The organism is Pseudomonas sp. 1 (assembly GCF_056626735.1).
Genome location: NZ_JBWXMQ010000026.1, coordinates 1 through 57,671 on the forward strand (window position 1 = coordinate 1; position 57,671 = coordinate 57,671).

48 protein-coding genes and 1 riboswitch (1 of these 49 running past the window's edge) are annotated in these 57,671 nt (G+C 61.2%); of the genes, 35 read left to right on the plus strand and 13 right to left on the minus strand.

Features of this window, described 5'->3' with window-relative positions; translation table 11 throughout:
• Positions 1–89: 89 nt before the first annotated feature.
• Both aceF and aceE read right to left on the minus strand, forming a co-directional pair.
• The gene (aceF, locus tag AC1MDC_RS26950) at positions 90–2,054 is read right to left on the minus strand and encodes a dihydrolipoyllysine-residue acetyltransferase (protein ID WP_085701069.1); all 1,965 of its coding nucleotides are present in this window, start codon (positions 2,052–2,054) and stop codon (positions 90–92) included.
• Positions 2,055–2,065: 11 nt separating this feature from the next.
• A complete protein-coding gene (gene aceE / locus AC1MDC_RS26955) occupies positions 2,066–4,711 on the minus strand; it encodes a pyruvate dehydrogenase (acetyl-transferring), homodimeric type (RefSeq protein ID WP_085701068.1) in 2,646 nt (881 codons plus the stop codon).
• A 384-nt stretch (positions 4,712–5,095) separates the two neighbouring features.
• On the opposite strand from aceE, the gene glnE reads away from it, so the two are divergent.
• The 13 genes from glnE to AC1MDC_RS27020 all read left to right on the plus strand — a co-directional run bounded on the left by glnE (position 5,096) and on the right by AC1MDC_RS27020 (position 20,735).
• Positions 5,096–8,035: a bifunctional [glutamate--ammonia ligase]-adenylyl-L-tyrosine phosphorylase/[glutamate--ammonia-ligase] adenylyltransferase gene (gene glnE / locus AC1MDC_RS26960; RefSeq protein ID WP_480394067.1), complete on the plus strand. Its 2,940-nt coding sequence runs from the start codon at positions 5,096–5,098 to the stop codon at positions 8,033–8,035.
• A gap of 51 nt (positions 8,036–8,086) precedes the next feature.
• Positions 8,087–9,121 carry a lipopolysaccharide heptosyltransferase II gene (gene waaF / locus AC1MDC_RS26965; protein WP_480394068.1) on the plus strand — a complete coding sequence of 345 codons (1,035 nt, stop codon included), beginning with the start codon at positions 8,087–8,089 and terminating at the stop codon, positions 9,119–9,121.
• 1 nt (position 9,122) lies between these two features.
• Positions 9,123–10,184, plus strand: coding sequence for a lipopolysaccharide heptosyltransferase I (gene waaC / locus AC1MDC_RS26970; protein ID WP_085701066.1), 1,062 nt, complete (start codon positions 9,123–9,125; stop codon positions 10,182–10,184).
• Positions 10,184–11,305, plus strand: coding sequence for a glycosyltransferase family 4 protein (locus tag AC1MDC_RS26975; RefSeq protein ID WP_480394069.1), 1,122 nt, complete (start codon positions 10,184–10,186; stop codon positions 11,303–11,305). Before waaC ends, AC1MDC_RS26975 begins: the two co-directional genes overlap by 1 nt.
• Positions 11,306–12,112 carry a lipopolysaccharide core heptose(I) kinase RfaP gene (gene rfaP / locus AC1MDC_RS26980; RefSeq protein ID WP_227234225.1) on the plus strand — a complete coding sequence of 269 codons (807 nt, stop codon included), beginning with the start codon at positions 11,306–11,308 and terminating at the stop codon, positions 12,110–12,112. It begins immediately after the preceding gene.
• On the plus strand, positions 12,112–12,846 hold the full coding sequence (locus AC1MDC_RS26985; RefSeq protein WP_227234227.1) for a lipopolysaccharide kinase InaA family protein: 735 nt from the start codon (positions 12,112–12,114) through the stop codon (positions 12,844–12,846). The genes rfaP and AC1MDC_RS26985 overlap by 1 nt, the downstream gene beginning before the upstream one ends.
• Complete coding sequence (locus AC1MDC_RS26990; RefSeq protein ID WP_480394070.1) at positions 12,843–13,595, plus strand: lipopolysaccharide kinase InaA family protein; 753 nt, start codon at positions 12,843–12,845, stop codon at positions 13,593–13,595. Before AC1MDC_RS26985 ends, AC1MDC_RS26990 begins: the two co-directional genes overlap by 4 nt.
• On the plus strand, positions 13,595–15,046 hold the full coding sequence (locus AC1MDC_RS26995; RefSeq protein ID WP_480394071.1) for a lipopolysaccharide kinase InaA family protein: 1,452 nt from the start codon (positions 13,595–13,597) through the stop codon (positions 15,044–15,046). Before AC1MDC_RS26990 ends, AC1MDC_RS26995 begins: the two co-directional genes overlap by 1 nt.
• A 159-nt stretch (positions 15,047–15,205) precedes the next feature.
• Complete coding sequence (locus AC1MDC_RS27000; RefSeq protein ID WP_085701060.1) at positions 15,206–15,541, plus strand: YceK/YidQ family lipoprotein; 336 nt, start codon at positions 15,206–15,208, stop codon at positions 15,539–15,541.
• Positions 15,542–15,546: 5 nt separating this feature from the next.
• Entirely contained in the window at positions 15,547–16,338 is a 792-nt protein-coding gene (locus AC1MDC_RS27005; protein WP_227234230.1) for a DUF3800 domain-containing protein, read from the plus strand.
• A gap of 225 nt (positions 16,339–16,563) precedes the next feature.
• Positions 16,564–18,318 carry a carbamoyltransferase family protein gene (locus tag AC1MDC_RS27010; protein WP_085701059.1) on the plus strand — a complete coding sequence of 585 codons (1,755 nt, stop codon included), beginning with the start codon at positions 16,564–16,566 and terminating at the stop codon, positions 18,316–18,318.
• On the plus strand, positions 18,311–19,219 hold the full coding sequence (locus AC1MDC_RS27015; RefSeq protein ID WP_480394072.1) for a glycosyltransferase family 2 protein: 909 nt from the start codon (positions 18,311–18,313) through the stop codon (positions 19,217–19,219). Before AC1MDC_RS27010 ends, AC1MDC_RS27015 begins: the two co-directional genes overlap by 8 nt.
• Positions 19,220–19,274: 55 nt before the next feature.
• Positions 19,275–20,735, plus strand: coding sequence for a hypothetical protein (locus AC1MDC_RS27020; protein WP_480394073.1), 1,461 nt, complete (start codon positions 19,275–19,277; stop codon positions 20,733–20,735).
• Positions 20,736–20,738: 3 nt separating this feature from the next.
• On the opposite strand, the gene AC1MDC_RS27025 is transcribed toward AC1MDC_RS27020, so the two are convergent.
• Complete coding sequence (locus tag AC1MDC_RS27025) at positions 20,739–21,392, minus strand: lipopolysaccharide kinase InaA family protein (protein WP_085701056.1); 654 nt, start codon at positions 21,390–21,392, stop codon at positions 20,739–20,741.
• 126 nt (positions 21,393–21,518) lie between these two features.
• Here AC1MDC_RS27025 and msbA point away from each other — a divergent pair, with 126 nt between their 5' ends.
• The 7 genes from msbA to AC1MDC_RS27060 all read left to right on the plus strand — a co-directional run bounded on the left by msbA (position 21,519) and on the right by AC1MDC_RS27060 (position 29,726).
• A complete protein-coding gene (gene msbA, locus AC1MDC_RS27030) occupies positions 21,519–23,339 on the plus strand; it encodes a lipid A export permease/ATP-binding protein MsbA (RefSeq protein WP_085701055.1) in 1,821 nt (606 codons plus the stop codon).
• Complete coding sequence (locus AC1MDC_RS27035) at positions 23,333–24,229, plus strand: GNAT family N-acetyltransferase (RefSeq protein WP_085701054.1); 897 nt, start codon at positions 23,333–23,335, stop codon at positions 24,227–24,229. Before msbA ends, AC1MDC_RS27035 begins: the two co-directional genes overlap by 7 nt.
• Positions 24,230–24,233: 4 nt before the next feature.
• Positions 24,234–25,634 (plus strand): PIG-L deacetylase family protein, encoded by a 1,401-nt coding sequence (locus tag AC1MDC_RS27040; protein WP_480394074.1) that lies wholly within the window; start codon positions 24,234–24,236, stop codon positions 25,632–25,634.
• A gap of 64 nt (positions 25,635–25,698) precedes the next feature.
• On the plus strand, positions 25,699–27,120 hold the full coding sequence (hldE, locus tag AC1MDC_RS27045) for a bifunctional D-glycero-beta-D-manno-heptose-7-phosphate kinase/D-glycero-beta-D-manno-heptose 1-phosphate adenylyltransferase HldE (protein ID WP_085701052.1): 1,422 nt from the start codon (positions 25,699–25,701) through the stop codon (positions 27,118–27,120).
• 130 nt (positions 27,121–27,250) lie between these two features.
• Positions 27,251–28,225, plus strand: coding sequence for a glycosyltransferase family protein (locus tag AC1MDC_RS27050; RefSeq protein WP_085705254.1), 975 nt, complete (start codon positions 27,251–27,253; stop codon positions 28,223–28,225).
• Positions 28,226–28,912, plus strand: coding sequence for a hypothetical protein (locus AC1MDC_RS27055; protein WP_227234233.1), 687 nt, complete (start codon positions 28,226–28,228; stop codon positions 28,910–28,912).
• Positions 28,913–28,925: 13 nt separating this feature from the next.
• Positions 28,926–29,726, plus strand: a complete 801-nt coding sequence (locus AC1MDC_RS27060; RefSeq protein WP_085705250.1) for a hypothetical protein — start codon at positions 28,926–28,928, stop codon at positions 29,724–29,726.
• A 4-nt stretch (positions 29,727–29,730) separates the two neighbouring features.
• On the opposite strand, the gene AC1MDC_RS27065 is transcribed toward AC1MDC_RS27060, so the two are convergent.
• The 4 genes from AC1MDC_RS27065 to AC1MDC_RS27080 form a co-directional block, all read right to left on the minus strand.
• Complete coding sequence (locus AC1MDC_RS27065) at positions 29,731–30,696, minus strand: metal ABC transporter ATPase (RefSeq protein ID WP_480394075.1); 966 nt, start codon at positions 30,694–30,696, stop codon at positions 29,731–29,733.
• A gap of 31 nt (positions 30,697–30,727) precedes the next feature.
• Positions 30,728–31,540, minus strand: a complete 813-nt coding sequence (locus tag AC1MDC_RS27070; protein WP_480394076.1) for an aldo/keto reductase — start codon at positions 31,538–31,540, stop codon at positions 30,728–30,730.
• Positions 31,537–32,712 carry an NAD(P)/FAD-dependent oxidoreductase gene (locus tag AC1MDC_RS27075; RefSeq protein ID WP_234206318.1) on the minus strand — a complete coding sequence of 392 codons (1,176 nt, stop codon included), beginning with the start codon at positions 32,710–32,712 and terminating at the stop codon, positions 31,537–31,539. The genes AC1MDC_RS27070 and AC1MDC_RS27075 overlap by 4 nt, the downstream gene beginning before the upstream one ends.
• 115 nt (positions 32,713–32,827) lie before the next feature.
• Positions 32,828–33,160, minus strand: a complete 333-nt coding sequence (locus AC1MDC_RS27080) for a DMT family transporter (RefSeq protein WP_085701045.1) — start codon at positions 33,158–33,160, stop codon at positions 32,828–32,830.
• Positions 33,161–33,262: 102 nt separating this feature from the next.
• Between AC1MDC_RS27080 and AC1MDC_RS27085 the strand changes: the two genes are divergently transcribed.
• Complete coding sequence (locus AC1MDC_RS27085; protein WP_085701044.1) at positions 33,263–34,165, plus strand: LysR family transcriptional regulator; 903 nt, start codon at positions 33,263–33,265, stop codon at positions 34,163–34,165.
• Between the two features lie 11 nt (positions 34,166–34,176).
• Complete coding sequence (gene waaA / locus AC1MDC_RS27090) at positions 34,177–35,457, plus strand: lipid IV(A) 3-deoxy-D-manno-octulosonic acid transferase (protein ID WP_480394077.1); 1,281 nt, start codon at positions 34,177–34,179, stop codon at positions 35,455–35,457.
• A 30-nt stretch (positions 35,458–35,487) separates the two neighbouring features.
• On the opposite strand, the gene AC1MDC_RS27095 is transcribed toward waaA, so the two are convergent.
• Positions 35,488–36,921 carry a TolC family outer membrane protein gene (locus AC1MDC_RS27095; RefSeq protein WP_085701042.1) on the minus strand — a complete coding sequence of 478 codons (1,434 nt, stop codon included), beginning with the start codon at positions 36,919–36,921 and terminating at the stop codon, positions 35,488–35,490.
• Between the two features lie 196 nt (positions 36,922–37,117).
• Positions 37,118–37,223, plus strand: a riboswitch (TPP riboswitch).
• 146 nt (positions 37,224–37,369) lie between these two features.
• On the opposite strand from AC1MDC_RS27095, the gene thiC reads away from it, so the two are divergent.
• Together thiC and cytX are read left to right on the plus strand one after the other, a co-directional pair.
• Entirely contained in the window at positions 37,370–39,259 is a 1,890-nt protein-coding gene (thiC, locus tag AC1MDC_RS27100) for a phosphomethylpyrimidine synthase ThiC (protein ID WP_227234242.1), read from the plus strand.
• A 140-nt stretch (positions 39,260–39,399) separates the two neighbouring features.
• Complete coding sequence (cytX, locus tag AC1MDC_RS27105; protein ID WP_085701040.1) at positions 39,400–40,692, plus strand: putative hydroxymethylpyrimidine transporter CytX; 1,293 nt, start codon at positions 39,400–39,402, stop codon at positions 40,690–40,692.
• On the opposite strand, the gene AC1MDC_RS27110 is transcribed toward cytX, so the two are convergent.
• Positions 40,661–41,407 carry an RsiV family protein gene (locus tag AC1MDC_RS27110; RefSeq protein ID WP_085701039.1) on the minus strand — a complete coding sequence of 249 codons (747 nt, stop codon included), beginning with the start codon at positions 41,405–41,407 and terminating at the stop codon, positions 40,661–40,663. The genes cytX and AC1MDC_RS27110 overlap by 32 nt on opposite strands.
• A gap of 228 nt (positions 41,408–41,635) precedes the next feature.
• Between AC1MDC_RS27110 and AC1MDC_RS27115 the strand changes: the two genes are divergently transcribed.
• From AC1MDC_RS27115 to AC1MDC_RS27155, 9 genes are all read left to right on the plus strand, one after another.
• Positions 41,636–42,253 (plus strand): NUDIX domain-containing protein, encoded by a 618-nt coding sequence (locus tag AC1MDC_RS27115; protein WP_085701038.1) that lies wholly within the window; start codon positions 41,636–41,638, stop codon positions 42,251–42,253.
• A complete protein-coding gene (locus tag AC1MDC_RS27120; RefSeq protein ID WP_227234244.1) occupies positions 42,244–42,696 on the plus strand; it encodes a DUF1249 domain-containing protein in 453 nt (150 codons plus the stop codon). Before AC1MDC_RS27115 ends, AC1MDC_RS27120 begins: the two co-directional genes overlap by 10 nt.
• A gap of 105 nt (positions 42,697–42,801) precedes the next feature.
• The gene (gene cpdA, locus AC1MDC_RS27125; RefSeq protein WP_085705240.1) at positions 42,802–43,617 is read left to right on the plus strand and encodes a 3',5'-cyclic-AMP phosphodiesterase; all 816 of its coding nucleotides are present in this window, start codon (positions 42,802–42,804) and stop codon (positions 43,615–43,617) included.
• A 96-nt stretch (positions 43,618–43,713) separates the two neighbouring features.
• Positions 43,714–44,322, plus strand: coding sequence for a YqiA/YcfP family alpha/beta fold hydrolase (locus AC1MDC_RS27130; RefSeq protein WP_085705238.1), 609 nt, complete (start codon positions 43,714–43,716; stop codon positions 44,320–44,322).
• A 42-nt stretch (positions 44,323–44,364) separates the two neighbouring features.
• Positions 44,365–46,272: a DNA topoisomerase IV subunit B gene (gene parE, locus AC1MDC_RS27135; protein ID WP_085701034.1), complete on the plus strand. Its 1,908-nt coding sequence runs from the start codon at positions 44,365–44,367 to the stop codon at positions 46,270–46,272.
• Positions 46,272–47,261 carry an esterase-like activity of phytase family protein gene (locus AC1MDC_RS27140; RefSeq protein ID WP_085685234.1) on the plus strand — a complete coding sequence of 330 codons (990 nt, stop codon included), beginning with the start codon at positions 46,272–46,274 and terminating at the stop codon, positions 47,259–47,261. Before parE ends, AC1MDC_RS27140 begins: the two co-directional genes overlap by 1 nt.
• Positions 47,258–47,782: a retropepsin-like aspartic protease family protein gene (locus tag AC1MDC_RS27145; RefSeq protein ID WP_085701033.1), complete on the plus strand. Its 525-nt coding sequence runs from the start codon at positions 47,258–47,260 to the stop codon at positions 47,780–47,782. The genes AC1MDC_RS27140 and AC1MDC_RS27145 overlap by 4 nt, the downstream gene beginning before the upstream one ends.
• 7 nt (positions 47,783–47,789) lie before the next feature.
• Complete coding sequence (gene parC, locus AC1MDC_RS27150) at positions 47,790–50,054, plus strand: DNA topoisomerase IV subunit A (protein WP_085701032.1); 2,265 nt, start codon at positions 47,790–47,792, stop codon at positions 50,052–50,054.
• A gap of 231 nt (positions 50,055–50,285) precedes the next feature.
• Positions 50,286–50,996 (plus strand): PqiC family protein, encoded by a 711-nt coding sequence (locus AC1MDC_RS27155; RefSeq protein ID WP_085701031.1) that lies wholly within the window; start codon positions 50,286–50,288, stop codon positions 50,994–50,996.
• Positions 50,997–51,222: 226 nt separating this feature from the next.
• Here the strand turns inward: AC1MDC_RS27155 and AC1MDC_RS27160 are convergent, their stop codons facing one another.
• On the minus strand, positions 51,223–52,728 hold the full coding sequence (locus tag AC1MDC_RS27160; RefSeq protein ID WP_480394078.1) for an AhpA/YtjB family protein: 1,506 nt from the start codon (positions 52,726–52,728) through the stop codon (positions 51,223–51,225).
• A 134-nt stretch (positions 52,729–52,862) separates the two neighbouring features.
• On the opposite strand from AC1MDC_RS27160, the gene serB reads away from it, so the two are divergent.
• Complete coding sequence (serB, locus tag AC1MDC_RS27165; RefSeq protein WP_085701029.1) at positions 52,863–54,077, plus strand: phosphoserine phosphatase SerB; 1,215 nt, start codon at positions 52,863–52,865, stop codon at positions 54,075–54,077.
• 39 nt (positions 54,078–54,116) lie between these two features.
• Here serB and AC1MDC_RS27170 read toward each other — a convergent pair whose 3' ends face one another.
• A complete protein-coding gene (locus tag AC1MDC_RS27170; RefSeq protein ID WP_480394079.1) occupies positions 54,117–55,871 on the minus strand; it encodes a molecular chaperone in 1,755 nt (584 codons plus the stop codon).
• Positions 55,872–55,943: 72 nt separating this feature from the next.
• On the opposite strand from AC1MDC_RS27170, the gene AC1MDC_RS27175 reads away from it, so the two are divergent.
• Positions 55,944–56,150 (plus strand): hypothetical protein, encoded by a 207-nt coding sequence (locus AC1MDC_RS27175; RefSeq protein WP_256574821.1) that lies wholly within the window; start codon positions 55,944–55,946, stop codon positions 56,148–56,150.
• A 60-nt stretch (positions 56,151–56,210) separates the two neighbouring features.
• Here the strand turns inward: AC1MDC_RS27175 and asd are convergent, their stop codons facing one another.
• The gene (gene asd, locus AC1MDC_RS27180; RefSeq protein ID WP_085701027.1) at positions 56,211–57,071 is read right to left on the minus strand and encodes an archaetidylserine decarboxylase; all 861 of its coding nucleotides are present in this window, start codon (positions 57,069–57,071) and stop codon (positions 56,211–56,213) included.
• An 18-nt stretch (positions 57,072–57,089) separates the two neighbouring features.
• Positions 57,090–57,671: the 3' portion of a rhodanese-like domain-containing protein gene (locus AC1MDC_RS27185; RefSeq protein ID WP_064379082.1), read on the minus strand. It continues 234 nt past the right edge of the window; the window shows 582 of its 816 coding nt (coding positions 235–816); the start codon falls outside the window, past its right edge; the stop codon is at positions 57,090–57,092.

Below are 57,671 nucleotides of genomic sequence, written 5' to 3' on the forward strand. Positions count from 1 at the left end.
CCGCCAAACTGACGGGGTTGAGGTACGAGCGTGTGGCGCTCGAAAACGTGGGACACGCTCGGCCCTCCGTTGCCGGAGGGCCGAGCGCTTTACAGCAGGATGGTGCGGATGTCCGCCAGCAGGTCGCTCAGACGCTTGGTGAAGCGTGCAGCAGCGGCGCCGTTGATCACACGGTGATCGTAGGACAGCGACAGTGGCAGCATCAGTTTCGGCTGGAAGGCTTTGCCGTCCCAGACTGGCTGGATGGTTGCCTTGGAAACACCGAGGATCGCCACTTCCGGCGCGTTAACGATCGGCGTGAAGCCGGTGCCGCCAATGTGGCCGAGGCTGGAAATGGTGAAGCAGGCGCCTTGCATCTCGTCCGACGAGAGCTTCTTGGTCCGGGCTTTCTCAGCCAGGGAAGCGGCCTCGGCGGCCAGTTGCAGCAGGCTCTTCTGGTCGACGTTCTTGATGACCGGTACCAGCAGGCCATCCGGGGTGTCGACGGCGAAGCCGATGTTCACGTATTTCTTGCGGATGATCGCCTTGCCGCTTGGGGCCAGCGAGCTGTTGAAGTCCGGCAGTTCCTTGAGCAGGTGGGCGCAGGACTTGAGCAGCAGCGGCAGGATGGTCAGCTTGACGCCGGCCTTCTCTGCGACAGCTTTCTGTGCGGTGCGGAACGCTTCCAGCTCGGTGATATCCGCCGAGTCGAATTGCGTCACGTGCGGCACGTTCAGCCAGCTGCGGTGCAGGTTGGCAGCGCCGACCTGCATCAGGCGGGTCATCGGCACTTCTTCGATTTCGCCGAAGCGGCTGAAGTCGACGGCCGGAATCGGCGGGATGCCCGCGCCACCGGTTGCGCCAGCGGCAGCGGCCGGTGCTTCCTTGGCCTTCTGCATCATGGCTTTGACGTAAGTCTGAACGTCTTCTTTCAGGATGCGACCGTGCGGACCGCTGGCGCCGACAGCGCTCAGCTCGACGCCGAATTCGCGAGCCAGTTGACGCACGGCAGGGCCGGCGTGAACTTTCGCACCCGGCTTGGCTGGAGCAGCAACCGGAGCGGCGGCAGCAGGTGCAGCGGCAGCCGGAGCAGCAGCGGCTGGCGCCGGAGCGCTCGGAGCAGCGGCGGCAGCTGGAGCCGGGGCAGCAGCCGGAGCGGCGCCTTTGACTTTCAGCTTGAGGATCAGATCGCCGGTGCCGACTTCGTCGTCCAGCTTGATGGAAACGCTTTCCACCACGCCAGCGGCAGGCGACGGGATTTCCATGCTCGCCTTGTCGGATTCAAGGGTGATCAGCGACTGATCGGCTTCAACGCTGTCGCCAGCCTTGACCAATACTTCGATGATCTTGGCCTTGCCGGCCGAACCGATGTCCGGAACGTGGATGTCCTGAACGCTGTCGGCAACCGGTGCGGCTGGCGCGGCGGCAGGCGCCGGCGCTGCGGCAGCGGCTGGAGCAGCAGCCTGGGCCGGAGCGGCGGCAGCAGGGGCCGCAGCACCCGCCACTTCCAGATCCAGAATCAGGTCGCCGGTGCCGACTTCGTCGTTCAACTTGACGCTGATGGCCTTGACCACGCCAGCGGCAGGCGACGGGATTTCCATGCTTGCCTTGTCGGATTCCAGGGTGATCAGCGACTGATCAGCCTCGACCTTGTCGCCGACCTTGACCTGGATCTCGATGATCTGGGCCTTGCCCGACGAGCCGATGTCCGGCACGTGCACTTGTTGAACCGAAGCGGCAGCAGGGGCAGCGGCTGGCGCGGCAGCAGCAGGCGCGGCAGCCGGTGCAGCTTCAGCCTTGGCGGCGGGAGCGGCAGCCGGAGCAGGGGCCGCTTGCGCGGCGCCCTCGACTTCCAGTTCCAGCAGTTCGTCGCCTTCTTTCAGGCGATCACCCAACTTCACTTTCAGGCTCTTGATGACACCGGCCTTCGGGGCCGGCACTTCCATGCTGGCCTTATCCGATTCCAGAGTCAGGATGCTCTGGTCGGCTTCGATACGGTCGCCGACCTTCACAAACAGTTCGATTACTTCACCTTCACCGCTGCCGATGTCAGGTACGCGAATGAGTTCGCTCACAGAGTTTCTCCTCAGCAGTCCAGTGGGTTGCGTTTTTCCGGGTCGATACCGAACTTGGTAATGGCCTCGGCCACGACTTTAGGTTCGATATCACCACGGTCAGCCAGTGCTTCCAGGGCTGCCAACACCACGAAATGACGGTCGACTTCGAAGAAATGACGCAGTTTCTTGCGGCTGTCGCTGCGGCCGAAACCGTCGGTGCCCAGGACTTTGAATTCCTTGGACGGTACCCACTGACGGATCTGCTCGGCGAACAGTTTCATGTAGTCGGTAGAGGCGATGACCGGACCTTTACGGCCGCTCAGGCACTCTTCGACGTAGCTGCGCTTAGGCTTCTGGCCTGGTTTCAGACGGTTGCTGCGCTCTACGGCCAGGCCGTCGCGACGCAGTTCGTTGAAGCTGGTAACGCTCCATACGTCGGCACCGATGTTGAACTCTTCACGCAGGATCTTCGCCGCTTCACGGACTTCACGCAGGATGGTGCCGGAGCCCATCAGCTGTACGTGGTGCGCCGCGTCGCGGGTGTCTTCTTCGAGCAGGTACATGCCTTTCTTGATGCCTTCTTCGGCACCGGCCGGCATGGCTGGCTGCTGGTACGACTCGTTCATCACGGTGATGTAATAGAAGATGTCCTGTTGCTCTTCAGTCATCTTCTTCATGCCGTCCTGAATGATCACCGCCAGCTCGTAGCCGTAGGTCGGATCGTAGGTGCGGCAGTTCGGGATGGTGGCAGCCAGCAGGTGGCTGTGACCGTCTTCGTGCTGCAGGCCTTCACCGTTCAGGGTGGTGCGGCCGGCGGTGCCGCCGATCAGGAAGCCACGGGTGCGGCTGTCGCCGGCAGCCCAGGCCAGGTCGCCGATACGCTGGAAGCCGAACATCGAGTAGAAGATGTAGAACGGCAGCATTGGCTGGTTGTGGCTGGAGTACGAAGTACCGGCAGCGATGAAGGAGCTCATGGCGCCCGCTTCGTTGATGCCTTCTTCAAGGATCTGACCTTTCTGGTCTTCCTTGTAGAACATCACCTGGTCTTTATCGACTGGCTCGTAGAGCTGGCCGACGGACGAGTAGATGCCCAGCTGACGGAACATGCCTTCCATGCCGAAGGTACGGGCTTCGTCCGGGATGATCGGAACGATGCGCGGGCCGATTTCCTTGTCCTTGACCAGCTGCGCGAGGATCCGCACGAAGGCCATGGTGGTGGAAATTTCGCGGTCGCCGGAACCGTCGAGGATTGCCTTGAGGGTGTCCAGGTCCGGAGTCGGCACGCTGAAGCTCTGCGCACGACGCTGCGGAACGAAACCGCCCAGTGCGGCACGACGCTCGGCCAGATAACGGGCTTCGGCGCTGCCTTCTTCCGGCTTGAAGAACGGCAGGTGTTCCAGGTCGGCATCCTTGACCGGGATGTCGAAACGGTCACGGAAGTGTTTCAGGCTTTCGACGTCGACTTTCTTGGTGTTGTGCGCGGTGTTTTTCGCTTCGCCGGCACCGGTGCCATAACCCTTGATGGTCTTGGCCAGAATGACGGTAGGCTGGTCCTTGTGGTTGACCGCCTGGTGGTACGCCGCGTAGACCTTGTACGGGTCGTGGCCGCCACGGTTGAGTTTCCAGATCTCGTCGTCGGACAGGTCGGCAACCATCGCCTTGAGTTCAGGCGTGTTGAAGAAGTGCTCGCGAACGAACGCGCCGTCTTTGGCCTTGTAGTTCTGGTACTCGCCGTCGATGACTTCGTCCATGCGACGTTGCAGGATGCCGTCGACGTCCTTGGCCAGCAGTGGGTCCCAGAAACGGCCCCAGATGACTTTGTTGACGTTCCACTGGGCACCGCGGAACACGCCTTCGAGTTCCTGGATGATCTTGCCGTTGCCGCGAACCGGGCCGTCGAGGCGCTGCAGGTTGCAGTTGATGACGAAGATCAGGTTGTCCAGCTTCTCGCGGCCGGCCAGGGAGATGGCGCCCAGGGATTCCGGCTCGTCGCACTCGCCGTCGCCCAGGAAGCACCAGACTTTCTGTTTGCCCGGCTGGATGAAACCGCGGTGTTCCAGGTACTTCATGAAGCGAGCCTGGTAGATCGCCTGGATCGGGCCCAGACCCATCGAAACGGTCGGGAACTGCCAGAAGTCAGGCATCAGCCAAGGGTGCGGGTAGGACGACAGGCCCTGACCGTCGACTTCCTGGCGGAAGTTGTTCATCTGGTCTTCGGTGATGCGGCCTTCCATGAACGCACGGGCGTAAACGCCTGGCGAGGTATGGCCCTGGAAGTAGATCAGGTCGCCGCCGTGTTCATCGGTCGGGGCCTGGAAGAAGTAGTTGAAGCCGATGTCGTACAGGGTCGCACTGGAAGCGAAGCTGGAGATGTGACCACCCAGGTCAGAATCTTTCAGGTTCGTACGCATTACCATGGCCATCGCGTTCCAGCGTACCAGCGAGCGAATGCGGCGTTCCATGAACAGGTCGCCAGGCATGCGTGCTTCGTGGGTAACGGGGATCGTGTTGCGGTAAGGCGTGGTGATGGCGTAAGGGAGCTGCGAACCGCTGCGGGTCGCCAGTTCACCCATACGGGTCATCAGATAGTGAGCACGGTCTTCGCCTTCTTTGTCGAGAACCGATTCCAGGGCGTCCAGCCATTCCTGGGTTTCGACGGGATCGAGGTCTTGCATGGCTTGCTCCAGGGCGGAAAGGCTTCCAGAATCGGTTGCCTGAGTTTGCGACTGGCCTTGTGGGCAGACGATTTAAAATTCTTGGATTGCCGACAGGTTGTTCCGGCGGCGTGTAGTTTTACTACAAATCATCCGGCATTTCAGCCTTTCGAATGTATAGACGAGTAGTAAAACTACAGATGAAAGGCTTGTGGCCTCCGACTGCGTTGTGAGAATAATCGTTAAGGTTGGTCTTTAGCCATCCGAAAAAGGTGAAAGTTTGATGTTGGCTGCCAAAGAAAAAGAAATTTCAGCTATTTCTCACTTTTGTTCGACAGTCCTTCGCGTAGCGGTTTTTCAATCATCACTACAAGCGGCCATTTACACGCCGATCAAGGATAGACCATGACCCTGCCCGCGCTTGCCGAACTGCCCGCCATTCTCCTGCCGTTGGTCAGCCGATCGGAGCAGTCGTTCCGTGCGGCTGTCGGTCAGCTGGAAGACGATCACGGCTTCTCGTCCTGGACGCCGGAACGCTGGGCGCAGTTCGCCCGCGTCAGCGCCGCCAGCGATTTTGTCATTGAACAGAGCGTTCGTGACCCTTTGATGTTGTTGTCGCTGGTGCAGTCCGGCGAGCTGGACCGGCCGTTCGCCCCCGGTGAGTTGTGCGGGCAGATTGCGGCTGCGGTCAGCAGCGCACAGACCGAAGATGAACTGGGCCGCGTCTTGCGCCGTCAGCGCACCCGGCATCAGGTGCGGATCATCTGGCGCGACCTCAATCGCCAGGCCGATCTGGTGCAGACCTGCCGCGACCTCTCGGACATGGCCGACGCCAGCATCGATCAAGCCTATCAATGGTTGTACCGCCGCCATTGCGACCAGTTCGGCACGCCGACCGGCCGGCGCAGCGGCGAACCGCAGCAGATGGTCATCCTCGGCATGGGCAAGCTTGGCGCGGTCGAGCTGAACCTGTCTTCGGACATTGACTTGATCTTCGCCTACCCCGAAGGCGGCGAAACCGTCGGCGTCAAGCGCCCGCTGGATAATCAGGAGTTTTTCATCCGTCTCGGCCAGCGCCTGATCAAGGCTCTCGACCCGATCACCGTCGACGGTTTCGTGTTCCGCGTCGACATGCGCCTGCGCCCGTACGGCTCGTCCGGCGCGCTGGTGCTGAGCTTCAATGCACTGGAGCAGTATTACCAGGACCAAGGCCGCGACTGGGAACGCTACGCGATGATCAAGTCGCGGGTGGTGGCTGGCGATCAGGTGGCGGGTGAGCAGTTGCAGGAGATGCTGCGGCCGTTCGTTTACCGTCGCTATCTGGACTTCTCGGCGATCGAAGCGCTGCGCACCATGAAGCAGTTGATCCAGCAGGAAGTGCGGCGCAAGGGCATGGCCGACAACATCAAGCTTGGCTCCGGTGGTATCCGTGAGGTCGAGTTCATTGCCCAGGCCTTTCAACTGATTCACGGCGGACGCGACCTGAGTCTGCAACAGCGCCCTCTATTAAAGGTGTTGGGCACGCTCGAAGGGCAGGGCTATCTGCCGCCGGCGGTCATCAGCGAACTGCGCGAAGGTTACGAATTCCTGCGTTACACCGAACACGCGATCCAGGCGATTGCCGACCGTCAGACCCAGATGCTGCCGGACAGCGCTCAGGATCAGGCGCGTATCGCGTTCATGCTCGGGTTCGCCGACTGGGAGGCGTTCCACGAGAAGCTGATGTTCTGGCGCGGCCGCGTGGCCTGGCACTTCGCGCAAGTGATCGCCGATCCCGATGAGGACGAAGGCGCCGAGAGCGAAGTGGTGGTCGGCGGTGAATGGCTGCCGCTGTGGGAAGAGGCTCAGGACGAAGAGGCGGCCTGTCGCCAGCTGGAAGAGGGCGGTTTCGCCGACGCAACCAAGGCCTTGAAAGCATTGGCGAGCCTGCGTGCCAGCCCGCAGTTGCGGGCGATGCAACGTCTGGGGCGCGAGCGTCTCGACGCCTTTATTCCGCGCCTGCTGGCTCAGGCGGTGGAACACGAAAGTCCCGATCTGGTGCTGGAGCGCGTTCTGCCGCTGGTCGAGGCCGTGGCCCGGCGCTCGGCTTATTTGGTCTTGCTGACGGAAAACCCCGGTGCGCTGCGTCGCTTGCTGACGCTATGTGCCGCGAGCCCGTGGATCGCCGAGCAGATCACCCGTTTCCCTCTGTTGCTCGATGAACTGCTCAACGAAGGTCGCCTGTTCAAACCGCCGCTGGCGCCGGAACTGGCCGCCGAGTTGCGTGAGCGCCTGACCCGGATCCCGGAAGACGACCTCGAACAACAGATGGAAGCCCTGCGTCATTTCAAGCTGGCGCACCGCTTGCGCGTCGCCGCCTCGGAAATCGCCGGCAGTTTGCCGTTGATGAAAGTCAGCGATTACCTGACCTGGCTGGCCGAGGCGATTCTGGAGCAAGTGCTGGCCCTGGCTTGGCGCCAGACCGTGGCCAAGTACGGCACGCCACTGCGCACCGATGGCACGCTGTGCGATCCCGGCTTCATCATTGTCGGTTATGGGAAAGTCGGCGGGATCGAGTTGGGGCATGGTTCGGATCTGGATCTGGTGTTCATCCACGATGGCGACCAGCAGGCCGAAACCGATGGGCCGAAGCCCATCGATGGCGCGCAGTTCTTCACCCGGCTCGGCCAGCGGATCATCCACCTGCTGACGGCGCAGACCAACTCCGGTCAGTTGTACGAAGTGGACATGCGTCTGCGTCCTTCCGGGGCGTCGGGGCTGCTGGTCAGTTCGCTCGGCGCGTTTGCGCGCTATCAGGAAAATGAAGCCTGGACCTGGGAGCATCAGGCCCTGGTGCGGGCGCGGGTGCTGGTGGGCAGCAAGGATGTCGGGCAGGCCTTCGAGAACGTCCGGGCCCAGGTGCTGGGCAAGGCGCGGGATCTGACGAAGCTGCAACAGGAAGTGAGCGAGATGCGTGCCAAGATGCGCGACAACCTCGGCAGCAAGAGCACCGCCGCCGGCACCGGGGCGAATGCCTTCGAGGCCACGGCGCCGTTCGACCTCAAGCAGGACGCCGGAGGTATCGTCGATATTGAATTTATGGTGCAATACGCGGCCCTGGCGTGGTCGCAGACCCACCCGCCGTTGCTGCGCTGGACGGACAATATCCGCATTCTGGAAGAGCTGGAGCACGAGGGGCTGATGCCTGCCGAAGACGCCAGCCTGTTGCGCGAGGCCTACAAGGCCTATCGTTCCGCCGCCCACCGGCAGGCCTTGCAGAAGGACGCCGGGGTGATACCGGGCGATCAGTTCGCGGACGAACGGCGGCAGGTGATGCGGATCTGGCATGAGCTGGGGCTAAGCTGATTCTCGAGACGGGGAGGCGTAAAGCCTCCCCGGTTCGTTTATGGAAACCACATGAAAATTCTGATCGTTGGGCCCAGTTGGGTCGGTGACATGGTGATGGCGCAGACACTGTTTCAGTGTCTCAAGCAGCGCCACCCGCAGTGCGAAATCGACGTGCTGGCCCCGGAGTGGAGCCGGCCGATCCTCGAACGCATGCCCGAAGTGCGCAAGGCCTTGAGCTTCCCGCTCGGCCACGGCGCGCTGGAGCTGGCGACCCGTCGGCGGATTGGCAAATCCCTGGCAGGCCAGTACGACCAGGCGATCCTGCTGCCGAACTCGCTGAAGTCGGCGCTGGTGCCGTTCTTCGCCGGCATCCCGAAACGCACCGGCTGGCGCGGCGAATTCCGCTACGGCCTGCTCAATGATGTGCGCACGCTGGATAAAGAACGTTATCCGCTGATGATCGAGCGTTTCATGGCGCTGGCCTTTGAACCGAATGCCGAACTGCCGAAACCCTATCCGCGTCCGAGTCTGCAAATCGATCCGGTGACCCGCGAGGCTGCATTGGCCAAGTTCGGTCTGACCCTCGACCGCCCGGTGCTGGTGTTGTGCCCCGGCGCCGAATTCGGTGAAGCCAAACGCTGGCCGTCCGAGCATTACGCCAAGGTCGCCGAGGCGCGGATTCGCGAAGGCTGGCAGGTCTGGCTGTTCGGCTCGAAGAACGATCACGCCGTGGGCGAAGACATCCGCGCGCGGTTGATTCCGGGCTTGCGCGAAGAGTCCGTGAACCTCAGCGGCGGCACTTCGCTGGCCGAGGCCATCGACCTGATGTCCTGCGCCGACTCGGTCGTCTCCAACGATTCCGGCCTGATGCACGTGGCCGCTGCGCTGAATCGTCCTTTGGTGGCGGTCTACGGGTCGACCTCGCCGGGTTTCACCCCGCCGTTGGCCGAGCATGTGGAAATCGTCCGTCTGGGCCTCGATTGCAGCCCTTGCTTCGACCGCACCTGCCGCTTCGGCCATTACAACTGCCTGCGCCAGCTGATGCCGGACGCGGTCAACGATGCCTTGCAGCGTTTGCAGGGCTCTGTGGTCGAGGTTCATTAACTTGCGGGTATTGCTGATCAAGACTTCATCGCTGGGCGACGTGATTCACGCGTTGCCGGCGCTGACCGATGCCGCCCGGGCCATTCCCGGGATCAAGTTCGACTGGGTGGTGGAAGAAGGTTTCGCCGAGATTCCGACCTGGCACCCGGCCGTAGGCAAAGTGATTCCGGTGGCGATCCGTCGCTGGCGCAAAAACATCTGGCAAACCATCAAGAGCGGTGAGTGGAAACGCTTCAAGCAGTCCGTTCGGGCGAACAAATATGACTTGGTGATCGACGCTCAGGGCCTGCTGAAAAGCGCCTGGCTGACCCGCTATGTCAAAGCCCCGGTGGCTGGTCTCGACAAGGGCTCGGCCCGCGAGCCGATTGCCGCGCGCTTTTATGACCGCAAACTGGCGGTGGCCCGTGGTCAGCACGCCGTCGAGCGCGTGCGTCAGTTGTTCGCTATCGCCTTGGGTTACGACTTGCCCAAAGGCCTGGGCGATTACGGTCTCAACGTCGAGCGTCTGGTCGAGTTGCCGCGCAAGAATGCTTACGTGGTGTTCCTCCACGGCACCACCTGGGACACCAAGCACTGGCCGGAAGCCTACTGGCGCGAGCTGACCGAACGGGTCGGCTACCTCGGCGTCGGCATCAGGCTGCCGTGGGGCAACCCGCTGGAAAAGGCACGGGCCGAGCGTATCGCCGCCGGTTTCAAACATGCCGAAGTGCTGCCGAAGCTGAACCTGGCCGGGGTCGGCAAGGTGCTGGCCGGGGCCCAGGCCTGCGTTGCGGTGGACACCGGTCTCGGCCATCTGGCCGCGGCACTGGATGTGCCGACGATTTCGCTGTTCGGCCCGACCAACCCGGGCCTGACCGGCGCCTACGGCAAGCTGCAGATTCACCTGGGCAGCGATTTCCCGTGCGCGCCGTGCCTGCAAAAGAAATGTACGTATCAACCGACCGCGCAGGATGCCCGTCAGTTTGACCTGAAACGCGAGTGGCCCCTGTGCTTCACGCGTCTGAATCCCGAGCGTGTGGCCAGCCGACTGAGCACGTTGTTGATGGCTGAGGAGCTGCGCTGATGCAATTGGCTTTTGTCCTGTACAAATATTTCCCGTTCGGCGGTTTGCAGCGCGATTTCATGCGCATCGCTCTCGAATGCCAGAAGCGCGGACACCAGATCCGCGTCTACACCCTGATCTGGGAAGGCGACGTGCCGCCCGGCTTCGAAGTGCTGGTGGCGCCGGTCAAGGCGTTCTTCAACCACCGCCGCAATGAAAAGCTCAGCGCCTGGATGGCAGCGGACCTGGCCAGGCGCCCGGTGGATCGCCTGATCGGCTTCAACAAGATGCCGGGGCTGGACGTCTACTACGCCGCCGACGGCTGCTTCGAAGACAAGGCGCAGAACCTGCGCAATTCCCTGTATCGCCGCTGGGGCCGCTACCGCCACTTCGCCGAGTACGAGCGCGCGGTGTTCGCCAAAGACGCGAAGACCGAAGTGTTGATGATTTCCGAAGTGCAGCAACCGCTGTTCATCAAGCATTACGACACGCCGCTGGAACGCTTCCATCTGCTGCCGCCGGGCATCGCCCAGGATCGCCGCCGTCCGGCGGATGCCGATGAGATTCGCGCCGGTTTCCGCGCCGAATTCAACCTCAAGGACGACGAGCTGCTGCTGGTGCAGATCGGCTCCGGGTTCAAGACCAAGGGCGTCGATCGCAGCCTGAAAGCGCTGGCCGCACTGCCTGCCGAGCTGAAGAAACGCACCCGGCTGTTTGTAATCGGCCAGGATGACCCCAAATTGTTCCAGATGCAGAGTGCAACACTGGGTCTGGGCGACAACGTGACGTTCCTCAAGGGGCGTAGCGATATCCCGCGTTTCCTGCTCGGCGCCGACTTGTTGATCCACCCGGCGTACAACGAAAACACCGGCACGGTATTGCTTGAAGCGCTGGTCGCCGGGTTGCCGGTGCTGGTCAGCGCGGTCTGCGGTTATGCCCATTACATCGCCGAGGCCGATGCCGGGCGAGTGCTGGACGAACCGTTCGATCAGGCACAACTGACGCAATACCTGACTGACATGTTGAACGACGACGCTGCACGGGCGGCCTGGAGCCGCAACGGTCTGGCCTTCGCCGAGACGGCCGACCTGTACAGCATGCCGCAGCACGCGGCCGATGTGATTCTGGCGGAGCACGCTTAAATGAAGTTGATGCTGGCTGAACCGTTCAAGAGCCTGTGGGCTGGCCGCGATGCGTTCGTGGAAGTCGAGGGCTTGCAGGGCGAGGTGTACCGCGAGCTGGAAGCCCGCCGGACGTTGCGCACGGAAGTCGACGGCAATGGCTTTTTCGTCAAGATCCACCGGGGCATCGGTTGGGGCGAGATCTTCAAGAACCTGCTGACCGCCAAACTGCCGGTGCTCGGCGCGGGTCAGGAATGGAAAGCCATCCAGCGTTTGCAGGAAGTCGGCGTGCCGACCATGACCGCCGTCGCGTATGGCGAAAAGGGCAGCAACCCGGCGGATCAGCACTCGTTCATCGTCACCGAAGAGCTGGCGCCGACCATCAGCCTTGAAGACTTCAGCATCGACTGGGTCAAGCAACCGCCGCAGCCGAAACTCAAGCGGGCGCTGATCGCCGAGGTTGCGCGCATGACCGGCATGATGCATCGCGCCGGCGTCAATCACCGCGACTGCTACATCTGCCACTTTCTGCTGCACACCGACAAACCGGTGACTCCCGAAGATTTCAAACTCTCGGTGATCGACCTGCACCGTGCCCAGACCCGTCCGGCGATCACCCGGCGCTGGCGCAACAAGGATCTGGCGGCGTTGTACTTTTCCGCGCTGGACATCGGCCTGACCCGACGTGACAAGCTGCGTTTCCTCAAGGGTTACTTCCAGCAACCGCTGCGCCAGATCCTGGCCGAAGAAGCGCCGTTGCTGAGCTGGCTCGAAGGCAAGGCCAACAAGCTCTATGCGCGCAAGCAACGTTACGGGGATGCGCTCTGATGGCGGGTTGGAATCTGGAGCCTGAGTACAGTGAGCTTGCGCAGCATTTCGGTAGCCTCGAAGCGGTCTTTGCCCTTCAAGGCGAGCGCCTGACCCGCGATCCATTGTCCGAGGTCATTCGCGTGCAGTTCAATGGCGTCAACTATTACGTCAAGCGCTACGTCGGCGCCGGCAAAGGCTTGCGGCGTTATCTGGGCAAACCCCGGGTGAAGATGGAATGGCAGAACCTCAAACGCTTCGCCAAGTGGGGCATTCCTACCGCCGAAGTAGTGGCGTGGGGCCTGGAGCGCAATGGCATGGCTTACGATCGCGGGGCGATGATCACCCGTGAACTGCCGCGCACCGAAGATCTGTCGGCGCTGGCCGAACGCAACGATCCCAAGCTCAAGGATCGTGCCTGGGTCGACGGCGTCAGCCGGCAATTGGCCGGTTATACCCGCGTCATGCACGACCACCGCTTCACCCATAACGATCTGAAGTGGCGCAATCTGCTGATCGACGATCAGGCGCAGCTGTATCTGATTGACTGCCCGAACGGCGATTTCTGGCGCGGCTTCTGGCTCAAGTACCGGATCACCAAGGATCTGGCCTGTCTCGACAAGGTGGCCAAGTATCACCTGTCGAACACCCAGCGCCTGCGCTTCTACCTGCAATATCGTGGACGTGATCGGCTGAATGCCGCCGACAAGCAACGGATTCGCCACGTGGTGAGATTTTTCGAGGGACGCGAATGACTGATTTTCTGGCCACTGAAGACCGTGCGCTGCTGGAGCGCCACGGTCTCGGCACGTTCGATGCGCTGTGGTCCAAGCAACTCGAGGCCGTGGATGAGCCCAACACCGACGGTGGCGGCTGGAGCAGCGTGTTCCGTCTGGAGCTGGAAGGGCATGCCTATTACCTCAAGCGCCAGTGCAATTACCTGACCCGCACGTTGCACGCGCCGTTCGGCGAGCCGACGTTCGCCCGGGAATTTCGCAACATCAGTCGTTACAACAAACTTGGTATTCCGGCGTTGCAGGCGGCGTTCTTCGGTGAGCGCAAGGTCAATGGCGAGGTCCGTGCGATCCTGCTGACCCGCGCGCTGGATGGCTGGGACGATCTCGACTCGTTGTTGAAGCGCTGGTCGGACCTCGATGCCGCGCAGCAATCGGCGATTCTCAAGTCTTGTGGCCTGTTGGCGCGTCATCTTCATGGTATGCGTCAGGTGCACGGCTGCTTCTATCCCAAGCACATATTCTTGCGCGCCGAAGGCGATGGCTATCAGGCGCAGTTGATCGACCTGGAAAAAAACCGGCCCCTGTGGTTCGGTATGCGTGACCGGGTCAAGGATCTGGAGCCGCTGCAGCGTCGTGCGCCAGAGTGGAGCGAAGCGCAATTGCGTGAGCTGCTGGCGGCGTATCTCGATCAATCGACAGACAGCTCGCTGGTCGACAGCTGGATCACGCGACTGACCGCGCGGCGCAGTCACAAGGAGACCCGTTGATGCAGCTGTCGGACTTGAAAAACGCCGGGCGCACGCCGAGCCTGCCGCTGACGGTGTCGCTGGCCGATGCGGCGGGCGCTGCCGATTTGCAATTGCTCAGTCTGCTGCGGGTGTTGCCGGGTCAGCGTTATGTGGGTGCCGGTGTGTGGCGCGGGCGTCCGGTGCTGGCCAAGTTGCTGGTCGGCAATAAGGCTGCGCGGCACTTTCAGCGTGAACTGGAAGGTGTGAAACTGCTCGCCGCTCAGGGCATGACCACGCCGTTGCTGCTGGCCGATGGGCTGAAGGATGGTGAGGGCGGCTGGCTGCTGTTCGAGTTCCTCGAAGGCGCCGAAAGCCTGGGCGATGCCTGGAACAAGGTCGAATCCTTGCCGGTGCTGGCCGACGAGCAATCGGCGGTGCTGGCCGAGGCCCTGGGCGCCATCGGTCAGTTGCACGGCAAAGGCCTGTGGCAGGAAGACCTGCACCTGGACAATCTGCTGCGCCATGGCGGCCAGCTGTATCTGATCGATGGTGCCGGCATCTGTGTGGAAACCGCCGGCCAGCCGTTGTCCCGGCAGAAAGTGCTGGAAAATCTCGGGGTGTTCTTCGCTCAGTTGCCCAAGTCGCTCGAGCCGTTCACCGAAGAATTGCTGGTGTATTACCTGCTGAGCAACAGCGAACACGCGCTGCCGCTGGAAGCCCTGCAAAAGCAGATCGACAAGGTGCGCGCCTGGCGCTTGAAGGACTACCTGATCAAGGTCGGTCGTGAATGCACGCTGTTCAGCGTCAAGCGTGGTGCATTTGGTCTGCGCTCGATTCGCCGTGAGGAAGAGCCCGCGATGCTGCCGGTGCTGGAGCAGGCCGATGCCCTGCTCGATCAGGGCCATCTGTACAAGACCGGTGGCGCGGCCAGTGTCGGCAAGGTCGAGGTTGCCGGGCGTGCGCTGGTGATCAAGCGTTACAACATCAAGAATTTTGCCCATTGGCTCAAGCGCTTCTGGCGTCCGAGCCGCGCCTGGCATTCCTGGCGCGAAGGCAATCGCCTGGCATTCCTCGGCATCGCCACGCCCAAACCGCTGGCGGTGCTGGAAACCCGGTTTTTCTGGTTGCGCAGCAAGGCGTATCTGATCACCGAATACCTGGCCGGGCCGGACATCATCGAGCGCTTTGCGCCGTACGTCGAAAGCGGCGAGGCGCCGGAAGCCGAGTTGCAGGCGCTGGATCAGTTGTTTGCGCGGTTGATTGCCGAGCGCATCAGCCATGGCGACTTCAAGGGACACAACCTGTTCTGGCAGGAAGATCGCTGGGCGCTGATCGATCTGGATTCGATGTGCCAGCACGGCTCGGCGGGCAGCTTTGCTCCGGCCTATGCCCGGGATCGCGCGCGCTTCATGCGCAACTGGCCCGAGAGCAGTGCGTTGTATCGGGTGATTGATCAGCGTTTGCCCAAGGATGCATTGGACGCTGCGTGATTGTTTTCGCCTGAGCATAAGACATTTCTGTAATAAAAATCTGGCGAGGTTCGTGGTGACAAATCCTTGTGATTTCTCCTACAGCCTTGCCAGAACCCATGAACTACCCCTCGCAAAACCCCGGTGCTAGTTTGTCCCGACGTACCCGGAGGGCAAATCTTGACCATCGAAACCTCTATCGCTATCGGGGCATTTTCCCTGGCGCTGTCCGGCTGTGGCACCGCCGTTACGGTGTTGCGGGGCGACGAAGCCGCCACGCGCTGTCTGCGCAAACAGAAAACTTACTGTCAGTTAATTCCGCGAATCTACAGTGAACTCGCCCATGATTTCTGTCTGCTGCACGCGCCGCCCGATCCTACCGGCATTCTGGTGCCGGTCTTCCTGCTTGACCTGACTCTGTCCGGCGTCTTCGACACGGCTTGCCTGCCGTATACGATCTATCGCCAGGCGGTGGACGGGAATGTCGGTGTTTATTGGCGATCAGGCCGTGGGTAATCACGTTGTCCCCAATCAGTGAATACAGCGATATCATCGTTTATGTCGATGAGAGCGGTGATCACGGAATGCAGACACTGGATCCCAACTATCCAGTCTTCGTGCTCGCGTTTTGTGCCTTTCATAAAAGGCATTACTGCGAGAAAGTCATTCCTGCTCTACAGAAATTCAAGTTTGCACATATGGGGCACGATCTGATCGGTCTGCATGAACTCGAAATTCGTAAAGAAAAAGGATCGTTTTCTGGTCTCTTCATGTCCAGAGATCACAAAAATGCTTTTCTTGAGGAGCTGACTTGCATCATTGAAGCCAGCAACTTTGTTTTGATCAGTTGCGTCGTAGACAAGGCTTCCCTCCGCGAAAAACAAGGCACGGGACACAATCCTTATCACCTTGCTCTCGGCTTTTGTCTGGAAACGCTCTACGAGTTTTTGCAAGAGAAGAATCAGCAGGGGGCGCTGACGCATGTGATTTTCGAGCGTCGAGGAAAGCGAGAGGATAACGAGCTTGAGTTGGAGTTTCGCAGGATGTGTGGTGGGGCGAATCGATGGGGTATTCAACTGCCGTTAGACATCGTTTTTGCAACCAAACAGGTGAACTCCACCGGCCTGCAGCTAGCCGATCTTGTTGCGAGGCCCATTGGCATGAGTTTTTTGAGGGCGGGTCAGGGAAACCGTGCTTTTGACGTGCTTAAGCGCAAGTTCTATTGCAGCGGGGGGCGGAGCAAAGTTGGAGAGGGTTTCGAGAATTGGGGTTTGAAGCTTTTCCCATCCCCAGAAAGCGAAAAGCCCCGATGATCTCACCGAGGCATTAGCGCCGACCGGGATCTCCCAGTCCATTTGTGCTGGAGTCTATGTCGACGCTGCTTGAGTGTCAACGCACCGGCCGGCCAGTTCCGCTAGAGGTTTGTCGGCGCTTTTAAGCTATAATCCCGCCCTTTAGCTGTCTCTCGCCCGGTGCGGGGGCACATCATTTTTCAAGGCGCATCGCGCCTGAATGCAGACTAAAGAGGCTAGACCCCTGTGGCATTGACGATTCTTGGCCTGTCCGGCGCCCTTAGCCATGATCCTTCAGCAGCCTTGTACATCGACGGCAAGCTGGTCGCGGCGGCTGAGGAAGAGCGCTTCGTACGCGATAAACATGCAAAGAACCGCATGCCCTACGAATCGGCGAAGTTCTGCCTGGAGCAGGCTGGCATCAAGCCGTCCGACGTTGACGTGGTCGCGATTCCGTTCGCCCCGATCAGCATTTTCGGCAAGGCTCGCTGGCAATACGCCAAACGTTACTGGTACGCCCCGGATCGCGCGCTCGACGCGATCCTGATGGGCAACCGTCGCTACAAGCGCTATCGCAACAAGATCGTCTGGTGCCTGGAGCAACTGGGCTTCGATCCGAAGAAAATCAAGATCGAACCGGTGGAACACCACCTGGCCCACGCTTCCAGCGCCTACCACTGCTCGGGTTTCAAAGAGAAAACCGCGATCCTCGGCATCGACGGCAAGGGCGAGTACGCCACGACCTTCTTCGGTTATGGCGAAAACGGCAAGATCCACAAGATCAAGGAATTCTTCGATCCGGACTCCCTTGGCGGCCTGTATGGCGCGATCACCGAGTTCCTCGGTTTCGACATGCTCGACGGTGAGTTCAAGGTCATGGGCATGGCGCCATACGGCGACGCCAGCAAATACGATTTCTCGCGTCTGGCCTCGTTCGAGAACGGCGAGCTGGTGATCAACACTGACTACGCCAACGTGATCGGCCTGCGTCGCTATAAAGAGAAGGGCAAGGGTTACTACTTCTCGCCGAAGCTGATCGAGTGGCTGGGTCCGAAGCGCGAGGGCGACATCGCCGACGAGCCGTACATCCACTACGCCGCCAGCATTCAGGCGCTGTTCGAAAAAATCGCGCTGCAGATGATCGACTACTACCTGGGCGACGTGCTCAAGGAAACCGGCAAGCTGGCCTACGCCGGTGGCTGTGCGTTGAACGTCAAGCTCAACCAGAAAATCATCGCCCGTGACGACGTCAAGGAGCTGTTCGTGCAGCCTGCTTCCGGCGATGCCGGCACTGCAGTCGGCGCAGCAGCCTATGTGTCGAACGCCCGTGGCGTGCCGGTCGAGAAGATGGAACACGTCTACCTCGGCCCGTCGTACAGCAACGAAGACGTGATCGCCGCGTGCGCCCGTCACGAGAACAAGCCGACCTGGCGCAAGCTCGACAACATGCCGGAGCAGATTGCCAAAATCATGGTCGATGGCAACCCGGTGGCCTGGTTCCAGGGCCGCATGGAATTCGGTCCGCGTGCACTGGGTGGTCGTTCGATCATCGGTTGCCCGAGCGTGGCTGGCGTGGCTGATCGCATCAACCACCAGATCAAGTTCCGCGAGCGCTGGAGGCCTTTCTGCCCGTCGATGCTCGACACCGTTGCGCCACAGATGATCAAGATCGATCACCCGGCGCCGTTCATGACCTTCACCTTCGAAGTGGCGGAAGAGTGGAAGACCCGCGTGCCGGAAGTCGTCCACGAAGACGGTACGTCCCGGGCCCAGGTGCTCAAGCGCGAATACAACCCGCGCTACTACGACATGATGAAGGCGCTGGAAGTGCTGACCGGCAACGGCGTGTCCCTGAACACCTCGCTCAACCGCCGTGGTGAACCGATGATCTGCTCGCCGACCGATGCCCTGAACATGTTCTTCGGCTCGGATCTGCAGTACCTGATCATGGAAGATATTCTGGTCGTTAAAGAGGGTGTGAAGGGATACGGTCTTGACTGAGACACTGATCAGCGTCGTTATTCCGGTTTACAACTACGCACGAACGCTGCCTCGTGCAGTGGAGTCGGTGTTGGCGCAGTTGGATGAGGCTGCGGCGGATCTGTTGGTCATCGACGATGGGTCGACGGATGAGACGCCTGAGGTAGTGGAGAGGCTTCTGCTCGAGCATGGCGGGCGTTTTCGTGCGTTGCGCAAAAGCAATGGCGGGTTGTCTACCGTGCGCAATCGCGGGCTTGAGGAGACGAGCGGGCAATATCTGATTTTCCTCGACTCCGACGACGAAATGGCGCCCGGCGCGCTGGCTGCGCTTTCGGAGCATATTGCCAGTAACCCTCAAACCATGATGGTCATTGGTGCCCATTGGTCGGTGTTTGCTGATGGCAGGCACAGCCTGCAGCCAGCCAAGCCTCTGCCTTTAACCCCCCGGCAGCGATTACAGGGCTACCTGCTGGACAAGACCGTGTCGATTTCCAACGGGGCCTGCGCGATGCATCGCGAAGTGTTCGTTCCTGGCACGTATCCTGAGCATTTGCGCAACGTCGAGGATCTGCCAGTGTTTGCCCAAGTGCTGGCGCGTTTCCCGTGCAGCGTTCTGGACAAGCCTCTGGCCCTTATCTACAAGCATGCTGACAGCATGCGACATAATTTGCGTCAAAGCCTTGCCGCCGGTACAGAGCAGGTTGTGAGTGAAGTGTTCTCCAGTCGACGCATGCCTGAAGAGATGCTTGACCTTCGTCAGGCGTTTCTGGCGCAGCGCTGCCTGTCGTTGTTTCGTGATTGTTACTCTCACGGCGAATACGCTCTGGCCAAAGGGTTCTATTTTCAGGCGTTGCGTGCAGACTGGCGCACGTTCTCGCGCTGGTCATACACTCGCAAGGCTTTGCGGTTGCTGTTTCGGTAAATGGTTCGCGGTGAACTGGCGCGTCCCTGGTAACGAGTGTCGATGAGGTGGCTGGGTGAAAGGTACGGGCAGTAAAGTGGGAACTCGAGTCTCCAGAATCATCGACGAATACCCAGTTTGGCTGGCATTTTGGGGCAGTGTTCTGCTCTCGTTGATCGCAGTCATGGGTACTGCAACCGTCGGGCGTGATGCGGCGCTGTACATCGATATTGCGCAGCAAGTCACCGAACATGGGCCCAATGTGGCGTGGGCAGCGTTCGATTGGCCCTGGTTTTCCTTTCTTCTGGCGGGCACCCATGCCGTCCTTCATCTGCCACTGGAGCTGAGTGCCTATCTCTGGTGCGGACTGTTTTTTGCCGGCACCAGCGCGTTGATGGTTGATTGCATCCGCCAGCGTACCCCCCACATCACTCGCTGGGCTTGTCTGGTGGTGCTGGCAATGCCTGCGGTCAATGCCTTTCGTAACGACATCATTCGTGAGTGCGGTTTCTGGTTTTTTTGCACGCTTGCGCTGTGGCTCGCGTTTCGCTGGCAGACGCGAGGCGGCTGGTTGCGTGCTGCTCTCATTCATCTGGCGATTGTCGCGGCGGCGTTGTTTCGCCTGGAGGCGTTACTGATGGTGGTGGCATTGGGATTGTGGCAACTGCCCAATCTCTGGTCTTCGACTCGGCGCCTGCAATTCTTCCAGTTTTCACTGTTGCCGATCCTGGGTCTGTTGGTGATCTCGGTGTCCGGCGTGCTTCTGTCTGCCCGCGTGATGCTCTATCTGGACATGATTGAACCTCGTGGCGTGCTGTCGTCGTTTCAGATGCTATGCGACCAGTTCGCCAATTCACTCATCAACAAGTACTCCCAGGACGAAGCCGGGCGGATCATTTTCTTCGGCATCCTGGCGACCATGACCATCACTTTCGTGAAGTTGATGGGGCCTTTTGCTGTGCCGTTCATATTGCGTCGCAACTGGGTGGTGCTGGGCATTTACTGGCGCGACTACCGTCCCTTCGCCTGGGCGGGGCTGTGTTACCTGCTTGTTCTGGTGCTGTTTTTCATCAAGCAGCAGTTCATGAATACACGCTACCTGAGCTTCCTGAATCTTCTGTTTGTGCCGGTGCTGGCGATGGGGCTGGCAGCGTTTGTCCGCGAGTTTCCGCGATGGGGCAAGGGGCTGGTGATCGTAGGGTTGCTGGTGATGCTGGCCAACGTCATTTCCACTGGGGCCGGCAAAACCCACTATGTCGAGGCGGGACGCTGGATGTCCTCCCACGTCGAGCCGGGTGCGCCGACTTACTTCGAGGATGGGCGGATCAGCTACTACGCCGGTCGCGGCTATGTAATGCCTGTTCTGACTCAGGAAGAAGCCATGTCGGCAGCTCATGCCAGTGACTTTCGTTATTTCGTCATTGAAGCAAAGGGTGACGAACCATGGCTGAACGAGTGGCTGGCGGCGCACAAGCTGCGCGTCATCGAGCATTTCGCCAATCGCAAAGGTGCCACGGTGGTGGTCATCGGCCGCTAAGGCTCAACCCAGCAGCGGGCGCAGGCGCGAGATCAGAGGTGCCTGCCGGTTGCTCGGCAGGGCCTGCCGGTAACCCTCGATAAACGTATCGCCGGCGTCTTCCCCCAGCAACCATTGCCGGTCTTCCTTGTAACGCAGCAAGTGGGCGAAGTTGCGCAGGCGTTTGCTGTCGCTGAGTGCGCGCTTCTGGCAGCGCAGGTCGGCGATATCGATCAGGCCCAATTGGTTGTCCGGGGTCAGCACGACGTTGCCGAAGTGCAGCGATCGGAAGTACACACCTTTCTCGTGCAATTGCGCGAAATACGCGCCCAGTTGAAATCTAAGTGTGTCCGTCCCTTCGCTGGAGCCTTGCAGCTGGCGCACGGTCTTGCCCGCCAGTGGACTGTAATAAACGCAGTCGCGCTCGATACTCGGGATGCGGTATACAGCGATGACTTTTGGGCAAAGAACGCCGCGCTGTTCCAGTGCTCTGGTGTTGTCGGCAAAGCGTTGTGCGTACGGATAGAACAGTGCCGAACTGAGCAGGCGTTTGCGACGGAACAGCTTGAGCATGCATCCATCGGCCAATCGAAGCACCTTGTCACCGGAGCCGTCGGCTTCCAGTACGTGTGCACCGGCGCGCAGTGCCTCGTAGGTGCTGTGATCAATCGATTGCATTATCGGGCTCCCCATCATTAGCGGCGTATCTTAACCGACTTGATCAAGGGCTGGCTTGAAGTCATGTTTATCGGGGTAAAAATGCGTGTGATATCATCCCCGCCTCACTGAATTGTGCGGATCACCATGAGCAGTCCTGAACCGAAAGCCCAGTCAACGCTGGCGATCTATTTCCGCCTTTTGGCTTACGTGCGGCCTTATGCCGGCCTCTTTCTTCTGAGCATCGTCGGGTTTCTGATCTTCGCATCGACTCAACCGATGCTCGCTTACATCCTCAAGTATTTCGTCGATGGTCTGGCCAATCCTGAAGCCAGTCTGTTTCCAGGCAACCCTTATCTGGGCAAATTGCAGTTGCTCGAAACCGTGCCGTTGATGATCGTGCTCATCGCGCTGTTACAGGGCGTGGGTTCGTACCTTGGCAACTTCTTCCTGGCCCGGGTTTCCCTGGGACTGGTGCATGACCTGCGGGTGGTGCTGTTCAACAAGCTGCTGGAGTTGCCTAACCGGTTCTTTGACAAGAACAACTCCGGTCATCTGATTTCCCGGATTACCTTCAACGTGACCATGGTCACCGGCGCGGCAACGGATGCGATCAAGGTGGTCATTCGCGAAGGCATGACCGTGATTTTCCTGTTCTTCACCCTGTTGTGGATGAACTGGAAGCTTACGCTGGTGATGGTGGCCATCCTGCCGGTGATCGGCATCATGGTGAACAGCACCAGCAAGAAATTCCGCAAGCAAAGCAAAAAGATCCAGGTGTCGATGGGCAACGTCACGCACGTTGCCTCCGAGACGATTCATGGTTATCGCGTTGTGCGCAGTTTCGGCGGCGAACTCTATGAAAAGACCCGCTTTCGCGAGGCCAGCCAGAGCAACACCGACAAGCAACTGACAATGACCAAGACCGGCGCGGTTTACACACCGATGCTGCAACTGGTGACTTACAGCGCCATGGCCGTGGTCATGTTCCTCGTGCTGTACCTTCGTGGCGATGCCTCACCGGGGGACCTGGTGGCATACATCACTATGGCTGGTTTGTTGCCAAAACCGATTCGCCAGCTCTCGGAAGTCAGCTCGACCATTCAGAAAGGCGTAGCCGGTGCCGAAAGTATTTTCGAGCAACTGGATGAACCGGCTGAAGTGGATGAGGGCACGGTCGAACAGGATCGCCTTGAGGGGCGTCTGGAAGTGCGCAACCTCAGTTTCCAATACCCGGACACCGACAAGCAGGTGCTCAACGACATCAGTTTTGTCGTTGAACCGGGGCAAATGGTCGCGCTGGTGGGGCGTTCGGGCAGCGGCAAGTCGACGCTTGCCGGTCTTATTCCACGCTTCTATCAGCATGAACAGGGCGAGATTCTGCTCGATGGCATCCGTGTGCAGGACTTTACCTTGCACAGTCTGCGTCGCCAGATTGCGCTGGTGACCCAGCAGGTCACGCTGTTCAACGATACGGTGACCAACAACATCGCTTATGGCGACCTGGCGGGTGCGCCGTTTGAGGAGGTCAAACGGGCCGCCTCCGAGGCCTATGCCGATGAATTCATCATCAAGATGCCGGAAGGTTACGAAACCCTGGTCGGTGAAAACGGCGTGTTGCTGTCTGGCGGCCAGCGCCAGCGCATTGCCATCGCCCGGGCGCTGCTCAAGGATGCGCCGCTGCTGATTCTCGACGAGGCTACGTCTGCCCTCGATACCGAGTCGGAACGGCATATTCAGGCGGCGCTGGATCACGTGGTGCAAAACCGCACGACCCTGGTGATCGCTCACCGCTTGAGCACCATCGAGAAGGCCGACCTGATTCTGGTCATGGATGAAGGCCGGATCGTCGAGCGCGGAACCCATGCGCAACTGCTGGAGCAGAACGGCTATTACTCCCGTCTGCATGCCAAGGAGTTTGAAGAAGGTGACGAGCTCCAGCCAGCCCACGCGACCAACGTATGCTGAAGGTGTTTCGCAGCATTCGTGAGCGTGGCTGGACGGAGATAGACCAGGATGCTTACGCCCGCGCCTGGCAGCGCTTCGGCGGCAGCTTTGCCACGCATCCCGAGGTGGTCGAGCGGCTGTCGATGTTCGTGGGCATCGAACTGCGTTATCTGGGCTGGGTCGTTGGCGACGAGGTAGTAGCTGCGATTCCTTGCTGGGGCCGTCATGTGGCCTTGTCCAAGGAAGTGCTCAAGCGCGAGGGCAAACGCGGATTGCTCGACATGGGTAATGCGGAAATCATTCTGCCGATCGCGCCGGATGTCGTCGTGCCGGTTCGCCAGCGCATGGCCTATGTGTCCCAGCTCAATGCCGAGCAGATCAGTACCTTGAAAGTGCAGCCGGAGGGCTTGGCCCTGGCCCGGTTGCCGGAAGAGTATTCGAAGAAATTTCGCTACAACCAGCGTCGCGAACAGCGCCTGCTGGAAGAGGCGGGTGGTTCGCTGGTGCCGATGTCGGACTTTACTGCGGCGCAGCAGGCGCAGACTTACAGTGATCTGTTCGAACGCCGCTGGGGCTTCGAAGTACCTGGCAGGGCCGGGCTCGTTGAGGTATTCACTCTGTTGCGTGAGTTCATGACCGGTTCCGTGGTCATGCTCGAATCGGCACCCGTGGCCATTCAGGTTTTGTACCGCGTCGAAGCGCCGCAATGGGTCTCGCTGGAATACATCAATGGTGGCGTCGACCCGCAGAGTCGCGAGTTCAGCCCCGGTAGCGTGTTGAGTTTCGTCAATACCCAGCAGGCCTGGGCAGACGCGCAGGCACTGGGTAAGCCTTTGCGTTATTCATTCGGTCGTGCCGACCGTGAGTACAAGGATCGCTGGTGCCACACGGTGCCGGTCTACAAGGTCTGAATTGATGAGCGCTCGCAAGCAACAGCTTCTCAAGGCACACCGACGCGGCAAGCGTCTGTTCCTCATCGCCTTCGTGGTTGCGCTGTTTCTGGTCGGCTTTCTGGTCGGCTGGTCGCTGGTGCCGCTGTTGCTGGTACTGGCCTGGGTTGCCCACGAAGCGTGGTTTGCCGATCACTTGTTTTACCGGCCGTCCGACGACTACCAATACGACTTTCCTGCGGACACCGCGCGACAGACTGTCAGTCTGGACGGCGGTGTGGTGCGTCTGAGCGAGCCGTTGGCGCCGGGCGAGACACTCATTCTCGAACTTGAATTGAAGGCTGGCTGGCTGGGTCGCTGGCTCGATCCCTACGTTGCGGTGGGGGATGATCGCCAGGACTTCGAGCGCGGGGTGAAAGGGCGGCGTTACCTAAACCTTTCCGGGCAGGCAGATGCTTTGGCGCAGGGCGTGCTGACCCTGCGCGGACGATATTGCACGGCGGGTACCATGGGCACGCTTTGGGTCATGGCGAACCCTGATTACAGCCGCCAGCGCGTTATGGTCATCGCACCTCATGCCGACGATGCCGAGCTTGCGGCATTCGGTCTTTACAGCCGTAGTGAAGAGGTCAGCATCGTCACCCTGACCCAAGGCGAGATCGAAGCTGAAGATTTCCAGCGTATGGGCCTTGATCAGGCCGCCGCAGCGCGGTTGAAGGGGCGTTTGCGCAGTTGGGACAGTCTGGTGATTCCTCTGTGGGGTGGCGTGCCGGCCGAACGTTGCGTGCAGCTGGGTTATTACTGCCTGCAATTGCCTGCGATGGCCGCTGAGCCGGCCACGGCTTTCGGTTCCCTCGAGTCGCAGGAAGGCGATGTGCGCACTGTGCGCCGTCACAATCCGCTGACCTTGCCCGCCGATGTTGACGGGCAGCCAACTTGGCAGAACCTTGTCGAAGACCTGACGGCGCTTCTGAAGCATTACCGTCCAGAGGTCGTCGTCACGCCGCATCCCGAGCTGGATCCACACAGCGATCACGTCGCCTCGACTCAAGCGCTGCTTGAGGCCGTTGGCCTGAGTAGCTGGAAGCCGACGACGATGTTGCTGTACGCCAATCATTTGCATGACAACGACCGCTGGCCAATGGGCCCTGCCGGTGGCGGGATCGCGCTGCCGCCAGCCATCGAACCATTGCCGGCCAACCGCTTGTGGAGTCCGGTGCTGTCGCCGGACGTGCAACTGGATAAGGCCATGGCGTTAGCCATGGAGCACGACTTGCAGGGCGGGCAAGTGTTCAAACGGCAATTGCGCCGCTGGATCCAGCAGGGACTGGCGGGGCGTCGCTGGCCTGTCACTGGCAGTAATGAGTTTTTCCGCAAGGCTGTGCGGCGCCACGAGTTGTTCTGGGTGCGCGACCTTTCAGATTGAGGCGGACGGCCCTTGACCCTGTGTTAATATCGCGCCCCTGTTCATTTTGTATGTGGGTTGCTCCATGAAGTTGTCCATGCCGCGATTCGATCAAGCCCCTGTCTTGGTGGTCGGCGATGTCATGCTCGACCGTTACTGGCATGGCGGTACCTCACGGATTTCCCCTGAGGCGCCGGTTCCTGTCGTTAAAGTCGAGCAAATCGAAGACCGCCCGGGCGGTGCCGCCAACGTTGCCTTGAACATTGCTGCGCTGGGTGCGCCGGCGTCGCTGGTCGGTGTGACCGGTGACGACGAAGCCGCCGACAGCCTGAGCAACAGCCTCAAGGGTGCGGGCGTGCGAGCCTTGTTCCAGCGCATCGCGCACCAGCCGACCATCGTCAAGCTGCGGGTCATGAGCCGGCACCAGCAATTGCTGCGTATCGACTTCGAAGAACCGTTCGCCACCGACGCCCTGGCCCTCGGCGCGCAGGTCGATGACCTGCTTGAAGGCATCAAGGTGCTGGTGCTGTCCGACTACGGCAAAGGCGCCCTGAGAAACCATCAGGCGCTGATCCAGGCCGCCCGTGCCAAAGGCATCCCGGTGCTGGCCGACCCGAAGGGCAAGGATTTCTCGATCTACCGGGGCGCGAGCCTGATCACCCCGAACCTCAGCGAGTTCGAAGCAATCGTCGGCGGTTGCGCCGATGAGCACGAGCTGGTGACCAAGGGCGCGAAGCTGATGCACGACCTGGATCTCGGCGCATTGCTGGTGACCCGTGGCGAGCACGGCATGACACTGCTGCGTCCGGATCATCCGGCTTTGCATTTGCCTGCGCGGGCCCGTGAAGTGTTCGACGTGACCGGTGCCGGCGACACGGTGATTTCCACCCTTGCGGCGGCGATTGCTGCCGGTGAGGAACTGCCACACGCGGTGGCGCTGGCCAACCTGGCGGCGGGCATCGTCGTTGGTAAGCTCGGTACGGCGGCGATCAGCGCTCCGGAGCTGCGTCGTGCCATTCAGCGTGAGGAAGGTTCCGAGCGCGGCGTGCTGGGTCTGGAGCAACTGCTGCTGGCGGTGGCCGATGCCCGTGCACACAACGAAAAAATCGTTTTCACCAATGGCTGCTTCGACATCCTCCATGCAGGTCATGTGACCTACCTGGAGCAGGCGCGGGCTCAAGGCGATCGTTTGATTGTCGCGGTCAACGACGATGCTTCGGTCAGCCGCCTCAAGGGGCCTGGCCGTCCGATCAACAGTGTCGATCGGCGCATGGCTGTGCTGGCGGGGCTTGGGGCGGTGGACTGGGTCATCAGCTTCCCTGAAGGCACGCCAGAAAACCTGCTGCGTGAGGTCAAGCCGGACGTGCTGGTCAAGGGCGGGGATTACGGGATTGACCAGGTGGTCGGCGCCGACATCGTGACGGCTTATGGCGGCACCGTGAAAGTGCTGGGACTGGTGGAAAACAGTTCAACCACCGCGATTGTCGAAAAAATCCGCAGTCGTTGATCAGATGGAACTTTATTGTTTTGGACTGCGTGTGAACGGATTTTGCCTTGGGGATCTAACCGTTTCCGTTGATGTTGGCAGGTTTGAATCCGCTGCGCTTGCCTGCCTACATCGTGTGGTCATTTAACCTATGAAAGTCATGCTCCTGGTGATGAACGAACAGCGGGTCATTCTCGACCGGCTCTACGACATCGTGCAGCAGAACTGTGATGAATGTGTCATCTATCGGCTCAGCAAACAGCAACAGATGAACCTGGGGCCTTTTTTGGCCTCGGTTGATTACCAGACCTTTGATCGTGTCGTTATCTTCTCCAGGGTCAAGCGCCTGGTCTCGCAACTGCGGGTGCTCAAGTGCATTCCCGGGCTGGTCTTTCTCGAACACGATGCCTACCAGAACTACATGCCCGCCAGTAAATATCGTGGCGTTTATTCGCGTCTCTACAAGCGCCTGCCGAGTTGCCGGGCGCTGGTTTCCGGGGCGGTGGTCGCACGCAAGATGCTCGCTGAAGGCATCGACACGGTGTTCGTCTCCAAGGGTTACGACGAGCAGATGCTGCGCAACACCGGGTCCGAGCGCGACATTCCCATCGGTTTTCTCGGCAGCCTGAAAAGTACCGAGTACGCCCAGCGCAAGGCACTGCTCGAATCGCTGGCGCAGCGTACCGGTATGCTGGTGACCCGCACCCGCTCCGGCTCCGAATACCTGGAAACGCTCAATCGCATCAAGATTTTCGTCAGCGCCGACATCGGCATGAACGAGTTCATGATCAAGAACTACGAAGCCATGGCCTGCGGTTGTGTGCTGCTGGCCTGGAGTCAGGGCGAAGAAGACAAGTTGCTTGGCTTCGAAGACATGCACAACACCGTGTTCTATCGCAGCGAAGACGAGGCGGTGGAAAAGATCAAGCTGTTACAGGGCGATCCGGAGCTGTCGCAGCGTATTGCCAGCAATGGTCAGGCCTTTGCAGAAAGTCGCTATTCCTTCGCCCGTGTCGGCCAGGCCCTCGCCACTGAAATACAGCGCGAGATGCGCCCATGGCAGCCGCCGTCAGCATTCACGCGGTTCTGGGTGAAACTGCGTTTCGGCATGAAGGTGCCGGTCTGAATGAAGGATGAACATATGGCGCTGGATGCGCTCCCCGGCGGTGACCAGTCGGTGTTGGACGCGTTGCCTGAGCCATTGCGCGAATGCCTGAGCCGCGCGCACCGGGTCATCCTGATCGCGAATAATCCGGCCATCACGGCGGCGGATTTTCAGGCGCTGAATATCAGCGCCAATGACGTCGTCGTCAGTTTCAACACCTGCATCAAGGCGCCGCTGCTCAACGAGCACAGCTTGAACGTCTTCGTGCATGGCTATAACGCGCCGGACGCCTATTTTTTTGGTCTGCCTTACGGCCCGGACGTGCAACGGTTGTTCGAGCATGCGGGCGAGCGTTGTTTCACCATGCTGGTCGGCTGCGCCGCACCGATGTGTCCGTTGCCACGGGTGGCCATGTATTGGGATCGTATCCCGCTGCCGGCTCTGTGGAACTATCCCGTCGACCGTCCGGGCGGCAAGCGCTACGTTGGGCCATCTACCGGTTTCAATACGCTGGTGGTTTTAGACTGGTTGCGCGGTCACGCCGGTTATTCCTATCAGCTCATGACCCTGGGGTTTTCCAACGAAGCGGGGAAACTGTGGGGTGGGCATGCCTGGGATTACGAGCGCGACTGGCTGCAGCAGTCGGACGTCATTGTGGTGCCTTTGCAGCCGCGTCACTGGTGGCAAAAGCTCTTTTGCCAAAAATAGAAGGTGCTGTTGAGTGTTGAAAATTGCCGTCGCTTTTTTCGGGATCCCGAGAAATTCGCAGATTTGCTTCCCTTCCATTGAACAGAACGTTCTGGCGCAGTTTCCGGCGGGCAGCGACGTACAGTGCTTCTATCATTTGTACAAAATCGATGAAGTACAGAACTTCCGCTCAGGCGAAAAAGGCGAGTTGAGGGCTGACAACTATCAGCCATTCGAGCCGATGATCGGGGCCCTGACTTCGACTGACGGGGTACTGGAGCGTTGGGATTTCGAGCAGGTCAAAGCGCAGGGCGATACTTGGGCCGATGACTATGCGTCGCTGCGCAACCTGATCTATCAGCTCAATTCACTGCACACAGTGACCAGCATGATCGAAACCTTCAATCCCGATTTCGTCGTGTTCGTGCGCCCGGACAATTTCTTCCACAATCCGCTGCCCGCCTATGTGTTCAATCATTCAGAGGCCCGGAGGCACTTTGCCTACATTCCGGACTGGCAGTGGTGGGGCGGGTTGAACGACCGCTTTGCCATTTGCGGGCGCGATACCTATGTCGCCTATGGCAAGCGGATCGAGCGCATTTTCCAATTCTGCAAAGCCACGGGAAGAAAGCTGCACTCCGAGCGCTTGCTCAAGTACGCACTACAGCAGGCCGGTGCCAAAGTCTGCACGCTACCGACCCAAGCCTCTCGGGTGCGAATCACCGGCGCTTTTGCCGAAGAGTCGTTTTCGCCCAAGCGCGGCATGGGCAAGCGTGAAAACCGCTATTTCCATTTCTTCGCGACCTTGCGTACCTGGCTGGATCGTCGGCGCTAGTCGGCTATTTGCTCGCGCGTTTCTTGCCGATGCCAACCAGACGCAGCGCCTTCAGACTCAATTGCTTGAGTCCCGCGCGAGGCGGCTTCGCCGGTTGCAGGCCCTTTTGCACGACCCAGTCTTTCCAGCGAATCCGCTCTTCACGTACGACCCAGCCCGTCTGGGTCGCAAAGCTTTCGGCCAGATAAAGCCCGCGGGTGCCGGCCGGCAGGAGCTTGTCGCGCTTGAGGGTATACAACTCGGCCAAGGGCGCGCCGTCCTTGAGCGGCATCAGGTAGAGATCGGGGCGCTTGCGGTCCAGCCGGGCCACCAGTTGATCGCCTTCCAGTCGTTCATCGACATGGAACAGGCTGAGGCTCTTGGCTTCCTTGGGTACATCCAGCCGCAGGTCGTAGATCAATTGCAGTGACGCGGTCGGCAAGTGCACGTAAGCCCGTGGCCGTTCAAGCAATTGCAGATTGGCGCAGCGCACCGGCCTGGCTGAACCGGACAGCGGCGTCAGGCGAAAGGGCAGGGCCTCGCGATAATGCAGCGCCGAAGCGTATGGCGCCGGCAGCCAGGTGTCGTTGAAGCGCCCGCCGAGCCAGCCTTCCGGGGTTTCCAGCAGGCATTCCTCGGCGATCTCCTGGATCGCCGTGTGCAGCGGAATATTCAGTTCATGGGCTGGCACGTAACCGGAAATCAACTTGAGCACGACGTCGCCGCGATCCTGCCGCCGCTGACGCACCAGCACCCAGTAATCGCGATTCTGCCAGTGCAGGGTCAGACGCACCGAAACACCCAGGTTGGCCAGCTCCAGCGCAAAGCGCTCGGCGTCAGCCACGTTGACCGGTTTACGCCGCTGAAGGGTCTGGGTGAAATTCAGCGGCATGCCGACGCTCTGATAGGTCAGGCCTTCCGGCGTGGCTTCGACGAACAGCGGCAGCGTCTTGAAGTTGCTCGGGTTCTTTCTGATGAGCGTACGCGGCATGTCGGCTCCTGCTTAAGGCCGCGAGGCGGCGTCAGTGACCACGAAGGACCTGGGCAACGGTCGCAACGTTATGGGCGAGGTGCAGCGGATTGATGGTCCCGACAATGGCACTGGCCACGCCGGGCTGGGCGAACAGCAACTCGAAGCTGGCGCGCACCGGATCCACACCGGGACTCAGGCACACATGACCGCTGGCCAGCGCCTTTTTCACCAGAATGGCTTTGCCGTGGGCAGCAGCATAGTCAATGACCGCCTTCTCGTTTTGTTCGTTCAGATTGTAGGTGACCATTGCGCAATCGCCTTGCTCCAGTGCCTTGAGGCCACCGTCGACGGTTTTGCCGGAGAAGCCGAAGCCGCGAATCTTGCCTTCGGCCTTCAGCGCCGCGAGGGTTGCGTAGACTTCGCTGTCGTTGAGGATCGCCAGGTCGTTACCGTCGGAGTGCACCAGCACCAGGTCGATAAAATCCGTTTCCAGACGTTGCAGGCTGCGCTCCACCGACATCCGGGTGTGAGCGGCGCTGAAATCATGGGTCGATTGGCCGTCGACAAATTCTTCGCCGACCTTGCTGACAATCACCCAGTCCTGACGCTCACCACGCAGCAGTGGGCCGAGGCGTTCTTCGCTGCGGCCATAGGCCGGTGCGGTGTCGATCAGGTTGATGCCCAGTTCCCGAGCCTGCCTGAGCAGCATGCGCGCGGCGTCGTCATCGGGGATCTGGAAGCCGTTGGGGTATTTCACGCCCTGGTCGCGGCCGAGTTTGACGGTGCCCAGGCCCAGTGGCGAAACCAGCAGGCCGGTGCTGCCCAGCGGGCGATGCAGGTCGTGCAGGGTCGGCAGGCTCATGGCAGCAGTTGCTCCCAGGCGGGAACGCCCATCGGTGGTTTTGGCAGTTCTGGCAGCGGGGTCGCATGGCTCGGCTGGATGCCGTCGCGTTGAAGTGATGCCATCACCCGGTCAGCAAAGTCCGGCGCCAGGGCCAGTTTGGTCGGCCAGCCGACCAGCAGGCGTCCTTCTTCAGCGAGGAAGGCGTTGTCCGGGCGGGTCAGGCCGGTTTGCAACGGTTCGGCGCGATCCACGCGCAGGGTGGCCCATTGCACCGTGCTCAGGTCGATCCATGGCAATAGCTGACCGAGTTCTTTCTGGGCGGTGGCGATTTGTTCGGCCGGTTCACGGGCCACGCCTTCGGATTCGGCAATGTCGCCGCCCAGATACCAGACCCACTGGCCGTCGGCGGCCGGGTGCGTGGTTACGGTGATGCGCGGTTTGGTGCCGCCACCGAGGCAGTGCGCATACAGCGGCTTCAGGCCCGGGCCTTTGGCGATGATCATGTGCAGCGGCCGGCGTTGCATGGCCGGATGGGTCAGGCCCAAAGCAGTCAGCAGATCGGCTGTACCGGCACCGGCGCTGAGGACGATGCGCTGGGCACGAATCTCACGGCCGTCGACCTTCAGGCCAACCAGCACGCCGCTTTCCAGCAACGGCTCGATGTTTTGTCCGGCCAGCAGACCGTCACCGGACAGGTCGGCCAGACGCTGGATCAGGCTCGGCACATCGATCACCAGTTCGGCGAGGCGGTAGACCTTGCCCTTGAAGCGTTTGTCTTGCAGGGCCGGCGGCAGCTGATCGCCCTTGACCTGATCGACCCGGCCACGCACGGCTTTACTGGCGAAGAAACTGGTGAGGTTGCCGGCCAGGGTGCCCGGCGACCACAGGTAATGGGCTTCGGACAGCAGGCGCACGCCGGTCAGATCCAGTTCGCCGTTGCCGGCCAGAGCTTCACGCCAGCGACGCGGCATGTCGGCGATGGCTTCCGAGGCGCCGGTGAGCGCCCCGTGCAACGCGTATTTGGCGCCGCCGTGGATGATGCCCTGGGACTTCACACTCTGTCCGCCACCAAGGCTGGCGCTTTCCACCAGCACGGTCGAGAAACCTTGGCGACGCAGACGCGCGTTCAGCCAGAGACCGGCGACACCCGCGCCGACAATCAGCACGTCGGTGGAAATTGGAGATGGCATGCAACGACCTCAGGGTTTGAAGAAGTCGCAAGTTTCAAGCTTCAAGCTGCAAGCTGCAACCCGAAGCTGTAAATCGGTCGAGCTTGCAGCTTATGGCTTGATGCTCGTCAGTGTTTCAATGGCCGGCGGTTTTCGAGAACAGCTGAATCACCACCACGCCGAGCACGATCAGCGCCATCCCGAGCATCGCCGGGAGATCCAGCTTCTGCCCATAGATGAACAGCGCCGCGACGCTGACCATCACGATGCCCATGCCGGCCCACACCGCGTAGGCCACGCCCACCGGTACGCTGCGTACCACCAGGGTCAGCATCCAGAACGCGATGGCGTAGCCGACGATGACCAGCACCAGTGGCAGTGGCGTGCTGAAGCCTTTGACGGCTTTCATCGAAACGGTCGCGATCACTTCGGCACAGATGGCGATGGCCAGGTAGACGTAAGCGTTCATGTTCAATTCCTCATGTGAAGCGTTGCTTTCTGAGGCGGCATTCTAGTGACTCACCAGATGGGGTAAAGTCATTACCTATCTGTTTAAAAGATGGGTTGGTCAATGAGCATGCAGTGGAATCTGGAGCAGTTGCGGGTGTTCGTTGCGGTGGCCGAGCAGCGTTCGTTTTCCGCTGTGGCGCGTCAGCAGCGCAAGGCACAGTCGGCGATCAGCAGCGCGATTGCGATGCTGGAGGACGATCTCGGAGTCAGCCTGTTCGAGCGTAGCAGCGGTCGTCAGCCGAGTCTGACCGAGGCGGGGGAGGCATTGCTGGAGGAGGCGCGCGAAGTGCTGCGTCAGTGCGAACGCCTGAACGGCCGGGCCGTGGCCATGATGCGCGGGCAGGAGGCGCAATTGCGGGTGGCGCAGGACGAGGCAATGCCCTATCAGGCGCTGGTGGAAAGTTTCGGTGCGCTGGCCGAGCAGTTCCCGAGTCTGGAGGTGCAACTGACCAGCGCCGCCCAGGGCGAGGTTTCACGCAAACTGGTGGAGCGCCGGGCCGATCTCGGGCTGCTGTTCTATCACGACGAAATTCCCGAAGCGCTGGAGCGCCGGGTGCTGGGCAGCGTGGAGATGGTCACGGTCTGCGGCGTCAATCATCCGCTGGCCGCGCAGTCCCGGGTCAATTGCCAGCAACTGGCCCAGCATCGGCAGCTGCTGATGTCGACCCAGACCAGCGTCTACCCCGGCAGCGAGCCGGCCAGCCCACAGGTGTGGCGCGCCGACAGTTTCTACGTGATGGCCGAATGGCTGGTGCGCGACCTTGGCTGGGCCTGGCTGCCGCGCCATGTGGTGCAGTACTCGGCGTATCAGGGCCTGATGGTGGAGCTGGACAGCGAATGGACGCCGCCGGCACTGGTGGTGGAACTGGTCTGGCGCCGCGACGAACCATTGGGGCCGGCAGCTCGTTGGCTGGCGGAGCGATTTGCCATACACCTGCGGGCGATCGGCGGCAAAAGCCGATAAACTCCGCCGCCATGAATAGATCTCTCTACACCGCGCTGTTTTACCTGGGGCTGCCATTGGTGGCGATTCGGCTGTGGCTGCGCTCACGCAAGGCGCCGGCGTATGCCCAACGGATTGGCGAACGTTTCTCCTACGGGATGCCGACCCTGCAACCCGGTGGTATCTGGGTTCACGCCGTGTCGGTGGGCGAAAGCATCGCCGCCGCGCCGATGATCCGCGCACTGCTGCAACGCTATCCGACGCTTCCGATCACCGTGACCTGCATGACGCCAACCGGTTCGGAACGTATCCATGCGCTGTTCGCCAACGAGCCACGCATCCAGCACTGCTATTTGCCGTATGACTTGCCCTGTGCCGCCGCGCGTTTTCTGGATCGCGTGCAGCCGAAACTGGCGGTGATCATGGAAACCGAACTGTGGCCCAACCACATTCACCAATGTGCCAAGCGCGGGATTCCAGTGGCGTTGGCCAATGGACGACTGTCCGAGCGTTCCGCCAAGGGCTATGGCCGGTTCAGCAAACTGACCGCGCCGATGCTCGCCGAGATGAGCCTGTTCGCCGTGCAGACCGAAGCCGAAGCCCAGCGCTTCCGTGATCTCGGTGCGCGCCCGGAGACAGTCGAAGTCACTGGCTCGATCAAGTTCGACCTGACCATCGACCCGCAACTGCTGCAACGCGCCGCTGAGCTGCGCAGCCAGTGGCAGGCTCAGGAGCGCCCGGTGTGGATCGCCGCCAGCACCCATGAAGGCGAAGACGAAGTGGTGCTGAATGCTCACCGTCGATTGCTGACCAACCATCCCGATGCGTTGCTGATTCTGGTGCCGCGTCACCCGGAGCGTTTCAACTCGGTGTTCGAGTTGTGCCAGCGTGAAGGCTTTGCCACGGTGCGTCGCTCCACTGGCGCGAGCGTCGATGCGCAGACTTCGGTGCTGCTTGGCGACACCATGGGCGAGCTGCTGTTTCTCTATGCCCTGGCTGACAGCGCGTTCGTCGGCGGCAGCCTGGTGCCCAACGGCGGGCACAATCTGCTCGAACCGGCAGCCTTGGCGAAACCGGTGATCAGCGGCCCGCACCTGTTCAACTTCCTCGACATCGCCGCGCAACTGCGCAGCGCCGGGGCATTGGCCGAGGTGGATGACGCTGAAGGTCTGGCGACAGAAGTGCAGCGTCTGTTTGAACTGCCGCGCGACGCACAGCGCATGGCAGAAAACGGGCTGAGCGTGATGCGCCGCAATCAGGGCGCGTTGCAGCGCTTGCTCGATGGACTGGGAAGGTTGATCGACCGCCCATAAAAAACGCAGCCTCAGGGCTGCGTTTTTTGTTTAAGGCCGAGCCTTGAGCTGGGCTTCGGCAGCCTTGGCCAGATCCGGTGGCAGGAAGTCCTTGTCCGGGTTGTAGTCGGCTTTCAGGTAGCGGGTCAGATCCTGCAGGTCGCCCGGGTTCAACGTCCCCGCCGCCTGCTTCAGGCGCAGGTTGTCTAGGATGTAGTCGTAGCGGGTGTTGTTGTAATTGCGCACCGAAGTGTAGAGCTGACGCTGGGCGTCGAGCACGTCGACGATGTTGCGCGTCCCCACCTGATAACCGATTTCCGTGGCTTCCACTGCGCTCTGGTTGGAAATGATCGACTGGCGGCGCGCCTGTACCTGTTCGACGTCGGTGTTCACCGCGCGGTGCAGGTTGCGGGTGTTTTCGACGATCTGCCGGCGCAGGCCTTCACGTTGCTGTTCGGTCTGGTCCAGCTGCGCATAAGACTGACGTACCTGGGAGCTGGTCAGGCCGCCGCTGTAGAGCGGGATGTTCACCTGCAACGCCAGGGTGCGCTGTTCGACGTTGCCGCCATACGGCGTGCCGAAGGCATTCGGGTTGCTGAAGCCAAACGAATCGTTGTCGCCTTTCTCGTACTTCGCCACGGCGTCGAGGGTCGGCAGGTGGCCGGCCTTGCGCTGTTTCAAAGTCTGTTCGGCAGAGCTGACCGCGAAGTTGCTGGCCAGCAGATTGAGGTTCTGTTTCGCGGCGGTATCGACCCAGGCCTTGGCGTCGTTCGGCGCCGGCGGCAGGATCGGCAACGTGTGGACGATGCCCTGGATCGAGTTGTACTGACGGTTGGTCAGGGTGACCAGCGCTTGGAACGCATCATCGACCTGACGCTGGGCGACGATCCGGTTGGCGCGCGCGGTGTCGTAACTGGCTTGCGATTGCAGCACGTCGGTCTTGTCCGACAGGCCCACGTCGAAGCGCTCGTTGGACTGGTCGAGCTGGCGCTTGAACGCGGCTTCTTCGGCCTTGGTCGAGGCCAGGTTGTCCTGGCTGCGCAGCACGTTGAAGTAGCTTTCGGCGGTTTGCAGGATCAGGTTCTGCTCGGTGGCCGAAAGTTGCAGCGCGGCCTGCTCGTTGACGTCCTTGGCGGCCTGGTACTGGAACCAGCGGTCGGCGCGGAACAGCGGTTGCGCCAGGGTCGCCTGATACGACTGGGCACTGCGGTTGGCGACCGCCGACGGCTGATCGATGTCGGTGCGCACATTGGCCACCTGGGCGCCACCGGACAGGTTCGGCAGCAGCCCGGCGCGGGCCTGGGGCACGACTTCTTTCTGCGCACCATACTGGGCGCGGGCGGCGGCCAGGTCGGCGTTGTTGTCGACGGCTTCCTGATAGACGCTGACCAGATCCGTTCTGGTCGACAAAGGCGCTTCTGCTGCCCATACCGTTGCGGTGGACGCACAAGACACGGCGACAGCCAGTGAGAGTTTGCGCAGCATGAGGCGATCCCTAGCATGAATATTATGGAAATAATCCGGGCGCCAAAGGTAAGGCGCGGCCCATGCAGCGTCAAGGCGCAGCATGGCGTAGCGAGTGTAGTTGCGCAGGCGGCAGGCAACAATCTGCCAATTGCGCCATTCATCATGGTGTTTGCAGCGGTGTTGGCGTTCTTTGCCGGTTGTGTCTAGACTGGCCGGGTTCTTGTCGGGGTGCCTTGCTATGAGGCTGAGATCGAATAATTTCGGATCCCGTTGAACCTGATCAGGTTAGCGCCTGCGTAGGGAACAAGATTTCTCGTCACCCGGCGAGTCCTCTTGTGCTTCGTCCGGGAAATTGTTCGACAATCGAACGCTCGACGACGAGGCACAGCACCAGTCCTGGTGCGTCCGTGCCTTTCAGGTTCTGCTCCGACAATCCACTGCCTGGATGCTGTCTGGAGAGCCCGTGATGACTACAAAATCTAAAAACGCGATCAACCTGAGTGACTCGGCCAAGGTCGATGAACAGTCGGTTCAACCGTTCACCCGTTCGCAAAAAGTCTACGTTCAGGGCTCCCGCCCGGACATCCGCGTGCCGATGCGCGAAATCACCCTCGATGTGACCCCCACCGACTTCGGCGGCGAAATCAACGCGCCGGTCACCGTCTACGACACCTCGGGCCCGTACACCGACCCGAACGTGGTGATCGATGTGCGCAAAGGTCTGGGTGACGTGCGTTCGGCATGGATCGACGACCGTGGCGACACCGAGCGCCTGCCGGGCCTGAGCTCGAATTTCGGTCAGGAGCGCCTGGCCGATCCGGAGCTGACCAAGCTGCGTTTCGCCCACGTCAACAACCCGCGCCGTGCCAAGGCCGGGGCCAACGTCAGCCAGATGCACTACGCGCGCAAAGGGATCATTACCGCCGAGATGGAATACGTCGCCATCCGCGAAAACATGAAACTGCAAGAAGCCCGTGCTGCCGGCCTGCTGAATCAGCAGCACGCCGGCCACAGCTTCGGCGCGAGCATCCCGAAAGAAATCACTCCTGAATTCGTGCGCGAAGAAATCGCCCGTGGCCGCGCGATCATTCCGGCCAACATCAACCACGTCGAACTGGAACCGATGATCATCGGCCGTAACTTCCTGGTGAAGATCAACGGCAACATCGGCAACAGCGCGCTGGGTTCGTCCATCGAAGAAGAAGTGGCGAAACTGACCTGGGGCATTCGCTGGGGCTCGGACACCGTGATGGACTTGTCCACCGGCAAGCACATTCACGAAACCCGCGAGTGGATCATCCGCAACTCGCCGGTTCCGATCGGCACCGTACCGATCTATCAGGCGCTGGAAAAGGTCAATGGCGTGGCCGAAGACCTGACCTGGGAGCTGTTTCGCGACACGCTGATCGAGCAGGCGGAGCAGGGCGTCGACTACTTCACCATCCACGCCGGCGTGCTGCTGCGTTACGTGCCGCTGACCGCCAAGCGGGTGACCGGCATCGTTTCCCGTGGCGGTTCGATCATGGCCAAGTGGTGCCTGGCGCACCACAAAGAGAACTTCCTCTACACCCACTTCGAGGAAATCTGCGAAATCATGAAGGCCTACGACGTCAGCTTCTCGCTGGGCGACGGCCTGCGTCCGGGCTCGATTGCCGACGCCAACGACGAAGCGCAGTTCGGCGAACTGGAAACCCTCGGCGAGCTGACCAAAATCGCCTGGAAGCACGACGTGCAATGCATGATCGAAGGCCCGGGTCACGTGCCGATGCAGTTGATCAAAGAGAACATGGACAAGCAGCTGGAGTGCTGCGACGAGGCGCCGTTCTATACCCTCGGTCCGCTGACCACCGACATCGCACCGGGTTACGACCACATCACTTCCGGCATCGGTGCGGCGATGATCGGCTGGTTCGGTTGCGCGATGCTCTGCTACGTGACGCCGAAGGAACACCTGGGCTTGCCGAACAAGGATGACGTGAAGACCGGGATCATCACCTACAAGATCGCCGCTCACGCAGCGGACCTGGCCAAGGGGCATCCGGGTGCACAGATCCGCGACAACGCCTTGAGCAAGGCGCGTTTCGAATTCCGTTGGGAAGACCAGTTCAACCTCGGTCTGGATCCGGACACCGCCCGCTCGTATCACGATGAAACCCTGCCGAAGGATTCGGCGAAGGTCGCGCATTTCTGTTCGATGTGCGGGCCGAAATTCTGCTCGATGAAGATCACTCAGGAAGTCCGCGAATACGCGGCCAACCAGCGGATCGACGCGGTCGACGTGGATGTCGCCCAGGGCCTGGCGGAACAGGCCGAGCGGTTCAGGAAGGAAGGCAGTCAGCTGTACAAGAAGGTTTGATCTGACCTGAAAGGGTGGGGCCTGTAATGGCCCCTTCGCGAGCAAGCTCGCTCCCACATTTGAATGCATTCCAAAGTGGGAGCGAGCTTGCTCGCGAATACGGTCGACACAACAACAAATGTCCCTCTGAGATAACACCCTTGAGCATTCAACCCGGTACTTATTCCCCCGACCTCGCCGTGCCCGCCAGCCAGCGTGTATTTGGCGGTCGCGATCTGTTTTCCCTGTGGTTCTCCCTCGGCATCGGCCTGATGGTCTTGCAGACCGGTGCACTGCTGGCGCCGGGGCTGGGCCTGTCGGGAGCGCTGCTGGCGATTTTCCTCGGCACCCTGGTCGGCGTCTTGTTGCTGGCCGCCGTTGGCGTGATCGGCAGCGACACCGGCCTGTCGTCGATGGCCGCGCTGAAACTCAGCCTCGGCAGCAAAGGCGCGAGCCTGCCGGCGCTGCTCAACCTGCTGCAACTGATCGGTTGGGGTTCTTTCGAAATCATCGTCATGCGCGATGCGGCCAGCCTGCTCGGCACTCGTGCATTCAGCGAAGGTTCGCTGTGGGCCAGTCCGATGTTGTGGACCCTGTGCTTCGGTGCGCTGGCGACGTTGCTGGCGGTCAGCGGGCCGTTGACGTTCGTGCGCAAGATCCTGCGCAAGTGGGGCATCTGGCTGATTCTGGGCGCGTGCATCTGGCTGACCTGGAACCTGTTTGCCAAGGCCGATCTCGCCGCCTTGTGGGCACAGGCCGGGGATGGCTCGATGCCGCTCGCCGTGGGCTTCGATATCGCCATCGCGATGCCGCTGTCGTGGCTGCCGCTGATCGCCGACTACTCGCGCTTCGGTCAGCGGGCGAAGAACGTATTCGGCGGCACAGCGATCGGTTTCTTCATCGGCAATTTCTGGCTGATGAGCCTGGGCGTGGCCTACACCCTGGCCTTTGCGCCGAGCGGTGAGGTCAACGCGCTGCTGCTGGCGCTGGCTGGCGCAGGTCTGGGCATTCCGCTGTTGCTGATTCTGCTGGATGAGTCGGAAAACGCTTTCGCCGACATTCACTCGGCGGCGGTTTCCAGCGGGATTCTGTTGCGTCTGAAAGTCGAGCATCTGGCGTTGGCCATCGGTGTGATCTGCACCCTGATCGCCTTGCTCGCGCCATTGGCGCAATACCAGAACTTCCTGTTGCTGATCGGTTCGGTGTTCGCACCGCTGTTCGGCGTGGTACTGGTGGATCACTTCATCCTGCGCAAGCGCAGTGCCCAGGTGGCATCGGCCGCGTTGCGCTGGCCGGCACTATTGGCCTGGCTGGGTGGCATCAGCACCTATCACTTGCTGGCCAACCTGTATCCGGATGTCGGCGCGACCCTGCCGGCGCTGGTGCTGGCAGGGCTGCTGCAACTCGTGCTCGGTCGGGCTTTCAGTTACGGCCGGGAAACAGCTCGGGCTTGAGAATGCCATTCAGGCGCGGGTAAGGGATTTTCAGTTCGACGTGGCCCAGCGCATAAGGCGCGATGGTGGTCACGTCGTACTTGAGGATCACGCCGCCGTAGGTCAGCGCCACGTTAGGGGTTTTGACGAACGGCCAGCTCTTCACGAACTCCGGTTCCTGATCGAGCTTGGTGCTGATCAGCCAGCTGTTGTGCGCTACTTGGGCCGCTTTCCAGAACGCCTCTTCCTGACCTGGCAGCAGCATGTCCGCCAGGGTCAGCACTTTGTGCTGCTGACGCGAATAGTTGATGAAGCCGCGTCCCGGCGTACCGTGGGCGCCGCCGGTGTCCAGGTAGCTCGATGTTTCGATGATCACCAGACCGTCATGCTGCTCGCGTACTTTCGCCTGCAAATAGCTGCTGTTGCGCGGGCCGGCGTTGGCCAGGAATTGCTCGCGATACGCTGCCAGCGTTGGTGCTACCGGCGCGTTCGGTGCGGTGCGGGTCATTTGCAGCAGGCGTTTTTCGATGATGCCATCCAAGGCAGGCTCTGCCGGGAAGCGCAAGGTATCGATATTTACCAATGGGCAATCCGGGTTGGAACAACCGGGTTTCAGCGTTTCCGAGGCGTCGCGGGTGGTTTCCAGCGGCGTGCGGTAGTTGGGCTGGAACAGGCTGGCGCAAGCGCCCAGGGTCAGGGCGATGGCGGCCACGGAGGCAATTTTGAAAAGCGACATGGGCGTCCTTTCTGAAGCAGGGGAAGGCAAAAAGTTACCGCTTCGACTCTCAACGAAGCGGTCAGTTCGCCACTAAGCTAATTAGAGTGGGTTTCGCCTTCACCGTCCATCCCGCTGACAGTAAAGGGGCTGCATCAAATGTCACGGGCGCGTTAGGATGGCGCGAAGTCGAGGTCGCCATTAGCAAGACGAACCTCGTATTGGAATCTGCAGTAGACGAGGATGCCCATGACCGATTTTGCCAATGCCATTCCAACCGCCGTCGATATCGTGCAGCGGGTGCAATGCTACGAGGGCTTCTACAAGCTCGATCGCGTGCATTTGCGCCATGAACTGTTCGCCGGTGGCATGAGCCGCGAAATCAATCGTGAAGTGTTCGTGCGCCATGATGCCGTGTGCATGCTGCCCTACGATCCGCAGCGCGATGAAGTGGTGCTGATCGAGCAGTTTCGTGTCGGCGCCATGGGCAAGGCCGACAACCCGTGGCTGGTGGAACTGGTCGCCGGTCTGATCGACAAGGATGAACAGCCGGAAGAAGTTGCTCACCGCGAAGCGCAGGAGGAAGCTGGGCTGGACATCAAGGCCCTGTGGCCAATGACCAAATACTTTCCATCGCCGGGCGGCAGCAACGAATTCGTGCATCTGTACCTGGGGCGTTGCAGCACGGAAGGCGCAGGCGGCCTGCATGGTCTGGAAGAAGAAGCCGAAGATATCCGCGTCACGGTCTGGGCTTTCGAAGATGCCTTGCAGGCTGTACGCGACGGACAGATTGCCAATGCGGCGAGCATCATCGCCTTGCAGTGGCTGGCGCTCAACCGCGCCGAAGTGAGGGGGCTATGGTCGTAAACAAGTTGCGCGATCGCTACCGCGTCGACCTCGTGGGGCTGCAAGCCGCCTGCGAGGCCAACTACGCGCGCCTCATGCGACTGTTGCCGGACATGCGCAACGACCCGCAGGCCCGGCGCATTGCCGTGACCCAGGGCGACCAGATGCTCGGCGTTCTGGCGCTCGAGGTGCTGCAGACCTGTCCGTACACCACGACCCTGCAAGTGCGCCAGGAACACAGCCTGCCGTGGCTGCCGGTGCCGCAACTGGAAGTGCAGGTCTATCACGACGCGCGCATGGCCGAGGTGATCAGCGCCGAGCATGCGCGACGTTTTCGCGGCGTCTATCCTTACCCGAATGCGGCGATGCATCAGCCGGACGAAAAGGCCCAGCTCAATCTGTTCCTGGGCGAATGGCTGAGTCACTGCCTGGCGTGCGGACACGAATACGCGGCGGTCCGATAACCACCGCAAGTTGTGAACTGCGTCCGTTTCGCCGGTTTCTCTTTACGCTGTCCCCCCGCATAATTGCCGCACCTATCCAGTCCCGCGATCCCGGGGGAGAACGCCTTGCCGAGCGTATCGACTTTGACCACCGCCGACACGGCGTTGCTGGTGCAGCTCTCTGACAGTCATCTGTTCGCCGAGGCGGACAGAACGCTGCTGGGCATGAATACCCGCGAGAGTCTGCAAAAAGTCATCGAGCTGGTGCTCGAACAGCAACCGCGGATCGACCTGATCGTTGCCAGCGGCGACTTGTCCCAGGACGGCACGCTGGAGTCCTACCAGCAATTCCGCCAGATGACGGCGCAGATCGATGCGCCGGCCCGCTGGATCCCCGGCAACCACGATGAACCCCAGATCATGGCTCAGGCGACGGTCAAGAGTGCGTTGCTGGAGTCCGTGGTGGATGTCGGCAACTGGCGCGTGACCCTGCTCGATTCGGCAGTGCCCGGATCGGTGCCGGGGTATCTGCAGGACGACCAACTGCAATTGCTCGCCAGCTCCCTGAGCGAAGCGCCGGATCGCCATCATCTGGTGTGCTTGCACCACCATCCGGTGTCGATCGGTTGCGCCTGGATGGAGCCGATCGGCTTGCGCAATCCGGAAGCGTTTTTCGAAGTGCTCGACCGTTTCCCGCAGGCCCGCGCCGTGCTGTGGGGGCATGTCCATCAGGAAATCGACCGCGAACGCAACGGCGTAAGGCTGATCGCCTCGCCGTCGACCTGCATCCAGTTCGAGCCGGGCAGCGAAGATTTCAAGGTTGGCGAACAGGCGCCGGGGTATCGCTGGTTGCGATTGCTGCCGGACGGGCGGATCGAGACTGGCGTGGAGCGTGTCACTGATTTCCGGTTCACTGTCGATTACGGCTCCGACGGTTACTGATTGACGGGCACAGCGCTGTTTTCCTCGGGTGCTGGCCCAACACCCCTCGACTCCCTGTAAACTCCGCTATCTTCAGCCGACGCCCAGGGAGCTCAAATGTCCGGTTCGATTCTCTATATCCATGGTTTCAACAGCGCGCCGGCTTCGAAAAAGGCCTGTCAGCTGGTCGAGGTGATGGAGCGGCTGGGTTTGAGCGATCAACTGCGTGTCCCCGCGCTGCATCACCACCCGCGCGAAGCCATCGGTCAGCTGGAACAGGCAATTGCCGAACTCGGCCGGCCGTTGCTGGTGGGAAGTTCGCTCGGCGGCTACTATGCGACTCACCTGGCCGAGCGCCATGGCCTGAAAGCCCTGCTGGTCAACCCGGCCGTCAGTCCGCACCGGATGTTCGACGGATACCTGGGCACCCAGAAAAACCTGTACACCGACGAGACCTGGGAACTGACCCACGACCACGTGACGGCCCTGGCCGAGCTGGAAGTGCCGGCGCCACAGGATCCGCAGCGTTATCAGGTATGGTTGCAGACCGGCGATGAAACACTGGATTATCGCCTTGCCCAGCAGTATTACCGGGCCTGTGCCTTGCGCATCCAGGCTGGCGGCGACCACAGTTTCCAGGGATTTGTTACACAATTGCCGGCATTGCTCAGCTTTGCCGGGATTGGCGCCGATATCTATCAGGCAGTCGATTTCACCGCACTGTGAAGTCTTGCCCCATTTTCATTGAATCACTGACGACGAGACCCTATGGCCACTCCCAGCGCTAGCTCCTATAACGCCGACGCCATCGAAGTCCTCTCGGGCCTCGACCCGGTGCGCAAGCGCCCCGGCATGTACACCGACACCAGTCGGCCGAACCACCTTGCCCAGGAAGTCATCGACAACAGTGTCGACGAAGCCCTGGCCGGCCACGCCAAATCGATCCAGGTCATCCTCCACGCCGACCATTCGCTGGAAGTCTGCGACGACGGCCGTGGCATGCCGGTCGACATTCACCCGGAAGAGGGCGTGTCGGGCGTCGAACTGATCCTCACCAAGCTCCATGCGGGCGGCAAGTTTTCCAACAAGAACTACCAGTTCTCCGGCGGTCTGCACGGGGTGGGTATTTCCGTGGTCAACGCCTTGTCGACCCAGGTGCGGGTGCGGGTCAAACGTGACGGCAACGAATACGAAATGACCTTCGCCGATGGCTTCAAGGCCACCGATCTGCAAGTCATCGGCACCGTTGGCAAGCGCAATACCGGGACCAGCGTGTACTTCGCGCCGGACCCGAAATACTTCGATTCGCCGAAATTCTCCATCAGCCGCCTCAAGCACGTGCTCAAGGCCAAGGCCGTTCTCTGCCCGGGGCTGCTGATCAGCTTCGAAGACAAAGGCACCGGCGAAAAGGTCGAGTGGCACTACGAAGACGGCCTGCGCTCCTATCTGGTGGATGCGGTCAGCGAATTCGAGCGTCTGCCGGACGCGCCGTTCTGCGGCAACCTGGCCGGCGCCAAGGAAGCGGTCGAGTGGGCCCTGCTGTGGCTGCCTGAAGGCGGTACTTCGGTCACCGAAAGCTACGTCAACCTGATTCCGACGGAGCAGGGCGGTACCCACGTCAACGGTCTGCGTCAGGGGCTGCTCGATGCGATGCGCGAGTTCTGCGAATTCCGCAGCCTGCTGCCGCGTGGCGTCAAACTGGCCCCGGAGGACGTCTGGGAGCGCATCGCTTTCGTCCTGTCGATGAAGATGCAGGAACCGCAATTCTCCGGCCAGACCAAGGAACGTCTGTCGTCCCGTGAAGCGGCGGCATTTGTCTCCGGCGTGGTCAAGGATGCGTTCAGCCTGTGGCTCAACGCCAACCCGGAAACCGGTCTGGCGCTGGCAGAGCTGGCGATCAGCAACGCCGGCCGTCGTCTGAAGGCCAGCAAGAAAGTCGAGCGCAAGCGCATCACCCAGGGACCGGCATTGCCGGGCAAACTGGCCGATTGCGCGGGGCAGGACCCGATGCGTTCCGAGCTGTTCCTGGTGGAAGGTGATTCCGCCGGCGGTTCGGCCAAGCAAGCGCGGGACAAGGAATTCCAGGCGATCCTGCCGTTGCGCGGCAAGATCCTCAATACCTGGGAAGTCGACGGCAGCGAAGTGCTGGCCAGCCAGGAAGTGCACAACATCGCCGTGGCCATCGGTGTCGATCCGGGCGCCGAGGACATGAGCCAGCTGCGCTACGGCAAGATCTGCATCCTCGCTGACGCCGACTCCGACGGTCTGCACATCGCGACCTTGCTCTGCGCTTTGTTCGTCCAGCATTTCCGCCCGCTGGTGGACGCTGGTCACGTCTACGTCGCGATGCCGCCGCTGTACCGCATCGACCTGGGCAAAGAAATCTACTACGCCCTCGACGAGGCCGAGCGCGACGGGATCCTCGACCGTCTGGTGGCCGAGAAGAAACGCGGCAAGCCGCAGGTCACCCGATTCAAGGGTCTGGGTGAAATGAACCCGCCGCAACTGCGTGAAACCACCATGGACCCGAACACTCGGCGCCTGGTGCAGTTGACCCTCGGGGACGACTTCGCCCAGACCTCGGAAATAATGGACATGCTGCTGGCGAAGAAACGCGCCGGCGACCGCAAGACCTGGCTTGAATCCAAGGGCAACCTCGCCGAGGTTCTGGCCTGATGCGGTTTGGCTGGGCCTTGGCGGGTGCGTTGCTGCTGGGTTCGATGACGGTGTCGGCAGAGCCTGCGCAAGAGCTGCGCGTGCTCGCCGAGCACCCGGTCGAAGGCATGCGCGGCGGCAACCTGTCGGGGCTGGCCTTGTGTGGCAATGATCTGTGGACCGTTTCGGATCGCGACGATGACCAGATCTACCGTCTCGATATCCGCGACCGGGTCTGGCAGGCCACGGCCGTGCGCATCGATCCGCCGAAAGTGCCGGACAGCGGCTTGCCGTGGGGCATCAGCTCGCGCACCTGGGCGGCTTCGTTCATTCGGGGCGGCGATCTGGATTTCGAAGGCATCACCTGCGACAGCGCCGGCAACCGCTACATTGTCAGCGAAGCCCACGCAGCGGTGCTGCAAGTGCCGCCTCAGGGGCCGTCGTCGTGGCTGAAAATCTCGCCGATGATGGTCCGCGAGGCGCGGGCCAGCGGGATGTTGCTGCAGTTCAACGCGATATTCGAAGGCCTGGCGATCAATCCGGCGGGCGATCAGATGTGGCTGGCTGCGGAGCGGCAAAGCCGTGGCTTGCTGATGATCAAGCGTCAGCAGACGGTCTGGGATTGTGACGGGCGCTGCGTGCTGCTCAGCGAGGGCGGGATGGAAATGCAACCGCCGCAGTTCCCGAAAGCCCGCCCGGTCAATCGGGATTTTTCCGACGTGTCCCTGTTCAACGGCAAACTGTTTACCCTTGAGCGCAACGCGTACCAGATCTGTCGTCGCGATGCGCTGACGGCCAAGGTCGAGCTTTGCTGGTCGTATGCGGCCGAGTTGTTGCAGGCCAATCGTCGTTATTCGCAGAACTTCGGGCTGGAAGAGGCGCTTGTGGTCGATGCTCAAGGTGCGTGGATCGGCGTCGACAACAATTTTGGTCCCCGGGCCGATGGCGAGGTCCGCCCGATCATCTGGCGATTCGCCGCGCCCGAGGGTGGCTGGAGCGCCAAGCCATGAGCCAGCAACCGCCGGGCAGGCGCGCCGGTCGGGTGTTGATGATTCTGGCCTGGTGCGCGGCGCTGTTTCTGGCCACGCGGTTCTTCGGCCAGTGGGAAGAGCGTCAGCGCAATCCCAATGTGGAAGTGGCTTCGCAGCAGGGTAACGGCTTTATCGAAGTGAAACTGATCGGCAACGCCCAGGGACATTTTGTCGCCAGCGGCCTGATCAACGGTCGGCCGGTGGAGTTCATGCTCGACACTGGCGCGACCGACGTGGCAATCCCGGCCGAAGTGGCGAAAAACCTTCGGCTGGAAGAAGGTTTCGGTGTGACCCTGAGCACGGCCAATGGCCTGAGCCAGGGCTATCGCACCCGGATCGACCGCCTGCAACTGGGCGACATCGTGCTGCGGGATGTCCGCGCACTAGTGGCGCCCGGCCTGCATGGCGATCAGGTGCTGCTCGGCATGAGCGCCCTGAACAAACTTGAATTTACTCAGCGCGGCGGCACCATGCTGCTGCGCCAGACAACGAACCGATGAGGCCCGCATGAGCGACAACCTTGCAGACAGCTTAGATGGCGTAGAACGCCGGTCGCTGGCTGACTTCACCGAAAATGCCTACCTCAACTACTCCATGTACGTGATCATGGACCGTGCCTTGCCGCATATCGGCGACGGTCTGAAACCGGTACAGCGGCGTATCGTCTACGCCATGAGCGAGCTGGGGCTGGATGCCGATTCCAAGCACAAGAAGTCGGCGCGTACCGTCGGCGACGTGCTCGGCAAGTTCCACCCCCACGGCGACTCGGCGTGCTACGAAGCGATGGTGCTGATGGCCCAGCCGTTCAGCTATCGCTACACGCTGGTGGACGGCCAGGGTAACTGGGGTGCGCCGGACGATCCGAAATCCTTCGCCGCCATGCGTTACACCGAAGCGCGGCTGTCACGTTATTCCGAAGTGCTGCTCAGCGAACTGGGCCAGGGCACCGCAGACTGGGGCCCGAACTTCGACGGCACCCTGCAGGAACCGCTGGTGTTGCCGGCACGTTTGCCGAACATCCTGCTCAACGGCACCACCGGTATCGCCGTGGGCATGGCCACCGATGTGCCGCCGCACAACCTGCGCGAAGTCGCCACCGCGTGCGTGCGCCTGCTCGACGAGCCGAAAGCCACGGTCGAACAGCTTTGCGAACACATCCAGGGCCCGGACTACCCGACCGAAGCGGAAATCATCACTCCGCGCGCCGACCTGCTGAAAATGTACGAAACCGGCAAGGGCTCGGTGCGCATGCGCGCCGTGTACCACGTCGAGGACGGCGACATCATCATCACCGCGCTGCCGCACCAGGTCTCCGGGGCCAAAGTGCTGGAGCAGATCGCCGCGCTGATGCAGGCCAAGCCGTCGAAAGCACCGCAGATCGCCGACCTGCGCGATGAATCCGATCACGAGAACCCGTGCCGCATCGTGATCATCCCGGTCAACAGCCGCGTCGATCACGAAGCGTTGATGCAGCACCTGTTCGCCAGCACCGAGCTGGAGTCGACGTATCGGGTCAACGTCAACATCATCGGTCTGGACGGCAAGCCGCAGCTGAAAAACCTCCGTGCGTTGCTGGTGGAGTGGCTGGAATTCCGCGTGCTGACCGTGCGTCGCCGGCTGCAATTCCGCCTCGACAAGGTCGAGCGCCGCCTGCACCTGTTGGACGGTTTGCTGATTGCCTACCTCAACCTGGATGAAGTGATTCACATCATCCGCACCGAGGATCAGCCGAAAGCCAAACTGATCGAGCGTTTTGCCCTCAGCGAAATCCAGGCCGATTACATCCTCGATACCCGTCTGCGTCAGTTGGCGCGACTGGAAGAGATGAAGCTGCGCGACGAGCAGGATGAACTGCTCAAGGAACAAGCCAAGCTGCAAGCGCTGCTGAGCAGTGAAGCCAAGCTGAAGAAGCTGGTTCGCAGTGAGCTGCTGAAAGACGCCGAAACCTACGGCGATGACCGTCGGTCGCCAATCGTCGAGCGCGCTGAAGCCAAGGCGCTGACCGAGCACGATCTGCTGCCGAACGAGAAAGTCACCGTCGTGCTGTCGGAAAAAGGCTGGATCCGTTCGGCCAAGGGCCACGATATCGACGCCACCGGCCTGTCGTACAAGGCTGGCGACGGCTTCAAGACCTCGGCGGCGGGGCGTTCGAACCAGTCGGCCGTGGTCATCGACTCCACGGGCCGCAGTTACTCGCTAGCCACCCATACCCTGCCATCGGCACGAGGCCAGGGCGAGCCGTTGACCGGCCGTCTGACGCCGCCGCCGGGCGCAACGTTCGAATGTGTGCTGATGCCGGAAGAGGACTCGCTGTACGTGATCGCCTCTGACGCCGGCTACGGTTTCGTGGTGAAAGGTGAAGACCTGCAGGCCAAGAACAAGGCCGGCAAGGCGCTGTTGAGCCTGCCGAACAACGCCAAGGTGATCGCGCCGCGTCCGGTGGCCGACCGCGAGCACAACTGGCTGGCCTCGGTAACGACCGAGGGTCGCCTGCTGATCTTCAAGATCAGCGACCTGCCACAATTAGGGAAGGGCAAAGGCAACAAGATCATCGGTATTTCCGGTGAGCGTGTGGCCAGTCGCGAAGAATATGTCACGGACATCGCCGTTCTTCCGGAAGGCGCCACCTTGGTGCTGCAGGCCGGAAAACGTACCTTGTCGCTGAAGGCCGACGACCTCGAACACTACAAAGGTGAGCGTGGTCGCCGTGGTAACAAACTGCCACGTGGCTTCCAGCGGGTGGATGCGCTGCTCGTCGAAAACCTCAATTAAGCGGCCAGGGGGCGTTCGTACTGATTTCTCCGGCGGAGAAAATGAGTGAGAACGCCTCTCTAGAGCGTCCGATCTTCGATTTAACCCGTAGATCGCCGCTTTGGCGCTGGAGTCGGAACGCATATTCACGGATGATATGGCCTTTCCAAGCGCCGGCGTGGCCGAGCGTTCTTCATATTTGCTGAGTATTTTCACTGTGGTCAGCCTTGTGGCGGCCACCTGGACGGGATGATGACTTCTCTGCGCCCCCTTATTTTCCTGCTCGCCGGCGTTCTTGGCCTGGCGGGTTGCAGCGTTCACCAGCCGGTGTCGCTGTATCAGCTGGACAGCGGAAGTCCGGCTCAGCCTGCGCAAAGCTCAGGCATGGCAGTTCTGCTGGGTCCTGTAATCGTTGCCGATTACCTGCAGCGGGAAACCCTGTTGCAGCGTCAACCGGACGGCAGCCTGCAAGCCTCGGTCGATGGTCGCTGGGCTGGTAGCCTTTCGTCGGATATCGATCAATTGCTGCTGCGTCAGGTTGCCGGTCGTCTGGACAGCCAGCGGGTGGTACTGGCACCGGCGACCACCGGGTTCACTCCCGATGTTCAAGTGTTGTTGACCATCACTCGTCTGGACTCCGGCGCAAAACAGCCGGCGATTCTTGACGCGCAGTGGCGACTGCTCGACCGTCGTGGCCAGGTGCGTGACAACCGCATCGTCCACTTGCAAGAACTGCACAGTGGCAGCACGGCTTCCCAGGTTCAGGCGCAAGGCATTCTGCTGCAGCGTCTGGCCGAGCAACTGTCGGTCGCGCTCAAGCCGTTGGCCAACCAGCCACCGGTTGCCGAAGCGCCACGCAAACCGGCACCGAAGCCGGCAGCACCGGCGGCGGAAGCCGAGAAGCAGCCGAAGATCCCGATGGCTTCGCCGATTCGTACCGATATGGAAGTGTTCCGCTTTTAAGGCTGGAACGAGTCAGGACAGAGCCCGCCTTGTGCGGGCTTTGTTGTGTCTGGGGCTCTGCGTGGACGATCAAAAGCCCCTCACCCGAACCCTCCCGAAACGTCGGACCGCTTGGAGGGAGAGGGTAGGGTGAGGGGCTGTCGAGAGTGCATAAAGAATCCAGAACGCCACACACAAAAAAGCCCGCAGACGAGTGATCATCTGCGGGCTTCTTTACATCAAGGCCTCAGGCCCGACGCTCATGCATCCGCGCCAGTTGCCGCTCGAGCATCGACGGATATGGCTCCATCAAACGCTCCACGCAGCAGGCGCCTTCAGGGCTGGCAATCGGCCGGATCCGCGCACGCTGACGGATCAGCGCGTCGTCACCGATCTTGCGCTCCACCAGCAGCAGGTTGCGGCTGTGTTGCGACAGCGCCAGGGCGTCTTGAGCGCTGTCGGTCAACAGCAGGTCAATCTGGCTCAGACCGAACAGTTCGTCACCAAGAGTCAGGCCCAGCTGCAATTGCAGGGTGATGCCGCTGTCGGCGACTTCGATCTGCAACTGGTGGCCCAGCGCCCGCAGCAGCTCGCCGCAGCAGATGGCATTGGTCAGGTAATCGTCGCCGCTGTCTTCGGTGTGGAACAGCATCAGCGTGCTGCCATCGTTCAGGGTTTCGATTTCGCCCTGATACAGCGAAGCGGCCTGTTCCAGACAGTCGCGATAGCGATCCTGCAACTCTTCCAGGCGCGCACGCGGCAAGCGGCGCAGTTGTTCCTGCGAGCCCAGTTGCACCGCCAGCACCGCCGTATGTTGCGGCACGCTCGGGGTCGGTCGGCGCACGGCCGGTTGTGCGGTTTCGCTCAGCGACTCGTCACGCAGGTCGGCGAACGGATCTTCGTCATCGTCGTCTTCAACGGTGCTGACCACATGGCGTGGGGCAGGCTTGTGCGCGGCCATCGGGCGGCTTTCGTCGAAACTCGGATCACGCAGGTTGCGCACTTCGAATTCCGGCTCGTCGTCGAACTCGGGTTCCGGTTCGGGCTCCGGTTCGGCCGGCTCCGGGGCATAGCTGGCGTGTAACTGGCGGGCAAGATCGCCGATCTCGTCCTGACGCTCGATTCCCGGCGTGTATTCGTCGATCCGCCGCAGCCACACGCGCAGTTGCAGCAGCGGCGTGGAGAGGTGCCGGCCCAGACGCAGGCTCAGGGCCAGGGACAGTGCCAGCAGAATCGCACTCAGGATGCCCATGCTTTGCAGGCTGATGGTCATCGGCTGCTGGAACTGATCCATGTCCAGGCTGATGCGCAGTTGCCCGGCGGTCACGTCCTGAAAGGTGATCTTGCTTTCGTACATGCCCTCGGCTTCGCCCAGCAGGCCGTGCTTGGGCCGCTGACCGGACTCGGCGAGGATGCGGTTGTCCACGCTGTAGATGGCGGCGTGGGCCACCAGCTTGTTCTTGGTCAGGTTGTTGAGCAGCACGTTGAGGCTGAGGATGTCGTTGGACACCAGCAGCTCGGTCGCGGAGGTGGCGGTCTGCGTGGTCAGGCTTTCGCCCAGCGCATCGGCCTGCTCGTGCATGGCCTGCTTGAACTGCAGGCCCATCACGCAGGCATAGATCACCAGGGCCAGGGCGACCAGGATCACGTTATGGCTGGCAATGCGCAATGCAATCGGTACACGGCGGTGGCGCAGTGCACGGAAGATCAGCAGAAAGAAGTTATCGGTTTTAACTGGCGTGGGCCGGTTCACTGAGCTCGGCTCTTTTGTCCGTGAAGTTGACGCGCAGTATAGCGACAGGCCCTAGACCGGCAAAGCGCTGGCGGTGCCCGATGGTCACTGAAAGTGGGTAGAATGCGGTTTTTTTCCAGTTGCGGGGGTGCGCGTTGCGCGAAATCGTCCTGATTAACATCACGGGAGTCGACCGTCCGGGTCTGACGGCGGCCATTACCGGTGTACTGGCGCAGGGTGGTGTGAATATCCTCGACATCGGTCAGGCGGTGATCCACGACATGCTGTCGTTCGGCATCCTGGTGGAAATTCCCGACTCCTTGCAAGGCAAGTCGGTGCTCAAGGACATCCTGTTCAAGGGCTATGAGCTCGACCAGCAGGTGCGCTTCACCCCGGTATCCGAAGAGGATTACCAGCAATGGGTGGGCAATCAGGGCAAGAAACGCCACATCGTTACCCTGCTGACCCGCAAGGTCACCGCCGGCCAGTTGCAGGCCGTGAGCTCGATCACCGCCAAATACGGCCTGAACATCGACCATATCGACCGTCTGTCGGGTCGCATGCCATTGGACACTCCGGCGGACAAGGGCAAGGGTTGCATCGAGTTTTCCGTGCGCGGCGAAGCGGCCGACCCGCAGGCCTTGCGCGCCGAATTCCTCAGCGTGGCCCAGGAGCTGAACGTCGACATCGCCTTCCAGGAAGATTCGCTGTTCCGTCGCAACCGTCGTCTGGCGGTGTTCGACATGGACTCGACCCTGATCGAAGCCGAAGTCATCGACGAGCTGGCCAAAGCCGCCGGCGTCGGCGACCAGGTTTCGGCAATCACCGAGCGGGCGATGGCCGGCGAGCTGGATTTCCGCGCCAGCTTCAAGGAGCGTCTGGCATTGCTCAAGGGCCTGGATGTCAGCGTGCTGGATTCGATCGGCGCCTCCCTGCGCCTGACCGAAGGCGCCGAAACCCTGTTCGCCGAACTCAAGCGCCTGGGTTACAAGACCGCGATCCTGTCGGGCGGCTTCACCTACTTCGCCAAGCAACTGCAGGCCAAACTAGGCATCGACTACGTGTTCGCCAACGAACTGGAAGTGGTCGACGGCAAGTGCACCGGCGTGGCCATCGAGCCGATCGTCGATGCCCAGCGCAAGGCCGATCTGCTGAAGCAGCTGGCTGAAAAAGAAGGTTTGCGCCTGGAGCAGACCATCGCCGTGGGTGACGGCGCCAACGATCTGCCGATGCTGGCCATCGCCGGTCTGGGCGTGGCGTTCCGCGCCAAGCCGCTGGTCAAGCAGTCGGCGAAGCAGGCGATCTCGACCCTCGGTCTGGATGGCGTGCTGTACCTGCTGGGCTTCCGGGATCGCGACGGGCAGCTCTGACCCGTGCACAGGATCGCAGCCCTCGGTTGCGATCCTGGCTCAAAGGGATTTCCACAACGAGTCGAAATCCTCTTCGCCCCCGCCATTCTGCGCACCCTCCAGCGAGCGATAGGCAAACTGATTGAAACTGTGAGTGCTGGCCACCCGCCGATCCAGTCCGGCGCGGTGCTCTTCGCCCTGTGTGTTGATCAGCACTTTATTGCCTTCCTGAAACGGCAGTCGCGGCGCCAGTAGCGTCGCCGGCAAGTCGATTGCGCTGATCTCCGGCAACAGCAAACCGCGCAGATACTGGCTGTGATCATCCCGCGAACGCACCAGTTGCAACCCGCATGGCCGGGCATGCGGAGCTACCAGTTCGATGCCCATTTGGGTGCCGGCGCCGCGCACCTGGCGGATCCAGCGCACCACGGCAATGCTCCAGCCCTGATTGAGGCTGTCCTGAATCCCGACCATTTCCCCGGCCTGCAATTCGGCCGGTACGTCCTTTGGCCAGGCCAGGCAATAACCACCGGGGCTGTGATTGATGACGGGCAAGGCGTAGGTCGGGTAATGCGGCGGGCTGTCAGTGTCGCCTTCATCGTCGATCAGTGGTTCGTAGCGGATTTCCTCGTAGGGCAACAATTCATCGGACGTGCTCTGCGGCGCGGCATCGAAGGCTTGGCTCCAGCTGTCCTTTTCGCCCTGAACCACCGCGCGGCTGAAATTCGCCGCACGGGCGCCGGGGTGCTTGAGCAGTTCGCTGAAGGTGCGTTCGCCGCCGAGGTAGAAGTGCAGGGCGCTCATGCCGACGCATACGGTCAGGTTGCCCTGGCCGACGGTGCGCTGGAAGCTGCGTTCGGCGGCTTCGCCCCAGGTAGCGTGCAAATGTTGCAGGGTGTCGAGGGTCAGGCCGGCCGGTACGGGCAGCGGCGTGGTCGCATCCTGATGCAGCAGGTGGGCTTCGATGGCATTCACCAGCGGTTGCGGATCGAAGCCGAGCAGGAGGGCCTGTTGCTCGCTGCGAAACTGGGAGCGGTAACGCGGGCCGGCGTCGATCTCGGCCGAAACCGCGAACAGCCCCTCGCCCTGATTGGCGGGGTGCAGTTTCAGCCAGGCACTCCACGGTTCCACTACTTGGGCCAGGCGTGCGATCTGGTTCTGTCGCAATTGATTACAACGGGCGCTGCCCAGCAACAGGGCGGCGAGGTAGGTCTGCTCGACGCTCAACTCGCCGGTCAGGCTGGCAAGGTCATCGCGCACCCGGCGATGTTGCAGTTGCAGCTCGCAAGCGCAGCGAAACAATTGATGCAACTCGAACCACAGCTGTTCCGGCGCGGCGCTGTACAGCTGCGTGGCGCGAACCAGTTGCGCTTTCAGCGCATGAGCCGCGCGTTGCAGCGCTTCGCTCAGCAGGGCTGCACGATCCCGCGAGTACTTTGGCGCGATCCGCAGAATGATTTGTTTGTAACCGATGGCCAGTTGGCTTTGCAGGGCCTGGCACAGATTGCTGATCTTGCGCGAGCGCTCATCGAGCATGATCGCCTGATGCAGAAAGTGCCGCTCCAGGTGCTGGCAGACGAAATAAACCTCGGGCCGCAACAGTTCCAGCAGATGCAGGCGGTTGTCGCTGGGCGTCAGCAGTTGATTGAGTTCGCCTAGGCTTTGATACAGCAGACGCGCGGTTTCGCCGATGTTGGCCTTGGGCAGGTTGGCGATCCAGCGTTTGAGGTCGCGCGGGGTGGCTTCACAGAAGGACAGGCGCAACTGCGTGGGCGTCGGGGCGCTCAGTTGGGGTCGTGATCGTGGCTCACTCATGCCGTGGCAAGCTCCGGCGGCGAATAGGGCAATGCCAAAAACTCTAGCAGTTGTGGCCTGTTTCGCAGGCGATTGTCAGGCTTTTTTACCGCTGGCCTGCTGGCCTGGTGCCATTTCGGCAGGCACTACCAGGCTTGTGGCAAGTGGGTGATCGGCGGGCGGGATAACCAGAACGTTATCGCGTTGAACGTCACGTTCAGTGACGGAGGGAACAACCTCGGCGGCAGCCATATCTGCGCCAACGAAGGGCCGATCGGCTTTCGTGGGCAGATAGAGTAACGACGCCACTCAGGTTGTGTCCGCCCCTTCGCAGATGTGCGAAAGGGCGGATCAACAGGTTCAGGCGTTGGACAGTGCCAGGGCCTGACCCATCTGTACCGGCGAGCCGGCCTTGATTTCTTCAACCCATTTCACCTGATCCGGCCCGAACAATACGATCGCGGTCGAACCCAGCTTGAAGCGCCCCAGTTCTGCACCTTTTTCCAGATGGATTGGCGCACGGGCAGCTTCGTCGTAGCGGAAGGTTTTCAGTTCGCGCTTCGGTGGCGTGACCAGACCGGCCCACACGGTTTCGATCGAGGCCACGATCATCGCGCCCACCAGCACCACGGCCATAGGCCCGCGCTCGGTGTCGAAGATGCACGCCACGCGTTCGTTGCGGGCGAACAGCTCAGGGACGTTTTCCGCGGTGGTCTGGTTGACCGAGAAGATCCGGCCCGGGATGTAGACCATTTCGCGCAGGGTGCCGGCCAGCGGCATGTGCACGCGGTGGTAGTCCTTCGGCGACAGGTAAACAGTCGCGAATTCACCGCCCATGAACGGCGCAGCATTCGCCGCATCGCCACCCAGCAGCTCCAGCACGCTGAAGCTGTGGCCCTTGGCCTGGAAGATGCGACCGTGCTCGATCGGGCCGAGCTGGCTGATCGCGCCGTCGGCCGGGCTGAGGATCGCGCCCGGGGTCTGGTCCAGCGGACGTGCGCCGTCTTTCAGGGCACGGGTGAAGAAGGCGTTGAAGTGCTCGTAAGCGGTTACGTCTTCAACCAGCGCCTGGGACATGTCCACTTGATAACGCTTGGCGAACCAGGTGGTGAAGGCATTTTTGAACCAGCGCACGCGGCACTCGGCGACGCAGCCGGCCAGGCGCGACAGCAGGTGATGCGGCAGCAGGTACTGGCTGATGATAAACAAACGCTCTTTCATGACTGTCCTTAAAAATCCTTAAAGCTCGACGGGGGTATCGGGGTGGTTGCCCCATTCGCCCCAGGAACCGGCGTAGCCCTTGACCCGCGGATAACCGAGGGCCTTGGCCACCAGATAAGTGAAACCGGACCGGTGGTGGGTCTGGCAGTGAGTGATGATTTCTTTGTCCTTGGTGATCCCGAGGTTTTCCAGGATCTGCGGCATGTCGGTACGGATGCGCAACTGGCGCGCCTGATCCATGCCCGCCGTCCATTCGAAATTGACCGCGCCGGGGATGTGTCCACCCTTGGCCGCGAGGACTTTCTCGCCGGAGTATTCCAGCGGCCCGCGGGCGTCCCAGATCGCCAGGTCGGCAGCGCCGAGACGGCTTTGCAGGTATTCGCGGGTGGCGGTCGGTTCCTCGTGCAGGGTCAGGGCAACCGGGCCGCCCGCCGCCGGAGGAATCTGGATCGACATCGGCGAACCTTCCGCCAGCCACGCCGGCAGACCGCCGTCGAGATAGTGGTATTTGTCGTGACCGATCACGTCGAGCAGCCAGATGAAACGCCCGGCCCAGCCGCCGCCTTCGTCGTCATAGACCACGTAGACCGCGTCCTTGCG

Excerpts from the sequence above, each read along its gene's own strand:
- aceE (WP_085701068.1), bottom strand. The coding sequence starts at position 4,711 with ATGCAAGACCTCGATCCCGTCGAAACCCAGGAATGGCTGGACGCCCTG.
- glnE (WP_480394067.1), top strand. The coding sequence starts at position 5,096 with ATGACCCTGCCCGCGCTTGCCGAACTGCCCGCCATTCTCCTGCCGTTG.
- waaF (WP_480394068.1), top strand. The coding sequence starts at position 8,087 with ATGAAAATTCTGATCGTTGGGCCCAGTTGGGTCGGTGACATGGTGATG.
- AC1MDC_RS26975 (WP_480394069.1), top strand. The coding sequence starts at position 10,184 with ATGCAATTGGCTTTTGTCCTGTACAAATATTTCCCGTTCGGCGGTTTG.
- rfaP (WP_227234225.1), top strand. The coding sequence starts at position 11,306 with ATGAAGTTGATGCTGGCTGAACCGTTCAAGAGCCTGTGGGCTGGCCGC.
- AC1MDC_RS26985 (WP_227234227.1), top strand. The coding sequence starts at position 12,112 with ATGGCGGGTTGGAATCTGGAGCCTGAGTACAGTGAGCTTGCGCAGCAT.
- AC1MDC_RS26990 (WP_480394070.1), top strand. The coding sequence starts at position 12,843 with ATGACTGATTTTCTGGCCACTGAAGACCGTGCGCTGCTGGAGCGCCAC.
- AC1MDC_RS26995 (WP_480394071.1), top strand. The coding sequence starts at position 13,595 with ATGCAGCTGTCGGACTTGAAAAACGCCGGGCGCACGCCGAGCCTGCCG.
- AC1MDC_RS27025 (WP_085701056.1), bottom strand. The coding sequence starts at position 21,392 with ATGCAATCGATTGATCACAGCACCTACGAGGCACTGCGCGCCGGTGCA.
- msbA (WP_085701055.1), top strand. The coding sequence starts at position 21,519 with ATGAGCAGTCCTGAACCGAAAGCCCAGTCAACGCTGGCGATCTATTTC.
- AC1MDC_RS27035 (WP_085701054.1), top strand. The coding sequence starts at position 23,333 with ATGCTGAAGGTGTTTCGCAGCATTCGTGAGCGTGGCTGGACGGAGATA.
- AC1MDC_RS27040 (WP_480394074.1), top strand. The coding sequence starts at position 24,234 with ATGAGCGCTCGCAAGCAACAGCTTCTCAAGGCACACCGACGCGGCAAG.
- hldE (WP_085701052.1), top strand. The coding sequence starts at position 25,699 with ATGAAGTTGTCCATGCCGCGATTCGATCAAGCCCCTGTCTTGGTGGTC.
- AC1MDC_RS27050 (WP_085705254.1), top strand. The coding sequence starts at position 27,251 with ATGAAAGTCATGCTCCTGGTGATGAACGAACAGCGGGTCATTCTCGAC.
- AC1MDC_RS27055 (WP_227234233.1), top strand. The coding sequence starts at position 28,226 with ATGAAGGATGAACATATGGCGCTGGATGCGCTCCCCGGCGGTGACCAG.
- AC1MDC_RS27065 (WP_480394075.1), bottom strand. The coding sequence starts at position 30,696 with ATGCCGCGTACGCTCATCAGAAAGAACCCGAGCAACTTCAAGACGCTG.
- AC1MDC_RS27070 (WP_480394076.1), bottom strand. The coding sequence starts at position 31,540 with ATGAGCCTGCCGACCCTGCACGACCTGCATCGCCCGCTGGGCAGCACC.
- AC1MDC_RS27075 (WP_234206318.1), bottom strand. The coding sequence starts at position 32,712 with ATGCCATCTCCAATTTCCACCGACGTGCTGATTGTCGGCGCGGGTGTC.
- AC1MDC_RS27080 (WP_085701045.1), bottom strand. The coding sequence starts at position 33,160 with ATGAACGCTTACGTCTACCTGGCCATCGCCATCTGTGCCGAAGTGATC.
- AC1MDC_RS27085 (WP_085701044.1), top strand. The coding sequence starts at position 33,263 with ATGAGCATGCAGTGGAATCTGGAGCAGTTGCGGGTGTTCGTTGCGGTG.
- waaA (WP_480394077.1), top strand. The coding sequence starts at position 34,177 with ATGAATAGATCTCTCTACACCGCGCTGTTTTACCTGGGGCTGCCATTG.
- AC1MDC_RS27095 (WP_085701042.1), bottom strand. The coding sequence starts at position 36,921 with ATGCTGCGCAAACTCTCACTGGCTGTCGCCGTGTCTTGTGCGTCCACC.
- thiC (WP_227234242.1), top strand. The coding sequence starts at position 37,370 with ATGACTACAAAATCTAAAAACGCGATCAACCTGAGTGACTCGGCCAAG.
- AC1MDC_RS27110 (WP_085701039.1), bottom strand. The coding sequence starts at position 41,407 with ATGTCGCTTTTCAAAATTGCCTCCGTGGCCGCCATCGCCCTGACCCTG.
- AC1MDC_RS27115 (WP_085701038.1), top strand. The coding sequence starts at position 41,636 with ATGACCGATTTTGCCAATGCCATTCCAACCGCCGTCGATATCGTGCAG.
- AC1MDC_RS27120 (WP_227234244.1), top strand. The coding sequence starts at position 42,244 with ATGGTCGTAAACAAGTTGCGCGATCGCTACCGCGTCGACCTCGTGGGG.
- AC1MDC_RS27130 (WP_085705238.1), top strand. The coding sequence starts at position 43,714 with ATGTCCGGTTCGATTCTCTATATCCATGGTTTCAACAGCGCGCCGGCT.
- parE (WP_085701034.1), top strand. The coding sequence starts at position 44,365 with ATGGCCACTCCCAGCGCTAGCTCCTATAACGCCGACGCCATCGAAGTC.
- AC1MDC_RS27140 (WP_085685234.1), top strand. The coding sequence starts at position 46,272 with ATGCGGTTTGGCTGGGCCTTGGCGGGTGCGTTGCTGCTGGGTTCGATG.
- AC1MDC_RS27145 (WP_085701033.1), top strand. The coding sequence starts at position 47,258 with ATGAGCCAGCAACCGCCGGGCAGGCGCGCCGGTCGGGTGTTGATGATT.
- parC (WP_085701032.1), top strand. The coding sequence starts at position 47,790 with ATGAGCGACAACCTTGCAGACAGCTTAGATGGCGTAGAACGCCGGTCG.
- AC1MDC_RS27155 (WP_085701031.1), top strand. The coding sequence starts at position 50,286 with ATGACTTCTCTGCGCCCCCTTATTTTCCTGCTCGCCGGCGTTCTTGGC.
- AC1MDC_RS27170 (WP_480394079.1), bottom strand. The coding sequence starts at position 55,871 with ATGAGTGAGCCACGATCACGACCCCAACTGAGCGCCCCGACGCCCACG.
- asd (WP_085701027.1), bottom strand. The coding sequence starts at position 57,071 with ATGAAAGAGCGTTTGTTTATCATCAGCCAGTACCTGCTGCCGCATCAC.